Genomic DNA, 42,097 nt, shown 5'->3' on the forward strand with positions numbered 1-42,097 from the left:
ATATAGCCGCCCGCCACCGCGCTAAGCAATCCATTGCCGGACAGATAGCCGGACACATCGTTGCCCGACACGCCGCGCGCGGCGCCGCCGGCGGCCAACAGATTCGGCAATGCCTGCCCATCGCGATTCAACACGCGGCATTGCGCATCGATGTCCAGGCCACCTTGCGTATGGAACAGCGCGCCGGTGACCTTGACGGCGTGGTACGGCGCTTGCAGGGTGCGTTCAAAGCGGCGGCCGTGGGGGTCAGCCGCATCCGGGCTGACGCCTTGCAAGGTCTGTTGCAACACGTCGGCGTCGCAGCCGATCAGCGCGGCCAACGCGGGCAGATCAGCACAGGTTTTCACTGCATGGCCCGCTTCCGCCGCGACAAAATCCGGGAAGCCGCGCGCCAATGCCAGCGTGCGGTCGTCGAACACGTTCCAGGCCACCCCGCCCGGCTGCGCCAGGACGTGGACAGCGGCTTCGGAATAGCCTTGCGTCTCGTCATGAAAGCGCTGCCCGTCGCGATTGATCTGCACGCCGCCGTCCATCATGACGGCCCAGGAGATCAGCGCACCTTGCGGCGTCGCCCAGGACCCGTGTCCCTGGTAAGCGCCCAGGTCGGCCAGGCGCGCGCCCAAGGCCTTGCCCCATTCGATGGCGCTGCCGTCGTTGCCCACGTGGCCGCCGTAGACGGCCCCGCGCATGGCGGGTAGATGTTCGGCCACCATGGCGGCGTTGCCGCCGAATCCGTTGCAGGCCAGGATCAGCACCTGGCAGCCGATCACGTCGATGGATCCGTCGGGTCGTTCGCAGCCCACGGCGGTGATGCGGCCGCAGTTGTTCCCACCGCGGTTGCTTCCATCGCTGTTGCTTCCATCGCCGCCGATCCCGTCCGCATCTTCCACCCAGATTTCCCGAGCCAACGCGCGCGTCAACAGATGCGCGCCCGCGTCCGTGGCGGCGCGTTCCAGCGCGGTCACCAAGGCCACGCCCGTGCGTTCCGGCAAGGCGTGCATGCGGCGCGCGCTGTGGCCCGGGTAGAGAAAGCCGTCCAGCACATCGAAGGCCAGGCCATGACGCGCCAACATGTCCATGGCTGGGGCCGCCGCGTCCGTGTAGGCCGCGACCAGATGCGGCGCGGCCGTGCCGTGGGCCTTGGCCTGGATGTCGGCGGCGAAACGCGCCGCGTCGTCTTCGATGCCGGCCGCGCGCTGCACGGCGGACCCTGCTGCCGGAATAAACCCCGACGACAGCGCCGATGAGCCGCTGGGCGCGGCGTCGCGCTCGATCAATACGGTTTCAATGCCGGCATGCGCCAGCCGCAGCGCGGCGGTCAGCCCGCAAGCGCCCGCGCCGATGATCAGCACCGGCACTTGCATCATGTCGGCGTCCGAATTGCCGCCGGGGGTGGCGCCAGAGTTGCCACCGGGGTTGCCCCGCTTCACGACCGGCGCGCTCACGACGCCAGCCTGCCCGCGAATTCCGCGCACGTGATCACGTCCGCCACCGTGCGCAGGTCCGCCAGCGCGGCATCGTGCATGGCGGGCGTGGGCGCGGCGCAGCCGTCGGCCAGCACCGTCACGTGATAGTCGCGCATGTGGGCGTCACGCGCCGTGCTGGCCACGCCGCCGTTGGTGACGATGCCGGCAATGACCACGCTGGATACGCCCGCGCGGCGCAGCACCCAATCCAGTTGCGTATTGAAGAAGGCCGAATACGCCACCTTCCAGACCGACACATCCACCAGCCCATCCAGCTCGACCACATTCGCCTGACCCTGCGAGCCGGCCGCGAAATCGCCTTTCGCCAGGAACGGACGCAGTTGCTTCAGGTGCGGCGAAATCATGGGTTCGCCATGCGCATCGGGCCACAAGGTAAACAGGCTGGCGGCGACCAAGCCGCCTTGCCCCTTCAGCGCGCGGGCAAGCGGCGCCACGCGGGCGGGCAAGGCGCGCGCCTCGCGGCTGACCGCGCCACCCCGGTCATAGGCGCCGCCCGGCGCCAGGAAATCATTTTGCAGATCAATGATGAGCAAGGCGGTGGTGCAAGGGTCCAAGGCATGCATGGCGGTCTCCTAGGCGCTCTGGCGCGTGATCAGCAGATTGCCCAGCGCGTCGACGCGGCCGGCAAAGCCGGGTTCGATCCAGATGGTGGTGTCGGGCTGCTCAAGAATGGCGGGGCCGGCCACTTCCGCCCCCACGGGCAGGTCCAGGCGCGCGTAGCGCACGGCGTCGTGCCACTGGCCCGCGTGGAACACCGCTTGCGTGCCCAGCGCGGTGGGCATGTCCTGGCAGGTAGGCGCCAGCAGCGCCAGATCAAATTTGGGACGCTGGCCGATGCGCGCATAACGCAGGTTCAGGATGCGCACGGCAATGCCATCCAGACTGCGGCCGAAGGACGCGCGGTAAGCGCGGTCAAAGGCGGCGGCAATGCCCGCGCGGTCCAGCTCGGCGCGCGTGAGTTCCACGCGCACGGTATGGCTCTGGCCCACGTACAACATGTCCAGCTCGATGCTTTCGCGGATGCCTTCGAAGGCCACGCCCGCGGAATCCAGGCGTTCCTGGCAGGCCAGCGCCAGGCTGTCGATGCGCGCCAGCAGGTCGGCGGCATCCAGCGCATCCAGCGCGGTGTTCAGCGTCTGCACGCCGTCGTGCCGCATGTCGGCCATGACGCAGCCCAGTGCGGACGTCACGCCCGGGTAGCGCGGCACGATGCCGTGGGCCGCGTCCACTTCGTTCATCATGGCGCACACGTGCAGCGCCCCGCCGCCGCCGAACGGCATGTAGGCGAACTTGCGCGGGTCGTGCCCGCGTTCAATCGACACCACCCGGATCGCACCCGCCATCTTGGCGTTGGCCACGGTCAGGATGGCTTCGGCCGCCGCATGCACGCTTAGCCCCAGCGGCTGCGCCACGTGTTCGTCGATGGCCGCGCGCGCCAGGTCCACATTCATGGTGGCCAACAGCCCGCCGCCCAGCGGGCGCTCGGCGGAAATGCGGCCCAGCAGCACATTGGCGTCGGTGACGGTGGGCCGGGTGTTGCCACGGCCATAGCAGGCCGGGCCGGGAATGCTGCCGGCGGATTCGGGGCCCACCTGCAACAGGCCGCCCGCATCCACGCTGGCAATCGAGCCGCCACCCGCGCCGATGGTTTCAATCTGGATCATCGGCGCGCGCACCACCATGCCGAAATCAATGGAGGTCTGCGCCGACAGCGATGCTTCACCGCCCGCCACCAGCGACACATCGAACGAGGTGCCGCCCATGTCGCCCGTCACCACGTTGGGAAAGCCAGAGGCGCGCGCAATCGCGGCGCAGGCGATCACGCCCGCCGCCGGGCCGGACAGCGCGGTGCGCACCGGCACGTCGCACGCGGTCTGGCGCGACATCACCCCGCCGTTGCTCTGCACCACCAGCAGCTCGCCGTCAAAGCCGTTCTGCTGCAAGTCAGATTCCAGGCGCGTCAGGTAGCTGCCCACCACGGGCTGCAAGGCTGCGTTCAACACTGCTGTTGAGCAGCGTTCGAATTCACGGATTTCGGGCAGCACTTCGGTGGCCGCCGTGACGTTGCCATTGGGCCAGATGGCGCGCACGCGGGCCGCGGCCTGGGCTTCGTTCACCGGGTTCGCGTAGGCGTTGACGAAGAACACGCACACGGCCTCGCAGCCCTGCGCCAACAGCGCGCGCGCCGCCGCTTCCACCTGATCCAGATCCACGGGCGTATGCACCGTGCCGTCGGCCAGCACGCGTTCGGCCACTTCCAGACGCAGGTCGCGCGGCACAACGGGTTCGTAGTTGCCGCGCAGGCCCCAGGTCTGGGGACGATCGCGCCGGCGCATTTCCAGCACATCCCGAAAGCCCGCCGTCGTGATGATGCCGGTGCGGGCCACCTTGCGTTCCAGCAGCGCGTTGGTGCCCACGGTGGTGCCGTGGACGATGGTGGCAATGGCGCTGGCGCCGTCAGCCACGCGCGCGATGCCGTTCATGAAGCCACGCGCCTCTTCGCCGCGCGTTGACGGCACCTTGACCACGCGCGCCGTGCCGGCTGCCTCGTCCAGCACGAACAGGTCCGTGAACGTGCCGCCCACGTCCACGCCGACCACGAGGCCCTGTGCCGTCTTCTTTTCTGCCGCGCTCATGCCAACTGCTCCTTCTTGTTGTTGGCGATATCGCCCACATAGCCCATCTTGCGGTCGTGCTCACGCGCTTCCGGCGCACGGCCGGCCGGGTCGCCATAGCCGCCTCCGCCCGGCGTCTCCAGGCGCACGCGGTCGCCGCGCTGCAATTGAATGCCCAGCATCTTGGAGCTCATGGGCGGGGTGCGCCACTGCCCGTCCTGCTGATAGCGGAACACGTTCAAGGCCGCCTCGCCGCCGCCCGCGATGCCCTTGGGCGCGCTGCGGCCGCGTTCGCCGAAGATGAAGGCTTCGGCGCTGTCTTCCAGCAATTCAATTTCGTAGATGGCACCCAGGCCGCCGCGATGCGTGCCGGCGCCCGCCGAATCCGGGCGCAGCGCCCACTGCGTGAAGCGCACGGGATAGGCGGCTTCCAGGATTTCCAGCGGCGGAATGGTGGCGGTGGAGATCGGCGCATTGCCGTGGCTAAGCCCGTCACCGTCGGAATGCCCGCCGTGGCCGCCGCCAAAGAAGCTGAACATCACCCAGCGCTGGCCCTTGCGCGCGGCGTCGCTGCGATAGCCCGCGATGGACAAGGCGTTGATCGTGCCGTAGGCCTGCGCCATGGCGCGCTGGGGCGCCGCCTTCGCCATCGCGCAGAAAATCACGTCGATCATGCGCAGGATGGTTTCGGTGTAGCCGCCCACGGGGCGCGGGCGGTCGGCCGAAATCACCAGGCCGTCCGGCAGCACCACGTCCACCGCGTCCAGCACGCCCGCGTTGGCCGGCACATCGGGAAACAGGTGCTTCAAGGCCACGTAGCAGGCCGCAATGGCGGTGGCGCGGGAAATATTCACCGGCCCCGCGCAGGCGGGCGAGGTGCCGTTGAAATCCAGCGTCAAGCGGTCGCCGGCGATCGTCAGCTTCAGCGCGATGCGCAGCGCCACGTCGCGCACGCCGTCGTTGTCCAGCATGTCTTCAAACGCGTACTCGCCGTCGGGCAGCCGCGCGATGTGGTCGCGCATCAAGCGGCGCGCGCGCTCGCGCAAGGTGTCCAGCGATTCCAGCACCGTCTCATCGCCGTATTCGTCCAGCAGCCCGTCCAGCCGGCGCGCCCCCAGTTCCAGCGCGGCCAGTTGACCGTTCAAGTCGCCCCACAGGCTGTCGGGCAAGCGGGTGTTGGCTTTCAGGATGGCCAGCACGTCCTGGTCCAGCACGCCTGCGCGCAGGATGCGCACGGGCGGAATCTGCACCGCTTCCTGCCAGCATTCGGTGGCGGCCGGGTTGTAGTTGCCCGGCACCGCACCGCCCACGTCGTGCCAATGCGCGGCCGATGCCAGAAAGCAGAACAGCTTGGCGCCCCGGAACACCGGGCGCACCAGCTTGAAATCATTCGCGTGCGTGCCGCCTTCGTAGGGGGCGTTGAAGAGCCAGACGTCGCCATCCACCATGCCGCCGCGCTCGGCGGCCACCTTGGCCGCCGCCTTCACGGCAAAGGCCATCGCGCCCACGAACACGGGCAGGCCGGACTTGCCCTGGATCAGGGTGGCGCCGGTGGCCGCGTCGTACATGCCGTGGCAGGCGTCGTGGGCCTCGGCAATGATGGGGTTGAACGCGCTGCGGTACAGCGTCGCGTCCATCTCATCGGCAATCTGTTCCAGACGGCCCTTCAGGACCGCCAGGGTGACGGGATCAAGCATCGTGTTCTTCCTAAGAGGTTTGGCGCTGTTTCAGCAGATTCAGCAGTCCGCCGGCCCGCACCATGTCCATCAGGAAGGCGGGTACGGTTTCGCAATGCAGTTCAGACGGGTCGGTACCGGCCGCGCGGCCGATGCGACCAGACTCGGGGTCCAGGGTGATGCGCTCGCCTTCCGCCAGCACGTCCGCCTGCGCGCAGGTCAGGAGCAGCAGGCCGACATTGAAGGCGTTGCGAAAGTACAGGCCGTTGAAGGATGGCGCGATCACGGCGGCCACGCCCAGACGCACCAGGGCCGACGCCGCCTGCTCGCGCGACGAGCCGATGCCGAAATTCGGCCCGGCCACCAGGACGTCGCCCGGCTGCACCTGCCCCGCGAATTCCGGGCGGACCCGTTGCAGGCAATGGCGCGCGATCTCGTCGATGCCGAACTTCATGTAGGCGCCCGGCGCCAGCGCGTCGGTGTCGATGTCGGCCCCCACGCGCCAGACGCGATGGGTTGATGTGCCGTGCGTGGCGGTGGCTTCGGTTGCGTTGGGGGGTGTTGCGATCCGGCGCGTCATGCCATCACCTCGCGCGGGTCTGCGATGCGGCCGGCGACGGCGGAGGCCGCCACGGTGTAGGGCGAGGCCAGATAGACCTGCGCCGTCTCGGATCCCATGCGGCCCTTGAAGTTGCGCGCGGTGGTGGAGATGACGCTGGCGCCGTCGGGGATGGATCCGCCATAACCGGCACAGGCCCCGCAAGACGTGGCCAGCACCTGGGCGCCGGCGTCTTGCAGCACCTGCATCACCCCTTCCTGTTCTGCCTGCTGCTGGTCCAGGCGGCTGGCCGGCGCCACCATCAGGCGCATGCCCTGTGCCAACCGACGCCCGCGCAATACGCTGGCCGCCGCGCGCAGGTCCTCCAGCTTGGCGCCCGTGCAGGCGCCGATGTAGGCCACTTGCACCGGCACATCACGGTACTGGTCCACGTCGCGCGCATTCGCCGGGCTGTGGGGCGCGGCCACTTGCGGCGCCAACGAGGCGGCGTCGAAGTCGTGCCATTCGGCCTCGGCGTCCGCATCGCTTTGCCAGCGGGCCAGGTCCAGCGCTTCGGTCACGCCCGCCGCGCGCAGGTAGGCGGCGGTGGTTTCGTCAGGCGCAATCAGGCCCACCTGCGAGCCCAGCTCGGCGCTCATGTTCGACAAGGTCATGCGTTCCTGCATGGGCAGCGCGCGCACGGCCTCGCCGCAGAATTCCACGGCCTGGTAGCGTCCGCCGTTCATGCCGTAGCGGCCGATCATGTGCAGCATCATGTCCTTGGCGGTCACGCCGGCGGCCCGCTGGCCGTTCCAGCGCATCATCAGCGTCTGCGGCACCTTGACCCAGATCTTGCCGGTGACGGCCACGCCCAGCATTTCGGTGCTGCCGATGCCGAACATGTACGCGCCGAACGCGCCGCCCGTGGGCGAATGCGAATCTCCACCCACGCAGAACATGCCGGGGCGAATATGGCCATGCTGCGGCACGACCACGTGGCAGATGCCGACCGAGTCGTACACGTTGGGCAGTTGCTGCCCCGCCGCCCAGTCGCGCGCGATGCGCACGATGCGGCGCGATTCAGCATCGGATTCCGGCACGTAGTGGTCGATGACCAGCACGATCTTTTTCGGATCCCAGAGCGATGCGCCCAATTCTTCCAGCATTGGCTGCAAGCGCCGGGGGCCGCTGGAATCATGGAACATCGCCAGGTCCACGGCACAGGTCACAATTTCGCCCTGCTCGACCGAGGCACGCCCACAGGCGGCGGCGATCAGCTTCTGGGCCAGGGTTTGTGGCGGACTGGGGGGTGGGCTATGGGGCGGACTTTGCGGCCGCGGGGTTTGATCAACAGGCATCGCTACATCCCCAGATAAGCGCGGCGCACGTCGTCGCTGGCCATCAGTTGCGCGCACGGCCCGCTATAGCGGATCGCGCCGTTTTCCATCACGTAGGCGCGCTGACCCGTTTCCAGCGACTGGCCCACGTTCTGCTCAACCAGCAGAATCGCCAGCCCATCGGCGTGCAGGCGCTGGATCAGGCCGAACAGTTCTTCCACCATCAAGGGCGACAGCCCCAGTGAAGGTTCGTCCAGGATCAGCAGGCGAGGCGCGGCCATCAGGCCGCGCCCGATCGCCAGCATCTGCTGTTCGCCGCCCGACATGGTGCCGGCCAGTTGCGCCAGCCGCTCGCGCAGGCGCGGGAAGATATCCAGCACGCGGTCCAGGTTGGCCGCGCGGTGCTCACGCGCCCGGGTGAACGAGCCCAGCTCCAGGTTTTCGCGCACGCTAAGGTTCGGGAAGATGCGGCGGCCTTCGGGCACCTGGATCAGGCCGGCCTTGACCACGTCGCGGTAGTGCCGCCCGGTCAGATCCTGCCCTTCAAAACGCACCGATCCGCCCCAGGGTTTGCAAAGCCCGCAGACGGTGTTGTTCAAGGTGGACTTGCCGGCGCCGTTGCTGCCCAGCAGGACGACGATCTCGCCTTCGCCCACCGTCAGGTCCACGCCGCGCAGCACTTCCATGCGCCCGTAGCCCGCCTTCAAGCCCGAGACTTCCAGCAGCGCGCTCATGCCGGCGCCCCTTGCGCGGCCAGCCGTGCCGCCGCGCCGTGCCCCAGATAGGCTTCCACCACCGTCGGGTCGCGCGTCACTTCGCCGGGCGTGCCCGACGCAATCAAGCGCCCCTGCGCCAGCACCCATACGTGTTCGGCAAGGCTCATCACCGCGCGCATGACGTGTTCGATCATCAGCACGGTGACGCCATCGTCCACCAGCTTTTTCACCACCGGAATCATCTCGTCGATCTCACTCGGATTCAGGCCTGCCAACACCTCGTCCAGCAGCAACAGGCGCGGGCGCGTGGCCAGCGCGCGCGCCAGTTCCAGCCGCTTGCGCCCCGCTACCGTCAGGTCGGCGGCGGGCTTGTCCAGCACGCCGTGCAAGTTGACGCGCGCGGCCACCGCTTCGGCCTCGGCCAGGGCGGCGCGCCGGTCGCGCAGGCGCAAGTGCGCGCCCACCGCGATGTTCTGGCGCACCGTCTGCGCGCCAAAGGGCTGCACGATCTGGAAGGTGCGGGTCAGGCCCAGTTGCGCCGACTCGTGTGGGGCGCGCCCCGTGATGTCCTGCCCGGCAAAATGCACCGAGCCGGCGCCGGGTTTCAGAAAGCCGGACAGCAGCGCGAACAGCGTAGTCTTGCCGGCGCCGTTGGGGCCGACCAGCGCAGTCAGCGAGCCTTGCGGCACGGCCAGGTTCACGTCCTGAACCGCCTTCAGGCCACCAAAGGAAATAGACAGGTTGCGGGCTTGCAGCAGGATCTCAGACACGGGCGCGCTCCTTGCCGAACAGTCCACGCAGCGACTGGCCGCTGCCGCTGATGCCGCGCGGCAGGAACATCACGATCAGGATCAGCACCACGCCGTAGATCACCATGCTGATGCCGGGCAGTTCCCCAAACAGGTTGCGCGTCAGGTCGGCCAGGCCATGCAGCGCCACCGCGCCCAGCACCGGCCCCCACAACGTACCCATGCCGCCCACGATGGCGCCCACCAGGGCTTCCACCGACACGGCCGACCCAAAGGCGATGCCCGGGTCGATGTACTGGAACACCTGCACGTAGAAGGCGCCCGCCGCGCTCATGAACGCCGCCGACAACGCAATGCCGCCCAGCTTCACGCGCAGCGGATTCACGCCGATGGCGCGCGCGGCATCCTCGTTGTCGCGCACCGCTTGCAGGTAGGCGCCAAAGCGCGAATGGCGCAGCCAGGCCGTGACGGCCAGCGCCAGCACCACGAACGCCAGCAGCAGATAGATATAGCCCCGGCGCGACACGAACTGCATGTTGGCCGCGCCCTCTTGCAGCGGCACCATCAGCCCAACCCCGCCCCCCGTGAAGGGCGCCGACAAGGCCAGGATGCGGAACACCTCGGCAAAGGCCAGCGTCACCAACGCAAAGTAAGACCCCTTGAGCCCGTAGCGGAACGTCAGCCCGCCCACCGCCAGCCCCGTCAGCGCACCCAGCGCTATCGCCATCGGCAGCGCCAGCCAGGGGTTGATGCCCAGGCTAAGCTGGCCCAGCGCCTGCGCATAGGCCCCAACGCCAAAGAACAGCGCGTGGCCGAACGACAACTGGCCGCCGTAGCCACCCAGAATGTTCCAGGCCTGCGACAGCAGCGCCGCGTACAACGACATCATCACAAACGTCAGCAACACGCCTGACTGCGCGAACGTCGCCAAGACGGCCAGCGCCAACCCGAACAACGCAATGGAAATAAGATCCCGGTTCATGCTCAGCCCCTCGCCCCGAACAGCCCCTGCGGGCGAAACAGCAGCACCGCGATGAAGATCGCAAAAATGCCCATCTGGCCCAGCGAGTCGCCCAGGAACAGGCCCCCGATGGACTCCACCACGCCAATCAGCAAGCCGCCCACCAGCGCCCCCACGAAGCTGCCCATGCCGCCCAGCACCACGATGGTGAAGGCCACCAGCACAAAGCCGCTGCCCACCTGCGGGTTGACGTAGTAGGCGGGCAAGAGGAAGCAGGCCGCCGCGCCCAGGCAGGCCATCCCGATGCCGAACGACAGCGCATAGACCTTTTCAACATCAATGCCCATCAGCTTGGCGCCCTGCTTTTCGCGCGCCACCGCGCGTATGGCGCGGCCCAGGTCGGTGCTGCGGATAATCCAGAACAGCACCGCCGCCACGGCCAGCGCGCCAAAAAAGGCGATGACCTTGGGCAGCGCGATCATGGCGGGGCCGATCTCAACCGTGCTTAGCGTGTAGGCCGTGTCGATGCTGCGCGTGTCCGACTTGAACCACACCAGCGCCAGGTTTTCCAGCACGATGGCCAGGCCCAGCGTCACCAGCAGAATGTTCTCGTCCTTGCCATGGCTGGCGCGGTTGATCACGAAGCGCTGCAACGCATAGCCCAGCACGAACATGCCCGCCACCACCAGGGGCAGCGCCGCGTAGGGGTCGATGCCCAGCCGGTCTTTCAGCAGGTAGACGGCGTACAGCGCCACCATCAGCGCGGCGCCGTGGGCAAAGTTGATGATGTGCAGCACCCCGTAGATCAGGGTCAGCCCCAGGGCGATCAGCGCGTACACCGCGCCGGTCGTCAGGCCGTTGAGCACCGATGAAAAGAGGATGGCGGGATCCAGCATGCTGCGCGCTCAGGCCTTCAACGGAAAAATGGCGTCAGCCTGGCGGTATTCGGCCGGGATGATCACCTTGATGTCGCCGCCGATGACTTGCGTCAAGAGCGGCTGCGCGCCCGTGTTCTGACCGTTGACGAACTTGGTCGGGCCATACGGCATGAGGTTGTCGTGGAAGGTGCTGGACGCCAGCGCGTCGGTGATGGCGGCACGGTCGGCCGACTTGGCGCGTTCGATGGCGTCGGCCAGCAACTGCACGGCCACGTAGGTCATGAAGACCTCGTAGCTGAAATACGCGCCCTTCTCTTCCACGCGGGCCTTCAACGGCGCCACGCGCGCATCCTTGGGGTTGAACCAGTGATTGCAGTCGATGATGCCGTTGGCGATGTCCGGAAATTCCTTCAGGAACTTGTAGCTGGACGCCGCGCCTCCCAACACCGAAAAAATTGCCTTGGGCTGCACCTTCTGCTGCTTCATGGCGCGCAGCAGCAGCGCGTATTCGTTGTAGTAGTTGGCCGGGATGACGATGTCCGGGTTCACGGACCGCATGCGCAGCACGATGTTGTTGAAGTCGCGCGTGGGGTTCGGGTGCTTCACCACTTCCTTCACCTCGAAGCCGTGCTGCGGCAGCGACTTCGACAGCAACGCCGCCGTGCCGGTGCCGAACAAGGAGTCTTCGTGCACGATCATCACGGTCTTGGCCGGCTTGCCGGCGGCATCGTTCAAGGCCACCAGGTCGGCAATGGCGCGTTCGCTACAGGCGCGGTAGCCCGGGCCGAAGCGGAAGGTGTTCTTCAGGCCGCGCTCCACAATCTGGTCGGCCACGCCCACGTCAACCACGTGCGGCAGGTTGTACTTGGCCGCGGTCTGTGTGGTGGCCAGGCAGATGGCCGACGCATACGCGCCGACAATGGCCGACACGCCCGCCTCGTTCATCTTTTCCACTTCGGCCGAACCCGCCTCGGGGCGCGACTGCGCGTCGCCCAACACGGCCGACAACGGCGCGCCGCCCAAAGATTTGATGCCGCCCGCCTTGTTGATGTCTTCAATGGCCAGCAGCGCGCCCAGCCGGCATTGCTGGCCCGAATACGCCAAGGCGCCCGTCACCGGGTGCAGCACGCCCACCTTCACGGGCGTGGCGCCTTGCGCGCGCGCCACCCAGGGCGCGGATAGCAGCGCCGTGGCGGCGGCGGATCGATAGAGAAAAGTGCGGCGCGAATTCATGGGAGATCTCCGAAGGGTTCAATGAAATTGGGCCGACAGCTCTTCGCTGACCCAGACTTTGGCGTCGATGCTGCCGACGCGCGACAACTGCAATTGGTATTGGTAGCGGTCGGGCCGGTACAGGCCCTGCAAGAGCTGCACGGGGCGGTCGTTCACGTCGCGCACGACGCGGGTCACGGCCAGCAGCGCCGACCCCACCGACACATCCAGATGACGCGCCACTTGCGCATCGGCCAGGCGCGCCGAAATGGTTTGCGTGGCGCCGCCAAACTCCACGCCGGCCGCTTCCAGCAGCATCAGCAAGGGTTCGCGTTCCAGGTCTTCGCGCGTGAAATCGGCCACGGCCTGCGGCACGTAGGTGGTGATGTGCGACAGCGGCCCGGCCTCGGTGCTGCGCACGCGCAGGCTCTTGTGGACCGGCGTGCCCACCGGAATGCCTAGCGACTCGGCCACCGTGGGCGGCGCGGACACCAGCGCGCTGTCCAGCACCTGCACAGAGGTGCGCAGGCCCATGTTGACGATGTTCTCAAGCAGCCCGGTCAGGTGCGCCTTCTGCGACGCGTTGGCCGCGGGCGGAGCCTGCGTGCGGGACGCCCCGCGCAATGGCCAGGTCCCCAGCCCCGGACGCCGCGACACCAGCCCATCAGCCACCAGCATTTCCATGGCCTTGCGGATAGTGATGCGAGCCACGTCGAACTGATCGGCCAGGGCGTGCTCGCCGGGCAAGCCGTCCTGGTCAAAACGGCCTTCTTGCAACTGCTCGCGCAGCACAAGATAGATCTGGTGGTATTTCGGCAGAGGCAGTGTGGTTCCCATGCCGGAAACTCTAGGGGTGTCCTAATGTACCGTCAATGGAACAAATGGCTGGTGGGGTTGTTCTATCGGGAAAACACTGACGGGGTGGACGGGGTGACGCATCCGGCTAATTTCTGACACAATCCGTCTGAAATTAATAATTAGGGACGGCGACAGCCGCATTCGAAACCGGGCCAACGCCCACACACCACCCAGGAAAGCGGAATGAAGAAGACAACGAAGCTGGCAATGTTGATGCTTACCGCGGCATTGCTCGCGGGCTGCAAGACAACGGTCGAGACCGAGGTCAAGGTTTCGGATTTGCTTGATGCAACTTCCAAGCAGATCGCCGGCAATCTCCTGGTCGAAGTGCCGGCTTGCCAAAGTCATGAAGATTCCCGCCAGCCGTCGAAAATCCTGGTGGACGTGCAGCAAGCCGTGCCGGGTATTTTCTCAGACGCGAAGTACGAGGAGTGCTTCCGCAAAGGCTTCGATTCCTACGCCAGGTTCTCCATGCCGATCGTTCTGACGAAGGGCAGTGACGGCAAGCTGGCTTCGCAATCGCACATCAACTTGGTGTCGAATGAACGCCAACTGCTGTCCGTCAGCGTGCCGGAGTCGATCAGGGCAAAGATCGAAAGCACCCAAAAGAAGTCGCCCGTGGGCAAGCTCGATCTCAACTTCGAAATCAAGGTGAAGAACGACACAGGCCAGTCGCTCCCGTTTGCGGCGATCGCCGTGTTCGTTGACAAACAACCTGTCGTCTATGGCGTTTTGACGGCCAAGCCAGGCCAGTCATTTGTTGTGGCGCTCTCTGACGTGTCCGCCAAGGGCGCAGTCCAGTTCGGCAATTCGTTGGTTCTGGCGCACGCACAGCAGTAGGCCGCCCGTGGATTACAGGACGACATCTGATAGGGTACGTGCCATGCCCATCACCTACCGATCCGCCATTGCCGACGACGCCGCCGCGTGCATCACGCTGCGGACCCAGACCCGCGAAAACGCGGTCACCGAAGCGGAACTCGCCGCCGCCGGCATCACGCGCGAAACCTGGGCGGCGGGGATCGACGCCGGCCTATACCCCGGCGTGGTCGCGATGGACGGCGATGTGCTGGCGGGCTATTGCTTCGCGCACCGGGATACCGGCGAGATCGTCGTGCTGGCCTTGCTGCCCGACTATGAAGGCCTGGGGGTGGGCAAGACGCTCTTGGGCATGGTGCTTGAGGCGCTACGCACGCGCGGATTTGCGCGTGTGTTCCTTGGCTGCGCCACGGAACCGGCGGTGCGGTCTTATGGGTTTTATCGGCACCTGGGATGGCGCTCGACCGGCACGTTCAACGACGCGGGCGATGAGGTGCTGGAGTACTTGTTTTAAGGTGTTTTGTTTGTAAGGTGTCAGACTGCAATTCCTTATTTACAAGGTGATATTGCAGTCTGACACCTTATTTCCTCAATACCGCCAGCGCACGTTCAACGACCCCGCGTGTTCGCGATTTCCACCGCCGTATTGCCCGCTGTAGTTCAAGCCCACGGACGCATTCTTAGACACCGCCACTTCCGCGCCCAGCTCGGCCACGGCAGCGTTACGGGCAATCGGCGCACCCGACACCGTGAACGCCTGGCCGCCATCAAACGCCATCGTGGATTGCGGCAACACATCGCCAAAGGCATGGCGCCAGCCCAGCGTGGCTTGCAAGCGGCCTTCGGCGCCATTCAGCGTGAAGTCCGTTTGCGCGCGCATGCCCAGCGTGCTGCTCGTTTGCTTGTCGCTGCTGCTTTGGCCGTTCAAGGCCGCCGAGCCGCCGGATTCCGAGAAGCTGCGGCTGCGCAGGTCGCTCCAGGCCAGGCCCACGAAGGGTTCTAGCGTGGTGCGGTCGGACAAGGGCATGGCGTAGCCCAGTTCGGTGAAGAGCTGGGTGGTGCTGGCGCCGTAGTCGGCGGTGAGCTTCTGCGATGCGCCAGACACCGTTGCGTAGCGCTCGGTGCTGACGTCGTGCCAGGTGTACGACGTGCCGACCAGCAGGTTCAGCTTGCCCGCGCCCGCGTCAAACGATTTGCCGCCATAAATGGCCGCGCTGTAGCCGGACACATCGGCGTTGGACGAGCGGTCGTCCACGCGGATCTTGCTGTCGGTGTAGCCGACGGCCCCGCCCACGCGCCAACCGTTGCCCACCGCATGGTCGGCGCCGACGAAGACGCCGCCCGTGTGTTGCCGCACTTGCGCGGTGTTGTCCGTGGCGTTCTGCGTTTGCCAGTTGCCGACAAGCTCAGCCCAGGCGGGCTGCGCGTTCGAGGACGGCAAGGCGGACGCGGACATCATGCCGCCCGCCTGTGCGGTGGGCGCGCCCGGACGCATGCCCGCGTTCAGGTTCGCGCGCAGGTGCGACAGCGGCAACGTGCGCGTGATGCTGCTGGAACCCATCAGGCTGGACGCGACGCTGGCGTGGGCTTCGCCGGACAGGCTGTTGAAGGCTGCCGGCGGCGCGCCTTCGGGCAAGGTCAGGATGTATTCATGCAGCGCATTGCCGGACGGCAGGCTGTCCAGTGCATTGGCGACGGCGCGTTGGTTGCCGGTGCGCGCGGCGTCAGCGAAAGCGATTGGACGGGAGGGGGTGCTTGGCTCCGCCGGCACCACCTTGCGCCCGAGTTGCAAGGTGACGTCCTGCGCGCCGTAGCGCAGGGCCGGAGCCAGGAAGGCATAGTTCGACGACACGTTGTCGAACTGGCCATTGATGGCGTTGGCGCTCAGGATGGTGTACTGGCGCGTGGTTTCAAAGCCGCCTTCCGGCCCGACGTGCACTACGGAGCCGGCCAGATTGGCGACGCCGCTGACGGCCACGCGGGCGCTGTCGGATGAGGCCGGATCGGCGGCCACTTGATAGACCGACCCCGGCATGAACGTCAAATTCCCCGCCACGTTCAAGGTGCCGTTGACCTTGCCCGGCGCCAAAACGGCGCCGCTTTGCAGCGTGGTCGTGCCGACTTGGCCGGCGCCTTGAAGCAGCGTGCCGCTGGCCAGCGTCAGCGTACCGCCCAGCTTGCCGCTCGATGCGACGTTCAACGCGCCTGCCTGCACCAGCATGCTGCCGGTGTAGCCGCTGCCGTCTCCCGACACGGTAAGCACGCCCGCCCCTGCCTTGGTCAAGTCTCCGCTGCCACTGATCGCGCCGGACAAGCCGAGCGTGGTGCCGGATGACACATCAATGCCGCTCGCCTGCGTCAGCGTGATGGCGCGGTTCGTGTTGAAGCTGGCCGTCGTGGCCAGCACGCCGCCGCTCAACGTCAAGCCGCCCGTTGCCGCGCCCAGGTTGGCGTCCTTGGACACCGACAACGTGCCCACTCGCACATCCGTGCCGCCCGTGTAGGTGTTGTCGCCCGTCAGCACCAGGCGGCCGAAGTCGCTCTTGGCCAGTTTGCTGGCGCCCGTCAGGCTGGCGGCGATGGTGCCCGTCATGCCGGCGTCGGCCGACGACCCCGAGCCCACGCGGATGATGCTTTCACCGCCCAGGCCTTGCAGAGCGATGGCGTCGCCTTCAATGCGGTAGCCATCGGTGGCGATCTGCATGCCGGTGATGCCGATCGCGCCTGCCGATGCATCCACCGTGACCGTTCCTGCTTGCGCCTGGAAGACGGCGTAGGTGGGGTTGGGTTGGAACGCACCGTTCAGCGTGCCGTTCACGTTGGCCCAGTTGCGGCCATCGGCGCGCCAGGTGCCCGCGCCACCGTCGATGGCGCCGTTGTCGTGGCGGGTGGCGTTGCCGCCGTCCCAGTAACCCAGCAAGGCGCCGGAGGTCGACGCCAGGTTCACTTGTCCGCCCACGGCCGTTTGCAGCGTCAATGCGCTGGCGTCGACGCCAGAGGGCGTCGCGCCCACGGTCAAGCCGTTGTTGACCAAGCTGCCGCCATAGTCAAACAGGCGATAAACCCCTGCACCAAAGCCGCCTTGATCCGTCACGTTCAGCGTGCCGGCCAGGGTCAGGTTGCCGCCGACATCAAACAGTGCGCTGTTAGGCGCCAGGCCCAATGCCACGTTGACCTGGCTGGTGTTGGACAGCGACAAGTCGCCACCAACGGTCAGCGTCTGCCCTTGCACGCCTTCCAGCACGCCGCCCGCCAGCGTGGCGTTGCCGTTGACGCGGCCCGCGCCGGACAGAATGCCCGCGCCGCTGACCGTCACGTTGCCACCCAAGACGCCGTTGTTAGCCAGGCGACCGCCCGTGACCGAGACGGATCCGCCCAGTGCGCTCGACACTTGCAAGGTGCCGGCCTGAACCTGCGTCTGGCCGGTGAAGTTGCTGCTATCAGCCAGCAGTTGCAGTGTGCCCGCGCCGGTCTTCGTAACTTGTCCCGCGCCCGCCAGCATGCCGCCAAACGACGCGCTGCTGGTTTGGTCGAAGCGCGCCAGGGCGCCCGAGGCGATCGTGGTGTTGCTGGTGTAGCGGCCGGCGCTGACCGCCAGCGTGCCCGCATCAACGCGCCAGTCTTGTGCGTTAAGGCCGGTCAGCGTCAGCGTACCCACGCCTTGCTTGGCCATCGTGCCCGTGCCGGAGACATCGCCCGCGTAGGTCGCGTCGGTGGCTTGGTTGAACACGACAGCGCCGTTGTTCAGCAGATTGCCCCGAATCGACGCCTCGTTGCCCACCAAGGTGCCCGTGCGGACTTCCGTGCCGCCCGTGTAGGTGTTGGCGCCCGTCAGCACCAGCGTGCCGTAGTCGGCCTTCACAAGCTTGCTTGCCCCGGTCAGGTTCGACGCGATGGTGCCCGTGATGGCCACGCCGGACGCATCCCCCGACCCCACGCGCACAACGGTTTCCGCGCCGCCAGCCAGCGCAATCGAATCGCCTTCAATGCGGTAACCGTTAGACGTGATCTGCATGCCCGTCACGCTCACCGCGCCCGCCGTGTCGTCCACCGACACGGTGCCTGCCTGGCCCTGGAACACGGCAAAGGTGGGGTTGGGCTGGAAGCGGCCGTTCAGGGTGCCGTCCTCGTCGGTCCAGTTCATGCCATCGGTGCGCCACGCGCCCGCGCCGCCGTCGATGACGCCGTTATCACGCTGGGCGGCGTTGCTGCCGTCCCAGAAGCTCAGCGTGGCGCCGGCGGTGGACATCAGGTTGACCTGGCCGCTGACAGCCGTCTGGATGCGCAGGTCATCAGCCGTAACGCCCGTGGGCGCGGCGCCGATGGCCAGCGTGTTCGAGGTCAGCGTGCCGCCATAGTCAAACAGGCGATAGACGCCGGGGCCAAACCCGCCATCGTTGGTGACGTTCAGCGTGCCGGCCAACGCCAGGTTGCCCTGCACATCGAACAGCGCGCTGGACGGGGCATTGCCCAGCGCCACGTTGACCTGGCTGGCGTTGTTCAGCGTGAGATCGCCGCCGATCTTCAGCGTGCCGCCTTGCGCGCCTTGCAGGGTGCCGCCCGTCAGCGTGACGTTCTGGCCGATGGTGCCGGTGCCCGACAGAATGGCGGTATTGCCGATGGCGGCATTGCCGCTTAGCGCGCCGGTCACGTGCAGGCGGCCGCCCACCACGTCCGCATTGCCACCCAGTTGGTCGGCCACGGTCAGCATGCCGGCCTGCACGCGCGTGGTGCCGGTGTAGGCGCTGCTGTCCGCACTCAGGGTCAGCGTGCCCGCGCCGGTCTTTTCAAACACGCCGCTGCCGGAAAGCTTGCCGGCATAGCTGCCATTGGCCGCTTGCGCAAAGCGCAGCGTGCCGGCCGCGCCGATCGTGGTGTTGCCGCTATAGCGCGACGCCTCGCTGGCAAGCGTGCCTTGTTCGATGTTCCAGTTCAGCGTGTTCGTGCCGGCCAACGTCAGGACGCCCGCCCCGCGCTTGGTGATGGAGCCGGTGCCCGACATTGAACCAGCGGTGCTGCCGTCCACGCCCTGGTCAAAGATGACCGATCCGTTGTTGAGCAAGTCGCCCCGGATCGACGCGCTGTTGCCGATCAGGGTGCCGTCCAGCACTTGCGTGCTGGCGTAGGTGTTGGTGCCCGATAGCGTCACCGTGCCCGCGCCGCGCTTGACCAAGGCGCCAGCGCCCGAGACCGTGCCGGTCAAGCCCAGTTGCGTGCCGTTTGCCACATTGAATGTGCTGTCTTGCGCCAAGGAAACATTGCGACTCGTGTCGAAGCTGGCGGTCGTGGCCAGCGTGCCGCCGGACATCTCCAGGTCCCCGACGGCCGCGCCCAGGCTGACGTCCGACGCTACGGATAGCGTGCCGCCCTGGATGGTGGTGCCGCCCGTATACGTGTTGGCGCCGGACAGCGTCAGCGTGCCCGCGCCGGTCTTGTTGAGCCGGCCGGAGCCGTCCAGCACCGTCGAGGTGCCCACGTCGAAGCCGTTGGAATCCAGGTACATGCCGCCCGCGCCCAGCGTGATGTCGCCCGGGGCGAAGCCCCGGAAGAGGTTGGCTTCCGAGGCTGTCGCCCGCAGCACGCCACCATTGAAGTCGACGGTGCTTATGGGGGTACCGGCATGTCTTTCAACGTACGCTGTCTGCAAAACCCCTCGGCCGGTCGCGTCCGAACCGTTGATCTCCGCGGATCCGCCAATACCGGTAATCTCTACCTGCTGGGCGCTCAATGTGGCGCCCCCGTCCACGACCACCGAACCCATCCCGCCTGATCCGCTGCCGAGGATCAACCCGAATTGGCTGTCCCATCGCGAATTTGCGCCAGAGACCAGGGCGGTCCCGACGTCAACATTGCCGACGAAGCTCTTCGCTGCGGATACCTGAGCGCCGTTCATGACTTGCAACGAGCCGTTCGCACCCAGGGCCCCACCGATCAGAAGGTAGTTGGCCGACCACGTCGAATCGGATCCCGTCACGGTTGCGGTACCGGCATAAGAAGAGGAACCGACTACCGCATCATGGGACGTCAATTGTGCGCCGTTGCTCACGGTCAATTGCGCAGCGGCACCCGCCCCGATGTATACAACGGACGTCGCACTACCCAACCGCGCCGAAGCGCCCGTCAACTCCATGCCACCGTTGGAAACAATGATCTCTCCTGTCGCGGTGCTGGCACCCGACAGTCGCAGCAGGCCAGTGCCGATGTTGTTCAACGAGCCGGTGCCGCTGATGTTGCCGGCGTAGTCGACGGTGTCGCTTCTGTTGAAAACGACCGACGAGTTATTGACGATATTGCCGCTGATTGAGCCCGTGGTGCCGCCCTGACCTATTTGCAGCGTGCTCCCGGATACCGTCGTTCCACCCGTGTACGTGTTGTTGCCGACAAGCGCCGTCGTACCGCTGCTTTTGACTGCCACGGAGCCAGAACCTGTGATACCCGAGTTCAGCGCGTAGGACCCGGCCTGGTTGAAATTGATCGTTCCGTTGTTGACCAGGGTGGTCAGGTTGGCGATCGTGCCGCCCGTCGTTGTGCCGGGCGTATCGTTTCCGACATTAAGCGTGCCATTCGCGTTGATGGTGAACGCACCGCCGCCCGCGAAGTTGGCAGTGCCCTGGCCCAGGTTCAGCACCCCGGTTCCGCCGCCCGTGCCGCCGCCGACCACCAGCCGCGCCCCGTTGCCGAACAACAGGGTGGAATTGTCGCCCACCGTCACGGTGCCGTTGCCGCCCTGGCCGCCCGCCTGAGATGCGCTTGCACCTCCACCAGATCCGCCGATCAGAAACGTGTCAGCCACGGTAAGCGCAACGCCCGTCAGCGTCAGTACGCCGTCTCCGCCGCGGCCGCCGCTGCTCGTCGCGCTGCTGCCGCCGCCCGCCCCGCCCACCAGAAGCGAACGGTTTACCGTCCAAGTCGCATTGCTGATTGAGAGGCTACCCACCTGGCCGTCGCCGCCCGCCGCGCCGCCGAAGCCGCCACCGCCGCCGCCGCCGCCAATGCCAACGTAGTCGTAGCTTGCCGAAATGTTGGTGGATACCAAGCCAGCCGCTTGAGCGCCCTGGCCTGCCGTACCCGCGAAAGGCGTTCCCAGCAGGTCGACAATGCTGCCACCGTCTCCGCCTGCTCCCCCATTGCCTATGCCACCGCCGGCGCCCAGCGCGCCACCACCGCTACCGCCGCCGCCCGCGGAACCGGTTGGGCCACCAGCGCCGCCGCCGCCCCCGACGCCAGCCTGTCCTCCCGCGGTACCGGATGAGCCACCGGCGCCGCCGCTGCTTCCGCCGGGCGAGTTAATTCCTAAGATCCCGTCGCCCCCACGCGCCAGGCCACCGCCGGCCCCACCACTGAATCCCGCCTTGCCGCCGCCCCCACCCCCGCCGATACCCCCGCCTCCGCCGCTGCCGCCACCAGACGACGACACGCCACCATTACCACCATTGCCCACCAGCAGGTCGGCTGCGAATGACGGGGTTACAGCAAGAGGCATGCAGGTTGCAGCGGCAAGCGCCAGATAGCCAGGGCTAAGTTTCAGCTTGCGGGCGGCAGAAGGGGTACGCATGGGCAATGTCTCGGGTGAGAGGGTTGTTGACGTAAGCAAGCCCGGCGTACAAAGGTTTATTGCTGGCCAGGACAGTGAATCGGACGTTCCACGACAGGCGAAGCAAACATGGGGAATGTTGGCTATTAATTCCGTGCTCTGGAACTTGCCTGACTGATTACAAAACCGCGCGCCGACTACCCCTGTTATCGGCAGACCCAGGGGGGAAATTTAGGGGATACCGCGGTTTTTTAACTGTGTCCCCATTCAGCCGACTGCCCAGCTATTTACCCGAAATCACCCCACCTATTCAAGAAAATCCCGACAGGGAATAACCCCAATAGGGAATAACGTCAGGAGGCGATTCATGCCAAAGTTCATCACCATCGGATATGGAGACCAAGCGGGCTATGACCGCACCCCGCTCAGCGTCAGAAACGCCGCGCACGCGCACGACCAGAAACTTCGGGATAAGGGAGTATTGATGGGCATTGCGGGCGCCCCGGTCCAGGTACGCAATACCGAGGCGGTTCGTGTTGAAACGACGAACGAAGCCTATATGCGCTCACCCTTGCCGGTGGCCGGCTTCGCCATCATCGAAGCCGCTGATTTGGCCGAGGCGATCGATCTGGTGTCCAGAACACCCTGCGCCGTTGCCCACGGCGTGGTTGAAGTGTGGCCACTGGAACAGCCATAGCAAGAAGCCGTGCCTACGGCACCGGCGAAAGCCCACATGTCGACTGGCGCGAGGCCGACCATGTCGTCGCGTCATGGCCCACCTGATCGGCCAGCGCGGCAATCAAGCGCTGCTGCGCTTGGACGAGCGCGGGATACCCAGCGGCCGCGGGTTGCTCGAAACGGCCTTGGCAAACCAGCCTGGCGCCAGCAGGGTCACGCGCATCCCCCAGGGTCCAGGCTGCTTCAAGCTGCGCGCGCTTTCCCGGCCAGGCGTCAAGCCGGCGAATCTGCAATTTCACCCTGATCACCTGCACGTCGCCTGGCCATGACAAGCCGGCGACGTCCTGGATGCCCAGGTGATCCAGCAACCGTGCCGACAACGCATTTCGTATTTCGTCGTCCAAGGGCCCCAACCACCGTTCGTCATCCAGGACGGCGAGCATGCCGCTGTCGTCTTGTCTCACGACGAGTTGGGGCTGATTCAGATACTCCGGCACCGCCACGGGCAGCACTTCAACCACCAAGTTTGCCTGTGCCCGCTGAGGCCGGACATCCTCCTGGGCGGGTAGCAAGGTGTAATGGCGAACCGGTGCGGAAGTGGTGCAAGCAGCCAGGCCCAATGTCAGAACGAACAGGCTGAATCGAATGGATCGGATCATCACCGGGGAGTCTCCTTGGTGCTGGCGGGGGGTGCTCCGAGCGCCTCGAACGTGGCGTTCTTGGGGCGGCCTTGCACCATTGCCTCAGGGTATCGGCTCAAAAGGTCGGTCAATGTGCGTACTGAACGAGCGGCGCGCTGAATCTCCTGAAGGGTCTGTCCCAGGCTTTGTCGCAACGTCGCGTCTTCGGCGAGCATGCCGTGGGCGGCGCCTATGGCTTGTTGCGTCTGGCGCAGGGTCTGCGTGGCCTGCGGCAAGACGTGGCTGTTCACCTGCAGCAGCGCTTTATTCAGGTTGGCAAAAGACGCATCCAGATTGCGCCCCATGCTGTCCAGCGGCATCTTGTCAATCTTGCCCACAATGCTGGCGACCCGCTCTTGCAGTTGATCGAAGCTGTCGCTGACGGTGGGTAGCGTCAGCGGACGGCGTTGCGCATCAAAGGCCACCTTTGGCGTATTCGGTATGAAGTCGAGCGCGATGTAAAGCTGGCCTGTCAGCAAGTTTCCCGTTCTTGCCTGCGCCCTCAGGCCGTGGTCCACCATTTCTTGCAGCATATGCGCCAGCCGGTCTTCCTCGGTACCGCCGGAAGTCGGCATTTTTTCCATGATCTCATCCAGCCGCCGCGGATAAATCACGATGCCGACTTGGGATTGAAAGCGACGCCTGACGGGATCGTAATCCGGCTTGATGGAGACGACCTTGCCCAGGTCCATGCCATCGAACTGCACGGGCGCGCCGATGGCCAGCCCCCGCAAGGATTGCTCGAAGACCAGATAGGCGGACTGCGAGGGCCCGTCAGGCGGAGCCAGGGCTGCCTGCTGATCCTTGGCCAATTCAAACGTTGCGTCCGCCGCCGCGGGTTCGCCGGTCAGACCCAGGGCCGCGCCGAAGGAAACGCCCCCAGCCAGAATGGTGGCGATCGACTGCGTTTGCAGCTTGAACCCGTCCGCGCCAAGCGAAACATCAACGCCACTGGCGTTCCAGAAGCGCGTCACCGTGGTGACAAAGCGGTCGTAAGGCGCATTGATGAAGAGCCGCAAGGCGACCGCCTTGCCATCCTCGCCCAACTGATACGACGCAACACGGCCAACCTGAATGCGTCGGTAATAGACGGGGGATCCGACGTCCAACGAGCCGAGATCTTCGGTATGCAGAATGAACGAACGGCCAGGCGTGTCGCCTATGACGGTGGGAGGGCTTTCCAGGCCGGTGAATTCCTTTTCGGGTTCCGTCGATTGCCCGCGATCCACGCCGATGTATGCGCCCGACAGCAGCGTATCCACGCCGGAAACCCCATCGATGCCGATGCGCGGTCGCACCACCCAAAACCGCGAGTCCTGACGCGCCAGGCTCGCCGCATCCTTATCCAGCGACACCGTGGCCACCACCCCGGAACCATCTTCGCTAAGGCCGATTACCGTCACCGTGCCTACGTTCACGTCCTTGTACTTCACAAGGGTCTTGCCCTCTTCGAGACCCGCTGCGGTACGGAACGTGATGTTGATGACTGGGCCTTCTGTCATCCAGGTTTGCACCAGCATGGAAAGGCCGACCAACGCTGCGATCATGGGTACCAGCCAGACCAGCGAGAGCCGCCATTTTCTACGAGGAATCACCGTGGGAACACCAAGCCCTTGAGGGTCCCGGGAGGAATCAATCATTCATCACCACCATTGATTTCACCATCCCAAATATGTCTGGGGTCAAACGACATGGCTGCAAGCATGGTGAAAATGACGACCATGCCGAAGAAAAAGATGCCGACGCGCGGCGATATATCGGTGAGACCTTGGAATTGCACCAACGCAGCCACGACCGCCACCACCACCACATCAAGCATCGACCAGTACCCAACAAACTCAACCAGGCGGTACAACTTGGCGCGCTCTCGCATCGCCCACCGACTACGCCGCTGGGCAGTCGCGAGCAACAGACCAAGAATCAGGAATTTCGCGCAGGGTACCGCCACGCTTGCCGTGAAAATCACGAGCGCGATGCCATAGGAACCAGACGTCCAGAACTCCACGGCGCCTTCCATGATGGTGCTGCTGCTGCCCCTGCCCAGCAAACTGGTGTGCATGACCGGCATCAGGTTGGCGGGGATGTAGCAGATGACGGCCGCCAGAAGCAGCGCCCAGGCGCGAGCAATGGCGTTCGGGCGTCGTTGATGAAGCGCCGAGCCACAGCGCGGACACAGGACGGTGTGTCCGGGCGTGGATCTGTGCTCGCAGACCAAGCCACAGGTGTGGCAACCCACCATCGACAACTCGCTTGCGAATGGCGGCCTGCTCATGCCGCGCGTCCCCTTGGCAATGCCGACGCATCTTCGGTCAGACTCCAAAGCGAAGACAGGTCCCGGTGGGCAATCAGGGTGATCAGCACCATAAGGGTCGCGGTCGCCCAGACACCCGCGCCGAGCGAGACTTCAACCAGACTGATCAGCTTGATGATCGCCACCAGGATCCCCAGGATGCCAACCTCGACCATGCTCCATGGCCGCAAGCGAGCCAGCATCCGCAGGGCGCGGGCAAAGCCTGGGGCACGGCGGCCAACACGCGCGGGTATCAGCACCCAGGAGAGCAGCGAGATCTGTGCAAGCGGCACCAAGATGATCACCAGCGCGGCAACCACCGCAAGCGGCGCCACGCTTCCTTCTGCCAATGCCCAGGCGAATTCCCACAGGGTTGCCTCTCGATGCATGCCATTCAGGCTGATGCGTACTATCGGGCAGACGTTCGCAATCAGAAAGACGACCGCTGTCGTCATGGTCAAGGCCAACCACCCGTCCACATCCCGCGGATTGGCGCGTTCGAGTACGGCTTCGCATCGACTGCATCGCGCCACCTCGCCCGCCGCCAACGTGCTGCGACGGTACACACTGTCGCACTGCTCGCAAGCCACCAAGTGTGGGTAGGTTTTCATATCCTCGGCCGCATCAACCCGGGGGAAATCGGTACCGCGCAGACAGTCCCCCCAAACACTCTCAGGGCCTGATATTGGTAATCTTGGAACCTTCAAGACCCATGCCCGCCATCAATCCCTGGGCACCGAAAGGCACGGCAAAAACGTCCTGCGACAAGGTCGTGGTAGACACCGTTGAAGCCACGGATTTATCCCACGCCACCAAGCTCGGGCCACTTCCCAATGCCCATCCATCGCTCTTCTCAAGATAATTCAGCGACTTCTGGTTCATGAAGAAAAGCGCATAGCCAAAGGTCTGGGCGCCGGCTTGAAGCCCCAAGGACACCGCGGAGATTTCGTAGTAACCGATAGCGTTCTTACCCTTGAACAAGGCGCCTTGCCCATGCTCGCCGCCGACAAGAAAGCCCGCCTTGTATATCTTGGGAAAAACCAGAACGGCCACCGCTTTCTCGCCCAGCTCTTTCGTGCTGGGTTCGACAGCGTAAAGCTGTTGCAGCGCGGTAGCGGAGTCATTGCGGATCGCCAGTGCGGAATCGGCGTAAGCGCTCGTTGGACCGAACGCGCAGACAAACACCAGCGCCGCCGACCGCAGGCAGTGAGCCAGTCGGTGGCCGACAGATTTCATATCTTTGTGACTTGCCATGAACTTGGAAACCCTTGGTTTGGTGATACGTACCGATGCACGAACGCGCCCGCCTCGACGCGCCGTACTGTAGCCGGGCGTATCACGGCAAGCTTGCCATTTGGCGCCATAAAAAGAAGGGGTCGCGATCTTTACCGCACAGGTGAGTGGAAAAGAATGCCGAGTTCGGCCTTTTGGGCCGATGTCGAATGTCGTTCAATGTTCTGCTAGTCAACCGGAAGAATAGGTACAGCCATGAACAGAGTTGAACTGTCGACCATGGGCCTTGGCGCGTCATTGGCCAAACAAGGCCGATCCAGCGCGTCCGATGCCTCGTTCGCTGACACGCTGGAAGAAACCCAGCGCAATATGGACCGATTCAAGACGGGCAAGCCCCCTGCCCCCCTGTCTGCCGCTGAACAAGAGCTGCACGATTTTGTGAGCATGTCCGCCGAAGAGCGCTTTTTTGAAATGACGCTGCGGTCGCTAGGCATCTCAAAAGAAGAATATGAGGCGATGACGCCGGCGGAGAAGGAAGAGATTGCCCGACTTGTGCAAGAGCGCATCACTGAACGCGTTAAAGAGAATGCAAGCAGTGGGCGTGCATCGACTTTCGAGCTTGCCTAGCCCGTAATGCCTTGGGGTACGGCGGGTCTACTTACGTCCCGCAAGATCGCCGCGAATGTCTCATGATTTGCCGCGATCTGTCTCACCAGAAGAACTTTTGCGTGGGTTCGCGAAAGCCCCGATGTAAATTCGGCCAGGAATTCACGTCAAGCGGGTAGTTCTAGTTCTGTGTCTGAAGCCAATTCGCATCCCACGCCATCCATCAAGCTTCGCAGTTTTTTGCAGATGGCGCCCTACCTGGCGAGTCGGGGCGTGTATCCCCTGGAGTTCTTCCAACGCCTGGGCATCTCGCCGAACATATTCCAAAACCCCGATATCTGGCTTCCCCGCACCTCGTGCTTTCGCATTTCAAATGAAATGGCGAACGTGGCGCAGGACCCCTACGCTGGCGCCCATGTGGGCCAGTTGACGGAGCTGCGCTCCCTTGGCGTATGGGGAGACCTGGTCATGGATTCGGTCAACATCGCCCAGGCGTGCGCCCGCGCCGCCACGCACGCGGAGATGCTGCACCAGGGTGGCAAAGTCGACATCGTCACGGAAGGCCGCAGCACCAGGCTGATTCACCACTTCACCGGACGGCTTGACGAGGACCCCAGGCAGTTCATTTTGGGCAGCCTGGCCGTGCTTCGAAAAATTCCGCTGATGGCCGGCAGTGCTTCGGCCATCCGGGTGCACCTGACGGCGACCCGCGCCCGTGGCGACGACGCGCTTGAAGCCTGCCTGGGGCCAAACATCGTGACGGGCGCCGACTACAACATGATCGAGTTTGACCGTGATCTGCTCGACCGCCCGCTGCGCACACTGAAGGACGACGCCAGCAAGATCACCACGGCGTTGCAGTCCACGATAGACACGGCGGGCCTGCTCATCGAGCGCCTATCCGATCAAGACAAGGCCAAGCTCGCTTCGATTTCCAGAGAGATCGGAATGTCGGCGCGCACCCTGCAACGCCGCCTTAAACGCAGCGGCGTCGATTTTGATGCCCTGCACGACGAGACGCGCCGATGCGAGGCGCTTCGGCTGATTGCGCTGCGCAAATACTCCGCCACGGAAATCGCGTACATGGTGGGCTACAGCGACCCCGCGCATTTCACGCGTGCGTTCAAGCGCTGGACGGGGCTGGCTCCCTCACGTTTTCGCGCCGCGCTACGCAATGACGCTTGATCCCGCCAGGGTTGTAGCGGGGGTTGCGAAGGTAGTGGCCGAAGTAGTGGTCGCAGTAGTGGTCGCAGTAGTGGTCGCAGTAGTGGTCAACACCGTCGTTGCAGGGGCGTGATCCCGCCCCGCGTCATTGGCATCAAATGGCAAGCCCGCCGCCCTACGTTCTTGTACAGTCCGGCTCGGCAGCCCCCCCGGCTGTGGCATCAAATCGAAATTATTGAAGGACGTCCATGTCATATCCATCGGCCTTAAGGATCGTCGCGCTGACGATCGCAATGCTTGGCACGGCAAACGCGCAGACTTCCCCGGAGTCGGCAACCATCGTGGGCGTCGATAACTTTGTCCGGGCCGAGACCGATCTCTATATGGCTAAGATCGTGGCCGACGGCAGCTTTGGGCGCTTTGTCCATAGCCGCGAGCCCGCGGCCGTGGATGCGCAGAACGTCATCCGCATGAATCGGGACACGCTGTATTCAGGCGCGGTATTCGATCTGGATGCCGGCGCCGTCACCATCACCTTGCCCGACGCCGGCAAGCGGTTCATGTCGATGCAAGTGGTCAGCCAAGACCACTACGTGCCGGCCGTCTTCTACGGCGCTGGACGTCATACGCTAAGCAAGGAATCGGTCGGCACGCGCTATGTTTTTGTGGCAATACGCACGCTGGTCGACCCCGTCAACCCGAAGGATATCCAGCAGGTACACGCGCTTCAGGATGCCATTTCGGTAAGCCAGGCCCGGGTTGGGGAATTCGTTGTACCCAAGTGGGATCAGGCAAGCCAGAAGAAGGTACGCGATGCCCTGCTGGTGCTGGGCTCGACCATCCCGAACTACAACCAGGCATTCGGCACAAAGGACAAGGTTGACCCCATCCAGCACCTGATCGGTACGGCAACGGGCTGGGGCGGCAACCCGGCCAAGGACGCCACATATCTGGGCTGGACGGCGCCAAACAATGACGGCACGGGCGTGTATCGGCTTGAAGTCGGCCACGTACCGGTCAAGAGCTTCTGGTCCGTTAGCGTGTACAACGCCGACGGCTACTTCCAGAAGAATCCCTATGACGCTTACTCGCTGAATAGCCTGACCGCCGTTAAAAGCGCCGACGGCTCGATAGTCATCCAGTACGGCGGCTGCGACGGCAAGATTGCAAACTGCCTGCCCATCATGCCCGGCTGGAACACCACGATCAGGCTTTATCAGCCTGAAGAACAGATTCTTGACGGCAGTTGGCGCTTTCCCGAACCCCAGCGCGTTGCGCAATAGCGCTGGGCAAGCACTCAGGGTAAAACGTCGGCATGACCCTCGCAGAAACGTTCATCTCCACTGACGCCATCGAGCCCTCGCTACGCAACGAGTACTGGCGCGAGGTCACTCGACCTTTCTGCGACACCACACCGCTATCCACCGCCAAGCAAGCCCTACTAGAGGGCACCATGCGGATCCGCCATCTAGGCGGCTTGACGCTGGGCGCAACGACCTTCAACGCGCAGCACTACAAGCGCGACCCCGCCACCATTGCTCGCAGCGGGCTGGATCATTATCTGGTCCATGTGGTGGTTGCGGGTTCCATACACGGTGATTTTGACAAGCGTGACGTCGTGGCGGGGGCTGGGGGAATCTGCTTCATTGATCTGGCCCGCCCCTATCAATGCCAGGTGGATGCCGGCGAACGCCTGGCCATGACGATTCCGCGCGCCAGCATCGACAAGGTGCTGGGCGCTCGCGATATTCACGGTCTGGTCCTGGATGCGCACAAGCCGATGACGAGTCTGCTTCGAGACTACCTCTGCGGCTTCCATGCAGTGTCGGGGCAACTATCGGCAAGCGAAGACGTCGCCGCGCTGGAGGCCCTGACCGCCCTGCTTTCCGCAGGACTGGTGAACGCGGCGCCCCTTCAGAGTGGACCGGAATCCGTGTTGGGCCAGGCGTTGCGCGCGCGCGTCCTTGCCTATATCGAACGTCACCTGGCGCAGCCCGAGCTAGGCCCCGCTCTGCTCATGCAACGGTTCAGGGTGTCGCGCGCCCATCTATACCGTGTCTTTTCCGAGCTGGGCGGTATCGCCCACGTCATCAAGACCAAACGCCTGGACGCGGCCTATGCCCGCATTGTCGACCCCCGCCTTGCCAGGCATTCGGTGAGCCAGGTGGCCGCGTATTTTGGTTTCCAAGACATGACCCGCTTCCGCAAGGCGTTCATCGCGCGTTTTGGCGTGGCGCCTGACGAAGCCCGGGAACGATGCCGCCACGCCGCTTCTCCCATCGACAGCAACAACGTCTTGTCGAGCCACTTCTCCGCGCACAGCCCTGCGCCGCGCGCGAAATAAGCCGCGCGCATTCAGAACTGGTAGGACAGCCCCAGGATGGGTCCCTGCTGAACAACGTTGTAGACGAAGCCGTTCCGATTGAAGTTGACGCCAAGCGCCCGATAGCCCAGTACCGCCGAGAAATTCGACTTGAACTGATAAGCAAGCGCCGCCGTAGCGTCCCAGTCAAGCTTGGCCTGCCCCGCGCCAACCACACCCCAACCGGTCAGATTCCAGTGTTCACTCAGCGCGTACTGGCCGCGCAAACCCGCCACCGCATCGATCCACGTCGCGCTGTCGCGCTCGCCCCGGCCATCCAGCGCGCCGCCCTTCAACGAGAGCTTGGTGCTGGCGTGCCAGAGCCGCCCGCCGCCAATCACGTCCAGATGGCCCTTGTCGCTTTCCAGCACCTCGTACCCCGCGCCAAAGAACCCGGAGAACGATGTGCTGGCGATGTCGACGCGCCTGGTGAGACGGCCAAAGGGCGTATTTCCCCGCGCCGACAGCTCCGTAACCATCACATCGCCAACCAGGCTGAAGCGCTGGTAGCGCGCCTCGATAGCGCCCATGAAAGCCAAGTCCAAGTCGCTGACGATGTCGCTGAAACTGGAATCAATCTTGGCTGCAGGTTGCCCGAACTGGCCAACCTTGCCCGAGATTCCGGACGCCCATAGGTAGGGGCTTGCCGTGACACGCCACTGGGCGGGCGACGAGTCCGGCTGCTTGCTCATCAAGGGGCTGACCGGCAGGCTGCTATCGGCAAGCGCAACGCGGCACATCCCAAACGCCATGCTCAGGGCAATCAGAGAATGAGCAACCCGTTTCATGGCTCCCCCGCGCAGTCCGTGCCGGGGCCGGAATGCCCGGCCTTCGCCGCTTGCACTTCCTTGCGCGCGGCATTCAGGTCGGCGATGAATTCGGGGTTGTTTTGCAGCACGGCAACGGTTGCCGCGCCCATCGTGCGCCCCGCGTCCACATCGCTTTGCCAATGCGCGTTGCAGATGACGCGGCTTTGCCCGAATTCCAGTCCGCGCCGGAACAGAAGGTCGGCACGCTCGGGGTTGATCTGGGCCAGCACCAGCGCCCAGGCCCAACCCGCCGCCGTGTGGCCCGAAGGGTAAGAGCCATCCGTGCGCAGCAAGGATTCCTGCTCGGGAAAACACGTGCCTTCGTTGTGGACGACAAACGGACGAACGCGGTTGTAGGTGTTCTTGACACCGTAAGTGGACAGCCCCGCGTCGGTCAGCACCTTCTGCATCAACGTATACAGATGCGGCGTATGCGCTTCGCTGATATCGACGCCCATGGCGCATGAGAAATTCTTGGCGGGTTGCGGAAATTGCAGGTCCGCATCCAGGCGCGCCAGCTTCGCACGCGCGGACCCTCGCAACGGAACCGCCGCCGCCCTCGCCTCTTCGTCGCGCGCCAAGGCGGCGCTGTTCGCGGCAGGCGGCGGACCAAGCAATTCCAGGCTGTTGGGTAAGCTTTCTTTGGGCAGATAGCCGGGAGCCAGCTGAAAATTCGGATCCGTGACCGCTGGATCTGACGCATTGTCCGCCGCAATCGCCAACGCGTTGCTCATGCCGATAGAAACGAAAAGAACGCTGATTGCCTTGCGACGTAGCTTGGAATGCATGGGTGATGGATACCGTCAGTCGAATTGCCGAACGCTTAACGCCAAACGCGGGTCTTGATGGACCAAGCGAGGCATTGAAAGCGTTGGGGAATGTACACCGATGGAACCAGCGGGTAGCGGGAAAACAGGCGCCTGAGACAGGACGTGGTGATTAATGGGACGTGGTGATCACACGGGAGAATCACCCCGTCCCCTAGGGCTATCGCTGCACCAAAAATCCACGCAGCAACAGGTCCAACGCGGCAACCCCTTGCGCCACGCGCCATCGAGGTCGCCACTGTGCTCTATGTGGGCGCTTTCAATATCGGGATTGCGTTGGGATCGTGGAGCGGCGGCCAAGTCGTGGATGGATTCGGTCTCACCGCCAATCTTTGGCTGGCAGGTGGGTTCTTGGCCACGGCGTTATTGCTGACCTTGGGCGTTGGCCTGCGTGATCGGCGCAGGCATGACGCACTGCGATCGGTGCCGACCAACCTATAGATGATCCAGCTTCAATCGTGTCGCCAGATAATCAACAAAAGCGCGCACCTTGGCGGGCGGCAGCCTGTTCTCTTGCCAGAGTGCATGGATAGGCACCGGTTTGGGCTCGAAGTCCTCAAGTATGGTTTCCACCTGCCCCGTGTCCAAAAGATGCCTGATCTGCCACATCGGCGAATAACCGATGCCCAGCCCGGCGCTTGCCGCGGAATAGATCGCCGCCATCGTATTCGTGCGAAATGGCCCACGGACCCCGACATTGCGCGGCTTCCCGTCGATTTGAAAAGCCCACTGCCCGGGACGCTGATCGACAGTCCTGACAAGACAGGCGTGCTGGCGCAAGTCCGAAGGATGCACCGGGCGGCCATGCTGTTCGAAATAGGACGGCGCGCCAAACACGACCCTGCGTAGCGCCCCCAGCCGTTTCCCTTGCAAGCCGGAATCGGGCAGGTCGCCGATCCGAACAACCAGATCCAGGCCCGCGCCAGACAAATCCACAAAAGCATCCGTCAATTGCAGATCCACCTCGACCTGCGGATACGCGCGCATGTATTCCGCGATGATCGGAACCAGGAAGTCGGGGCCGAACAGGATGGGGGCCCCCACGCGCAATGTGCCTGACGGCGCCGTGCGGCGATCGGCCACTTCCAGCCGAGCCTCGCCTATTTCCTCCAGCGCCGGCTTCACCCGGCGAAAAAATGTCTCGCCGGCTTCGCTTAGCGCGACATGCCGCGTGGTGCGGTGAACAAGCTGAACGCCCACGTCCTCCTCCAGCGCGGCAAGGGAACGACTAACGGCCTGTAGCGTGCGATTGAGGCGGCGCGCCGCCTTCGTCAGGCTTCCCGCTTCGGCAATATGGATGAAGGCTTCAAGGTCTTCGAGGCGGCTCATATTTCTCTCGGATATCGTGATTCAGCTTCAGTTTTTTGAAGCATTGTTCCACTACACGCGAGAAATTACACTGCTTTCACTCATTCACCTATCCGCAGGAGAAGCCGGTGGAATGCACGCAACCCGTCGTGTTGGTCGTAGGGGCCACAGGCAAATTCGCACGCATGATCGTCCCGGAATTAAGGCGGCGCAACGTCGTGGTCCGCGCGCTGGTCCGCGACGAGGCAGGCGCAGCGGTCGCCCGCTCGCTGGGCGTGACAGAGATCGCCCTGGGAGACCTTCGCGATACCGAGAGCCTTACCAGGGCCATGCCGGGCGTGGACGGCATCTTCCATATTGGCCCCGCCTTTACGTCCGACGAAGCGGCAATGGGTGTCGCCCTGGTCGAAGCGGCGCAGCAGAGCTCGGTACGGAAGTTCGTGTTTTCGTCGGTCATCCAGCCGACCAACACGCGCTTGGCGAATCACGCCAGCAAGATACCGGTAGAAAACGCGCTCTACTCGTCCCGGCTGGAATATACGATCCTGCACCCCGCCAACTTCATGCAGAACATAGGCTTGGCCTGGCCGTCGATCCGCGACCATGCCTGCTTCGGCGAACCCTTTCCCAAGAACACAAGAATCGCTCGCGTGGACTATCGCGATGTCGCGGAGATTGCCGCCGTCGCCTTGACCGACGACAGGCTGGCCTACGCGACCTTGGAGCTATGCGCCGGCATGTTCAGCCGCATGGACATCGTGGCCACCCTGTCGGAAGCGTTGGGATATCCGGTCGCGGCGCTACAGCCTGGTTTCAGTGAGTGGGCAGCGCATGCGCGGCTTCCTTATGGCGAAGACCAACTGCTTCTGCTGGCTAAAGTGTTCGACCACTATCAGGCCGTTGGACTGGGGGGAAACAGTCTTGCGCTGCGGGCTGCGCTGGGGCGAGAACCGCGTTCATTGCGCGAATACATCAAAGACCTGATCGCCGAGAAAGAACCGGCGATCGGCAATCGGACATAAGGAATACGGATATGCCTAAAAATTCGCCAAGAGCGATCTTCAGAAAACTTCCGCAGAGCTATGCCCGCTTCTTGATGCCATTGATTCTTTCCGTGTTCATGTCGGCCATCGTCTCAGCGGTAGCGACCGCCACAAGCGTGGGCTTGGGCCGGGGGTTCATCACCACGTGGCCCAACGCCTGGGCGGCCTCGTGGGTCGTGGCGTTTCCCAGTCTTTTGCTTTTATTGCCCGTCGTGCGTCGGATGGTGGCTTGGATGGTGGTGCAGCCGTAGCTGGGTTTTGGGTGGCATGGCGCTGCAGCGTGCGTGCCGCAAGTGATTACCACCGAACAAGTCCCGCAGCTTCAGGCTCTGATCCCCGTTCAGGCGGCCAGGAAGCGAAGGACCTCGGCCCAATCGTTCGTCGACAGGACGACGTCCTCATCTTCCTCGTCGTAGCGCGAAACACAGAAGCGTTGGCTCCGGCCGGATTCGCGGTCGGCGTAGTTGGCGTAGTCGACATACACCTTCAAACCGCGCTCCGCGTTCTCGAATGAAGGCGCGGCATCGATGTAGCTCGATGCGTCGACATACCCTTCGGGTAGGGTCGGCAGGGTTGTTATGTCGTAGTCGGGAAATTCACGACGTAGTCGTTCAAGGTTCATAAGGGAAGCATGTAGAGGCTGGAAGCCTGGCATTTTACGTTGCTTAGCGTCGTCCGTCGCCACAGTGTCCCCCAAATAGAGTTTGGGTTAGTTCTGCGCGGATTTGCGCCATGCCATGCAAAGAGACTCGCAAGCCAAGCTCAATGAAATTGCTGGAGCCCTGAACGAGCGTCCGGGGAAGACCCTTAGCTACAAGGCAGTGTTCATCACAGAGTGTTCTCTTGGAAGCATGCATCCACGATGCAAAAGGATTCTCGATTTTTCATTTTTCCTGGCGTTTCCAACTTAGTGCGGCGGCCAGCGCCAGGGACGCGCCTATCGCCAATGAAGCCACCGCAAATCCAAGCTGCACGTCCTGAGCGCTTGCCCCATCAGGCGCGATCGCGATGAATAGACCGCCGAACAAGGCGACGCTTACGGCGGCGCTGATCTGCAAGGTGGCGTTTACCAAGCCCGAGGCCAGCCCGGCCCAGCGTGTTTCCACATGGTCCACGTTCAAGCGCACCAGCGCAGGAAGAGCGATGCCTTGCCCGGCGCCAATCAGAAACAAGGGCAACGCCAGCCACGACGACGCACCGGCCAGCGCCAGCGCTGCGACCATGACCAGACCGAGCACCTCCAGAGCCATGCCAAACCCGGCGGTGCGTGAACCCATTCGCCGAGCGATGTGCGGGCTGCACAGTGGGCCCAGGAAAAATCCGATGCCCAGCGGCAGGATGGCCAGGCCGGCCGTCAATGCATCGTGGCCCAGGCCGGTGTGTTCGTACACCGCGAACACCAGGAAGAATGCGGCAAGCGCATAGAAGAAGAACGTTGATGCCAAACTGCGTCGCAACCCACGCACGGCCAGAAGCGATGGCAGAACCAGCGGAGTTCTGCCGGCGCTCTCCTCTGCCTTTTCGTACTGCCAGAAAAGCCATAGCAACGGCATGCTCAACGCCAGCGGCACGATGCACCACCACGGCCAGTGATGTTGCTGCCCTTCGATAAGCGGAACCACGAGCGCCAGCAAGCCAATCGCCAGCAGCACCGCCCCCGGCACGTCCAAGCGTGGCGAACGTTCGGCGCGACTTTCACGCAGCAACATCATTGCAGCCGGAATGGCAAGGATGATGATGGGAAGGTTGATCAAAAAGACGCTGCGCCACCCCAGCCCCCACGGGCTGGTCGAAACCAGCACACCGCCGAGCAATTGACCGCCCACCGAGGCCAAGCCGAAGGTTGCGCCATATCGACTCAGCGCGCGATTCTTCTCGCTTGCCGGAAAGATGGCGTGTATTGATGCCAATGATTGCGGCGCCATGATCGCTGCGGATATCCCTTGCAGCAGCCGGCCGGCGACAAGCAAGCCCGGCGACGGCGCCAGTCCGCACAACGCCGACGCGACGCCAAAGCCGAGCATGCCGGCGATAAACACCCGCTTGCGGCCATAAAGATCACCCAGACGACCGCCCAAGATCAGCGTGACGGCATAGGCAGCGGCGTACACCGAGATCACCAACTGCGAGACGTCGGACGACGCTTGCAGGTCCGTCCGTATGGCAGGTAGCGCCACGTTGACGATGAAGAAGTCCAAAGGTGGCAGGAGCGTGCCAGTCAAGAGGACGGCCAAGGCGAGCCAGCGACGGGGGTCAGGGGCTGCCGTCCCAACGTTCCTCGCAGCGGCGCGTTCGGATGACGCAAACGCGGCTTCGAGCGCTCCTGCGGGCCGGGTTTCAGTATTCATATCTTGAGGCTCCAAATCAGACGTGCCTGGGCGTGGGCGCACAGCCGGTTCGCAAGGACATTCGTCACGGAGCGCATGATGATCCAAACAATGTTGTTCGACCACTGACATCAATGCATATTTCACGTACATTTTTGTACGTACGAGATAGACATGGAATAGAACGACGTACGCATCTTCCTGGTGGTCGCTCGCAGCGGATTCTTCGGCGAAGCCGCCCAGGCGCTGGCGGAGTCCATGGAGGATTCCGCGCGCGGTATATAAACCCCTTTTCAACTTCATTTGATTTCTCTATGCCTAAACCACAGCGCGTTGCTCTCGTCACAGGGTCGACTTCAGGCATTGGAAATGCGATAGCGCGCCGGCTATCCCAGGATGGCTATGCTGTCGTTTTGCATTCGCGTAGCTCTGTGGATGCAGGCATCTCCATGGCGCGTGAGCTGGGGCTGGCTGCTTATGTGCAGGCAGACCTCGCTGTCGATGCAGACCGGATAAGGCTGGTGCAAGAAGCTGTCGCGCAATGGGGTCGTTTGGACGTGGTCGTGAACAATGCAGGAATCAGCCGCGTGGTTCCCCATGCCGATATGGAAGCCGCCACCCCTGACATTTGGCGCGAGCTGTACGAGGTCAATGTCATTGCGCCGTTTCGTATCGTTGCGGAAGCGCAGGCCGCACTGCGGGCGTCTGCCGCTGATGGCGTGCCTGCTTGCGTGATTAACGTGAGCTCGCATGCGGGCGTTCGTCCCAAAGGGGCTTCCATCCCTTATGCCGCGACAAAGGCGGCGCTGAATCATGTCACGCGCTTGCTCGCGGTCTCACTTGCCCCTGATATCCGTGTGAATGCCGTCGCCCCTGGGCTTGTGGATACGCCGTTGACCGCTGACTGGACGCAGGCTCAGCAGTTGTGGCGAGAGCGCGCGCCGATGCGGCGGGCGGCGAGCCCGGCCGATATTGCACAAGCGGTATCCATGCTGATTGAATCCAACTATTTGACCGGCGAGATCTTGCTTTCCGATGGCGGATTGAATCTCACATAACGCGGAACGAAGCGGCGGAACGAAGCGCAATGCGGGCCTCCACGCGTTCGTTTTTTTAGGCGCAGTGGAAGAGACATGCCTTATCTGATACGTGGTTTTTTTGTCCAAACTGCGCTGGTCAGAAAAGACAGACAAATCGAACAGTTCAACAGTTTGTATGGCGCTTGACGGTAAACTTTGACCGTCTAGTTGTAGCATCAGCGCTTTGAGGAAATGATGAATTTCTGGGTCCCTGTAGTCTTTGGTACGTTCAAGCTCCTCGTGTTGGGCACGGGCATGTATCTCGCCATCAAGTCCCATTACGATGGAGAAAAAAAGGAGAAGAAGGAGAAGGAGAAGGAGAAGGAGATGAAAGCCCCGTAGTGAGCTTCACGAATACATGTTTCCACCCCTGTGTACCCGCTAGCCCCAGATCCACGGAAAGGACGTTGACGTGGAAAATGATCTGACCAAACGAGTCGTTGTCATCGGTGCCGGCATCGTAGGCGCGTCACTGGCGTATCACTTGGCAGCTAAAGGCGCGAAGGTCACCGTGGTTGAGGCGGAAGGCATCGCCTCAGGTGTGACGGGAACCTCGTTCGCATGGATCAACGCCTCGCACCACGAATCCGACCCAATCGCACCATTACGCGGCACCGCAATCGAAGCGTACCGTCGCCTTGAAACGCAGCTTCCTGGCCTGAAGGTTCGATGGACCGGCGCTTTATCCTACAGCGCGAGCTCAAGCGAATTGCCGCCGGGATCGGATAACCAGGTTTCGAAAACCGTGGTGTCCCGATCGCGGATTATCGACCTTGAGCCGAAACTCAAGCACCCTCCGCAATCTGCTTCCTACGCCGCCGATGAAGGGGCGCTGGATGCGGTGGAGGCAACGCATGCGTTGATCGCAGGAGCCCGGGCGAATGGGGCCAGGATTTTCACCCAGACACGCGTTCTCGGCTTCCAAAACCAAGGTGCAGCCGTGACGGGAGTTAAAACCGCCATCGGCATCATTGAGGCCGATATTGTCGTACTGGCCGCCGGTACAGGCACCGCGAAGCTGACAGAGATGCTTGAAGCGCCTGTTCCGATAGAAGCGTCTCCTGCGATTTTCATTCGCTATAAGGCACCCCTCAACCTCGTCCAAACCCTGATCTCCAGCTCGGAAATGGAAGTCAGGCAAAGCTCGGACGGCGCGTTGCTGGCGGCAGAAGATTACTTGGACGACGCTTTGGAAAACCAGCCAGCAGCGATAGCGCTACGAACGGCTAAGGCGATTCAGAACGAACTCCATGGTGTTGCTCACCTAGCTACGGAAGTGGCCTGCGTCGGATTCAGGCCCATACCTGCCGATGGCATCCCTATCATTGGTTACTTACCCAAAATCGCCGGCGTATACGTTTGCGCAATGCACCCCGGCGTTACGTTGGCGGCCATAGTCGGCCATCTAGCCAGCGAGGAAATCATGGACGGCGAACAGTCATGCGCCCTTGATTCATGCCGCCCCAAGCGATTCTTCCAAGCGTAGGAATTCGAAGATGGCAGCCATCGTCAAAACCGCCGTAGTCCACGGCTCTGTGAGCGGTTGATCGTGCGATGCCTGCGTTAGTACGAGGCCGACCCAGAAGAAGTAGCTGGGCAGAGGGATAACGGATAGATAGTTGGACATCCGCGACTCCCCTCGCTACTGAGAGACGGCCGAGATAAACTCGCAACTCAAACGGAGGCACGAACATGAAGCCACGAGTTACCGTTATCACTCTAGGCGTTGAAGATCTTGACGTGTCGTTGAGCTTCTACCGGGATGGGTTAGGCCTTTCTACCGACGGCATCGTAGGCACGGAATTCGAGCACGGCGCCGTTGTGTTTTTAGATTTGCAGTCCGGCCTGCGTTTGGCGCTCTGGCCGCGGAGGAGCATTTCTCACGACACAGGATTGACGACAGCGCCGTTCAATCCGACCCAGATGACGCTTGGCCACAATGTCTCATCAAAAGTCGAAGTTGACACTGTCATGGCTCAGGCCGGTGCGGCGGGGGCAACGATCGTCAAGCCACCGCACGACACGTTCTGGGGTGGTTACTCGGGGTACTTTCAGGACCCCGACGGACATCTCTGGGAAATTGTCTGGAATCCGCAGTGGCTAGAGTGAAAGCTGATCGGCCGCAAGCAACACCACGCGCAGCCGGCCACCGTCGGCGGTTGCACAGTCCAACCAAGCTTCCTGAGCAGGAATATCGTCGTGGGTATATGCCTTTAGATCGGGCGGCATATGGGGCTGCGTAGGCTGTTGCATACGACGTTACGCCAGTAGCGCCGCCGTGGCGCGGCCCGCAATCATGTCTTCGAACAGGGCCGCGAGATTCGGGGCGATGTCGCGGGTGTCCTCGAACTCCGGCTCGATGCCGTGCACGATGCGGCCCGAGTCGCGGTCTATCGCCAGGAATTCGTAATCTCCAGCAACGCTCATGTAGATCGGCGTGTGCTGTTGCCAGAAGTCAAAGACCGCCTGCCGGCCGGCGTCGTCCAGCGCGGCCTCCAGGCTGATATCGCGCAGGGTGTGCCAGGGAAAGGCGCTGTCCGCCGTGCAGTCATGGTCGGCTGCGCTCAGGAACCAGCGTGTCTGGTTCGCGTTGTGCAATTCGGTGAATGACGCCAGGAAAGCGCCATAGCCGTACGCTTCGCCCGGCGCGGCCGCTGGCGTCAAGGTGGGCGTGGTCCGCAGCACCGTCCAGCCATGAGCGGCGAGATGATCCAGGAAGCGTTGTGGCTGCGATGTCATGTCGGATTCCTCGGATGGGGTATCTATGATTTTGCAGTCTGACACCATAGATGAAAAGCGAGCATTCGCGTCACCGCACCGACATCCGAGCGTGGCCGCTTGGGGTCCCGATGCGGCCATAACCCTCCCCTCCCGTATCAGCTCTAAATATCGGCCACATCGCGCAGCCGTACGCCGGAGAAGTTGGCCGCACTCAATGCATCAAACATCGCGCGGTCGCAGATGGGAGGTGCTCCCAAGCGATCCTGGCGGAAGATATGGGCATCTCCCACAACGTCCTGTTTGAACACCAAGCTGGCTCCGCCAACGAGGCTATAAAGCTTCTCGTCCTCGCCAGTCTGATAATTGTGGTCGAGCTTGATCCTCACGCGAGAAGCGGCTTCATCCAGGGCATCGAGTGTGCGCAGCACATTGCCTAGGTAGTATTGAGGGGCGGGGCTGCCGTCAGCAAGGCTGAAGTCGCATGCCACAAATGCAAACGCCTCGGCGTCCAATTGCTCAAACAGTTGCTTCAACGGCTCCGACACAATCCATATGCCAGCGAGCTCTTCCAGATCGCGTGGCATTCCGCCCTTCTCCGGTACATGAACCAGGTGCGGACGCTCCGGATACTGATCTGGCATTCCATTAGGACGCGAGACGACATTCATCCCCGGATCGATCAGCTTCGGTTCGTTGGCGATTTCTATGCCGGGAACCCTGCCGTTTCCCAAGAAGCTGGCGTCGATCAGGAAAAATTTGCCCTTATGAGACGCGGCTTCGGCTGAAACTTCAATGGTGGTGGGTTCGGTCACGGTGGCTTCCATCTTGGGTGCAGGGGCAGAACGGGAATGCAGTTGAGCCGATGCTAACGGGGCGAAACTGATACCCATGTTGTTGATTGCAAGAAAGGTATTGTGCTGCTACCGCGCCGTTGGGTGGTCGAGCGCAGTTTCGGTTGGACAATCGCTTCAGGCGTTTGACGCGGGACTACGAACGCTTGCCGGAAGCGGACGGCTACCAAGGTCTGCAACCGGCCGATTCTGTTGAAAAACTCGATTGCTCGTCGCGATTGGTCGCGCTTACAAGGCCGATGACTTGGCGGCTTTCGCCATTTTTTCGATTGGAACCGGGTACTGATGCCCGGTTGCCTTGTTAATCGGTGGGTTTCGCCTCAACTGGGCGCACCTGTGCCCTGAACCGGTGGTCCCGGAGAGGTAAGCATCGCAAGACGACGTAGGTTCTGAACGGCTGCTGCAAGCGTGAATTCGTCTGCTGCACCAGTAAGTCCGCGCAACCGCAAGCGGTCGATCTTCAAAATACGTTTGAGGTGTGCAAACAGCACCTCGACTTTCTTTCGTTCGTGACGTGAGCGCTGGTATTGCACGGTGGCGCCGATACGCCTGGCTACATCGCGTGCATCCTCGTGAATGCTGCGAGCGATCTTGCGCATCGGCGTATTGGGGCAGCATTGCGGCTTCATCGCGCACTTACCGCAGTCCGTTTTGCTGGCTCGGTAGATTACGGTGCCCGCCTTGGTGACGTGAGTGCGTTCGATCTTGAACATGCGCCGCTCGCTGCGCAGTGCATGCC

At 63.5% G+C, this 42,097-nt stretch carries 38 protein-coding genes and 1 pseudogene; 13 read left to right on the forward strand and 26 right to left on the reverse strand.

Features of this window, described 5'->3' with window-relative positions; genetic code table 11:
- From ACE04A_RS12300 to ACE04A_RS12355, 12 genes are all read right to left on the reverse strand, one after another.
- Positions 1-1,445 (reverse strand): FAD-dependent oxidoreductase (locus ACE04A_RS12300; RefSeq protein WP_485820159.1); only part of this gene is annotated, 1,445 nt, incomplete at its 3' end.
- On the reverse strand, positions 1,442-2,050 hold the full coding sequence (locus ACE04A_RS12305; protein WP_448715637.1) for a cysteine hydrolase family protein: 609 nt from the start codon (positions 2,048-2,050) through the stop codon (positions 1,442-1,444). The genes ACE04A_RS12300 and ACE04A_RS12305, both read right to left, overlap by 4 nt.
- A 9-nt stretch (positions 2,051-2,059) precedes the next feature.
- On the reverse strand, positions 2,060-4,123 hold the full coding sequence (locus ACE04A_RS12310; protein ID WP_448715636.1) for a hydantoinase/oxoprolinase family protein: 2,064 nt from the start codon (positions 4,121-4,123) through the stop codon (positions 2,060-2,062).
- The gene (locus tag ACE04A_RS12315) at positions 4,120-5,799 is read right to left on the reverse strand and encodes a hydantoinase B/oxoprolinase family protein (RefSeq protein ID WP_485820160.1); all 1,680 of its coding nucleotides are present in this window, start codon (positions 5,797-5,799) and stop codon (positions 4,120-4,122) included. Before ACE04A_RS12315 ends, ACE04A_RS12310 begins: the two co-directional genes overlap by 4 nt.
- A 10-nt stretch (positions 5,800-5,809) precedes the next feature.
- Positions 5,810-6,358 (reverse strand): LeuD/DmdB family oxidoreductase small subunit, encoded by a 549-nt coding sequence (locus tag ACE04A_RS12320; RefSeq protein ID WP_448715635.1) that lies wholly within the window; start codon positions 6,356-6,358, stop codon positions 5,810-5,812.
- Positions 6,355-7,674, reverse strand: a complete 1,320-nt coding sequence (locus tag ACE04A_RS12325) for a 3-isopropylmalate dehydratase large subunit (protein WP_485820161.1) — start codon at positions 7,672-7,674, stop codon at positions 6,355-6,357. The genes ACE04A_RS12320 and ACE04A_RS12325 overlap by 4 nt, the downstream gene beginning before the upstream one ends.
- Positions 7,675-7,676: 2 nt before the next feature.
- On the reverse strand, positions 7,677-8,387 hold the full coding sequence (locus ACE04A_RS12330; protein WP_485820162.1) for an ABC transporter ATP-binding protein: 711 nt from the start codon (positions 8,385-8,387) through the stop codon (positions 7,677-7,679).
- On the reverse strand, positions 8,384-9,139 hold the full coding sequence (locus ACE04A_RS12335) for an ABC transporter ATP-binding protein (protein ID WP_438857765.1): 756 nt from the start codon (positions 9,137-9,139) through the stop codon (positions 8,384-8,386). The genes ACE04A_RS12330 and ACE04A_RS12335 overlap by 4 nt, the downstream gene beginning before the upstream one ends.
- Positions 9,132-10,100 carry a branched-chain amino acid ABC transporter permease gene (locus tag ACE04A_RS12340; RefSeq protein ID WP_448715633.1) on the reverse strand — a complete coding sequence of 323 codons (969 nt, stop codon included), beginning with the start codon at positions 10,098-10,100 and terminating at the stop codon, positions 9,132-9,134. Before ACE04A_RS12340 ends, ACE04A_RS12335 begins: the two co-directional genes overlap by 8 nt.
- A gap of 2 nt (positions 10,101-10,102) precedes the next feature.
- Positions 10,103-10,975, reverse strand: a complete 873-nt coding sequence (locus ACE04A_RS12345; protein ID WP_259248639.1) for a branched-chain amino acid ABC transporter permease — start codon at positions 10,973-10,975, stop codon at positions 10,103-10,105.
- A 9-nt stretch (positions 10,976-10,984) separates the two neighbouring features.
- Positions 10,985-12,190 (reverse strand): ABC transporter substrate-binding protein, encoded by a 1,206-nt coding sequence (locus ACE04A_RS12350; protein ID WP_259248642.1) that lies wholly within the window; start codon positions 12,188-12,190, stop codon positions 10,985-10,987.
- An 18-nt stretch (positions 12,191-12,208) separates the two neighbouring features.
- On the reverse strand, positions 12,209-13,006 hold the full coding sequence (locus tag ACE04A_RS12355) for a GntR family transcriptional regulator (protein WP_259248644.1): 798 nt from the start codon (positions 13,004-13,006) through the stop codon (positions 12,209-12,211).
- 204 nt (positions 13,007-13,210) lie between these two features.
- On the opposite strand from ACE04A_RS12355, the gene ACE04A_RS12360 reads away from it, so the two are divergent.
- Together ACE04A_RS12360 and ACE04A_RS12365 are read left to right on the forward strand one after the other, a co-directional pair.
- The gene (locus ACE04A_RS12360; RefSeq protein ID WP_448715632.1) at positions 13,211-13,867 is read left to right on the forward strand and encodes a DUF7424 family protein; all 657 of its coding nucleotides are present in this window, start codon (positions 13,211-13,213) and stop codon (positions 13,865-13,867) included.
- Between the two features lie 43 nt (positions 13,868-13,910).
- Positions 13,911-14,360, forward strand: coding sequence for a GNAT family N-acetyltransferase (locus tag ACE04A_RS12365; RefSeq protein WP_448715631.1), 450 nt, complete (start codon positions 13,911-13,913; stop codon positions 14,358-14,360).
- Between the two features lie 75 nt (positions 14,361-14,435).
- Here the strand turns inward: ACE04A_RS12365 and ACE04A_RS12370 are convergent, their stop codons facing one another.
- Entirely contained in the window at positions 14,436-21,401 is a 6,966-nt protein-coding gene (locus ACE04A_RS12370; protein WP_485820163.1) for an autotransporter domain-containing protein, read from the reverse strand.
- A 346-nt stretch (positions 21,402-21,747) separates the two neighbouring features.
- Here ACE04A_RS12370 and ACE04A_RS12375 point away from each other — a divergent pair, with 346 nt between their 5' ends.
- Complete coding sequence (locus ACE04A_RS12375; protein WP_259248648.1) at positions 21,748-22,077, forward strand: YciI family protein; 330 nt, start codon at positions 21,748-21,750, stop codon at positions 22,075-22,077.
- Between the two features lie 13 nt (positions 22,078-22,090).
- On the opposite strand, the gene ACE04A_RS12380 is transcribed toward ACE04A_RS12375, so the two are convergent.
- The 5 genes from ACE04A_RS12380 to ACE04A_RS12400 all read right to left on the reverse strand — a co-directional run bounded on the left by ACE04A_RS12380 (position 22,091) and on the right by ACE04A_RS12400 (position 26,282).
- On the reverse strand, positions 22,091-22,717 hold the full coding sequence (locus ACE04A_RS12380; RefSeq protein ID WP_448715629.1) for a PqiC family protein: 627 nt from the start codon (positions 22,715-22,717) through the stop codon (positions 22,091-22,093).
- The gene (locus ACE04A_RS12385; RefSeq protein WP_448715628.1) at positions 22,717-24,378 is read right to left on the reverse strand and encodes a PqiB family protein; all 1,662 of its coding nucleotides are present in this window, start codon (positions 24,376-24,378) and stop codon (positions 22,717-22,719) included. The genes ACE04A_RS12380 and ACE04A_RS12385 overlap by 1 nt, the downstream gene beginning before the upstream one ends.
- The gene (locus tag ACE04A_RS12390) at positions 24,375-25,010 is read right to left on the reverse strand and encodes a paraquat-inducible protein A (RefSeq protein ID WP_259248653.1); all 636 of its coding nucleotides are present in this window, start codon (positions 25,008-25,010) and stop codon (positions 24,375-24,377) included. The genes ACE04A_RS12385 and ACE04A_RS12390 overlap by 4 nt, the downstream gene beginning before the upstream one ends.
- Positions 25,007-25,561 (reverse strand): paraquat-inducible protein A, encoded by a 555-nt coding sequence (locus ACE04A_RS12395; RefSeq protein WP_485820167.1) that lies wholly within the window; start codon positions 25,559-25,561, stop codon positions 25,007-25,009. The genes ACE04A_RS12390 and ACE04A_RS12395 overlap by 4 nt, the downstream gene beginning before the upstream one ends.
- Positions 25,562-25,700: 139 nt before the next feature.
- On the reverse strand, positions 25,701-26,282 hold the full coding sequence (locus ACE04A_RS12400; protein WP_438857759.1) for a lipid-binding SYLF domain-containing protein: 582 nt from the start codon (positions 26,280-26,282) through the stop codon (positions 25,701-25,703).
- Between the two features lie 234 nt (positions 26,283-26,516).
- Here ACE04A_RS12400 and ACE04A_RS12405 point away from each other — a divergent pair, with 234 nt between their 5' ends.
- From ACE04A_RS12405 to ACE04A_RS12420, 4 genes are all read left to right on the forward strand, one after another.
- On the forward strand, positions 26,517-26,888 hold the full coding sequence (locus ACE04A_RS12405; RefSeq protein ID WP_448715627.1) for a hypothetical protein: 372 nt from the start codon (positions 26,517-26,519) through the stop codon (positions 26,886-26,888).
- A gap of 225 nt (positions 26,889-27,113) precedes the next feature.
- Complete coding sequence (locus ACE04A_RS12410) at positions 27,114-28,052, forward strand: helix-turn-helix domain-containing protein (protein WP_448715659.1); 939 nt, start codon at positions 27,114-27,116, stop codon at positions 28,050-28,052.
- Positions 28,053-28,279: 227 nt separating this feature from the next.
- Positions 28,280-29,314: a DUF1254 domain-containing protein gene (locus ACE04A_RS12415; RefSeq protein WP_448715626.1), complete on the forward strand. Its 1,035-nt coding sequence runs from the start codon at positions 28,280-28,282 to the stop codon at positions 29,312-29,314.
- A gap of 32 nt (positions 29,315-29,346) precedes the next feature.
- Positions 29,347-30,375: an AraC-like ligand-binding domain-containing protein gene (locus ACE04A_RS12420; RefSeq protein WP_259248663.1), complete on the forward strand. Its 1,029-nt coding sequence runs from the start codon at positions 29,347-29,349 to the stop codon at positions 30,373-30,375.
- Positions 30,376-30,386: 11 nt separating this feature from the next.
- On the opposite strand, the gene ACE04A_RS12425 is transcribed toward ACE04A_RS12420, so the two are convergent.
- The 3 genes from ACE04A_RS12425 to ACE04A_RS12435 all read right to left on the reverse strand — a co-directional run bounded on the left by ACE04A_RS12425 (position 30,387) and on the right by ACE04A_RS12435 (position 33,358).
- Complete coding sequence (locus ACE04A_RS12425) at positions 30,387-31,181, reverse strand: DUF481 domain-containing protein (RefSeq protein WP_448715625.1); 795 nt, start codon at positions 31,179-31,181, stop codon at positions 30,387-30,389.
- Entirely contained in the window at positions 31,178-31,936 is a 759-nt protein-coding gene (locus ACE04A_RS12430) for an acid phosphatase (RefSeq protein ID WP_448715624.1), read from the reverse strand. Before ACE04A_RS12430 ends, ACE04A_RS12425 begins: the two co-directional genes overlap by 4 nt.
- A 528-nt stretch (positions 31,937-32,464) precedes the next feature.
- Complete coding sequence (locus ACE04A_RS12435; protein ID WP_448715623.1) at positions 32,465-33,358, reverse strand: LysR family transcriptional regulator; 894 nt, start codon at positions 33,356-33,358, stop codon at positions 32,465-32,467.
- A gap of 107 nt (positions 33,359-33,465) precedes the next feature.
- On the opposite strand from ACE04A_RS12435, the gene ACE04A_RS12440 reads away from it, so the two are divergent.
- Together ACE04A_RS12440 and ACE04A_RS12445 are read left to right on the forward strand one after the other, a co-directional pair.
- Entirely contained in the window at positions 33,466-34,359 is an 894-nt protein-coding gene (locus ACE04A_RS12440; protein WP_448715622.1) for an NmrA/HSCARG family protein, read from the forward strand.
- A gap of 11 nt (positions 34,360-34,370) precedes the next feature.
- Positions 34,371-34,631 carry a DUF2798 domain-containing protein gene (locus ACE04A_RS12445; RefSeq protein ID WP_259248671.1) on the forward strand — a complete coding sequence of 87 codons (261 nt, stop codon included), beginning with the start codon at positions 34,371-34,373 and terminating at the stop codon, positions 34,629-34,631.
- A gap of 89 nt (positions 34,632-34,720) precedes the next feature.
- Here ACE04A_RS12445 and ACE04A_RS12450 read toward each other — a convergent pair whose 3' ends face one another.
- Positions 34,721-35,002, reverse strand: coding sequence for a hypothetical protein (locus ACE04A_RS12450; RefSeq protein WP_259248673.1), 282 nt, complete (start codon positions 35,000-35,002; stop codon positions 34,721-34,723).
- Between the two features lie 262 nt (positions 35,003-35,264).
- The gene (locus ACE04A_RS12455) at positions 35,265-37,010 is read right to left on the reverse strand and encodes an MFS transporter (RefSeq protein ID WP_448715620.1); all 1,746 of its coding nucleotides are present in this window, start codon (positions 37,008-37,010) and stop codon (positions 35,265-35,267) included.
- Positions 37,011-37,021: 11 nt separating this feature from the next.
- Between ACE04A_RS12455 and ACE04A_RS12460 the strand changes: the two genes are divergently transcribed.
- The 3 genes from ACE04A_RS12460 (at position 37,022) to ACE04A_RS12470 (ending at position 39,895) form a co-directional block, all read left to right on the forward strand.
- Positions 37,022-37,765: an SDR family NAD(P)-dependent oxidoreductase gene (locus tag ACE04A_RS12460; RefSeq protein WP_448715619.1), complete on the forward strand. Its 744-nt coding sequence runs from the start codon at positions 37,022-37,024 to the stop codon at positions 37,763-37,765.
- 433 nt (positions 37,766-38,198) lie between these two features.
- The gene (locus tag ACE04A_RS12465) at positions 38,199-39,272 is read left to right on the forward strand and encodes an NAD(P)/FAD-dependent oxidoreductase (protein WP_448715618.1); all 1,074 of its coding nucleotides are present in this window, start codon (positions 38,199-38,201) and stop codon (positions 39,270-39,272) included.
- Positions 39,273-39,478: 206 nt separating this feature from the next.
- Positions 39,479-39,895, forward strand: a complete 417-nt coding sequence (locus ACE04A_RS12470) for a VOC family protein (RefSeq protein WP_279997147.1) — start codon at positions 39,479-39,481, stop codon at positions 39,893-39,895.
- A gap of 150 nt (positions 39,896-40,045) precedes the next feature.
- Here ACE04A_RS12470 and ACE04A_RS12475 read toward each other — a convergent pair whose 3' ends face one another.
- Together ACE04A_RS12475 and ACE04A_RS12480 are read right to left on the reverse strand one after the other, a co-directional pair.
- The gene (locus ACE04A_RS12475; protein WP_485820164.1) at positions 40,046-40,525 is read right to left on the reverse strand and encodes a hypothetical protein; all 480 of its coding nucleotides are present in this window, start codon (positions 40,523-40,525) and stop codon (positions 40,046-40,048) included.
- A 143-nt stretch (positions 40,526-40,668) separates the two neighbouring features.
- The gene (locus ACE04A_RS12480) at positions 40,669-41,319 is read right to left on the reverse strand and encodes an imm11 family protein (RefSeq protein ID WP_448715616.1); all 651 of its coding nucleotides are present in this window, start codon (positions 41,317-41,319) and stop codon (positions 40,669-40,671) included.
- A gap of 84 nt (positions 41,320-41,403) precedes the next feature.
- Between ACE04A_RS12480 and ACE04A_RS12485 the strand changes: the two are divergent.
- Positions 41,404-41,504 (forward strand): annotated as a pseudogene (locus ACE04A_RS12485) (transposase); the annotation flags it as partial.
- Between the two features lie 174 nt (positions 41,505-41,678).
- On the opposite strand, the gene ACE04A_RS12490 reads toward ACE04A_RS12485, so the two are convergent.
- Positions 41,679-42,097 (reverse strand): transposase (locus ACE04A_RS12490; RefSeq protein WP_485820165.1); only part of this gene is annotated, 419 nt, incomplete at its 5' end.

This window comes from Achromobacter colocynthidis (assembly GCF_057334535.1).

Coding starts and splice junctions, on each gene's coding strand:
- ACE04A_RS12305 (WP_448715637.1), bottom strand. CDS start 2,050: ATGCATGCCTTGGACCCTTGCACCACCGCCTTGCTCATCATTGATCTG.
- ACE04A_RS12310 (WP_448715636.1), bottom strand. CDS start 4,123: ATGAGCGCGGCAGAAAAGAAGACGGCACAGGGCCTCGTGGTCGGCGTG.
- ACE04A_RS12315 (WP_485820160.1), bottom strand. CDS start 5,799: ATGCTTGATCCCGTCACCCTGGCGGTCCTGAAGGGCCGTCTGGAACAG.
- ACE04A_RS12320 (WP_448715635.1), bottom strand. CDS start 6,358: ATGACGCGCCGGATCGCAACACCCCCCAACGCAACCGAAGCCACCGCC.
- ACE04A_RS12325 (WP_485820161.1), bottom strand. CDS start 7,674: ATGCCTGTTGATCAAACCCCGCGGCCGCAAAGTCCGCCCCATAGCCCA.
- ACE04A_RS12330 (WP_485820162.1), bottom strand. CDS start 8,387: ATGAGCGCGCTGCTGGAAGTCTCGGGCTTGAAGGCGGGCTACGGGCGC.
- ACE04A_RS12340 (WP_448715633.1), bottom strand. CDS start 10,100: ATGAACCGGGATCTTATTTCCATTGCGTTGTTCGGGTTGGCGCTGGCC.
- ACE04A_RS12345 (WP_259248639.1), bottom strand. CDS start 10,975: ATGCTGGATCCCGCCATCCTCTTTTCATCGGTGCTCAACGGCCTGACG.
- ACE04A_RS12350 (WP_259248642.1), bottom strand. CDS start 12,190: ATGAATTCGCGCCGCACTTTTCTCTATCGATCCGCCGCCGCCACGGCG.
- ACE04A_RS12355 (WP_259248644.1), bottom strand. CDS start 13,006: ATGGGAACCACACTGCCTCTGCCGAAATACCACCAGATCTATCTTGTG.
- ACE04A_RS12360 (WP_448715632.1), top strand. CDS start 13,211: ATGAAGAAGACAACGAAGCTGGCAATGTTGATGCTTACCGCGGCATTG.
- ACE04A_RS12365 (WP_448715631.1), top strand. CDS start 13,911: ATGCCCATCACCTACCGATCCGCCATTGCCGACGACGCCGCCGCGTGC.
- ACE04A_RS12370 (WP_485820163.1), bottom strand. CDS start 21,401: ATGCGTACCCCTTCTGCCGCCCGCAAGCTGAAACTTAGCCCTGGCTAT.
- ACE04A_RS12375 (WP_259248648.1), top strand. CDS start 21,748: ATGCCAAAGTTCATCACCATCGGATATGGAGACCAAGCGGGCTATGAC.
- ACE04A_RS12380 (WP_448715629.1), bottom strand. CDS start 22,717: ATGATCCGATCCATTCGATTCAGCCTGTTCGTTCTGACATTGGGCCTG.
- ACE04A_RS12385 (WP_448715628.1), bottom strand. CDS start 24,378: ATGATTGATTCCTCCCGGGACCCTCAAGGGCTTGGTGTTCCCACGGTG.
- ACE04A_RS12390 (WP_259248653.1), bottom strand. CDS start 25,010: ATGAGCAGGCCGCCATTCGCAAGCGAGTTGTCGATGGTGGGTTGCCAC.
- ACE04A_RS12400 (WP_438857759.1), bottom strand. CDS start 26,282: ATGGCAAGTCACAAAGATATGAAATCTGTCGGCCACCGACTGGCTCAC.
- ACE04A_RS12405 (WP_448715627.1), top strand. CDS start 26,517: ATGAACAGAGTTGAACTGTCGACCATGGGCCTTGGCGCGTCATTGGCC.
- ACE04A_RS12410 (WP_448715659.1), top strand. CDS start 27,114: ATGGCGCCCTACCTGGCGAGTCGGGGCGTGTATCCCCTGGAGTTCTTC.
- ACE04A_RS12415 (WP_448715626.1), top strand. CDS start 28,280: ATGTCATATCCATCGGCCTTAAGGATCGTCGCGCTGACGATCGCAATG.
- ACE04A_RS12420 (WP_259248663.1), top strand. CDS start 29,347: ATGACCCTCGCAGAAACGTTCATCTCCACTGACGCCATCGAGCCCTCG.
- ACE04A_RS12425 (WP_448715625.1), bottom strand. CDS start 31,181: ATGAAACGGGTTGCTCATTCTCTGATTGCCCTGAGCATGGCGTTTGGG.
- ACE04A_RS12430 (WP_448715624.1), bottom strand. CDS start 31,936: ATGAGCAACGCGTTGGCGATTGCGGCGGACAATGCGTCAGATCCAGCG.
- ACE04A_RS12435 (WP_448715623.1), bottom strand. CDS start 33,358: ATGAGCCGCCTCGAAGACCTTGAAGCCTTCATCCATATTGCCGAAGCG.
- ACE04A_RS12445 (WP_259248671.1), top strand. CDS start 34,371: ATGCCTAAAAATTCGCCAAGAGCGATCTTCAGAAAACTTCCGCAGAGC.
- ACE04A_RS12450 (WP_259248673.1), bottom strand. CDS start 35,002: ATGAACCTTGAACGACTACGTCGTGAATTTCCCGACTACGACATAACA.
- ACE04A_RS12455 (WP_448715620.1), bottom strand. CDS start 37,010: ATGAAGTTGAAAAGGGGTTTATATACCGCGCGCGGAATCCTCCATGGA.
- ACE04A_RS12460 (WP_448715619.1), top strand. CDS start 37,022: ATGCCTAAACCACAGCGCGTTGCTCTCGTCACAGGGTCGACTTCAGGC.
- ACE04A_RS12470 (WP_279997147.1), top strand. CDS start 39,479: ATGAAGCCACGAGTTACCGTTATCACTCTAGGCGTTGAAGATCTTGAC.
- ACE04A_RS12475 (WP_485820164.1), bottom strand. CDS start 40,525: ATGACATCGCAGCCACAACGCTTCCTGGATCATCTCGCCGCTCATGGC.